Source organism: Nonomuraea angiospora (genome assembly GCF_014873145.1).
GTDB classification, from domain to species: domain Bacteria; phylum Actinomycetota; class Actinomycetes; order Streptosporangiales; family Streptosporangiaceae; genus Nonomuraea; species Nonomuraea angiospora.
On record NZ_JADBEK010000001.1, the window covers coordinates 8,276,776 to 8,331,267 of the forward strand.

Genomic DNA, 54,492 nt, shown 5'->3' on the forward strand with positions numbered 1-54,492 from the left:
CCTGCCGCGGGCGATCAGCACGAGGACCTCCCGCTCGCGATCGGTCAGCCCGTCCAGCTCGGCGGGGACCGGCCTCGGCCGGGACGCGTGGACGAACGTGCCGATCAAGCGGGTCAGCAGGCGCGGCGCGACGGCCGACTCGCCCCGGTGCACCACGCGTACGCCCTCGATGAGCTCCTCGGGGGAGACGTCCTTGGGCAGGAACCCGCCGGCGCCCGCCCTGAGCGCCGCGACCACGTTCTCGTCCAGGTCGAACGTGCTCAGCGCGAGCACCCGCACCTCCGGCAGCTCCGCGGTGATCAGCTCGGTCGCGCGCACCCCGTCGAGGCCCGGCATGTGCAGGTCCATCAGCACCACGTCGGGCCGCAGCCGTCGGCACAGCTCCACCGCCTCGGCCCCGTCCGCGGCCTCGCCGACCACGCCGAGGTCGGGCTGCGCGTCGAGCATCAGCCGGAAGCCCTTGCGGACCAGCTCGTGGTCGTCGGCCAGCAGTACCTTGATCTTCACGGCGTCTCCAGGGGGATGCGGGCGTGCACGCGGAAGCCTCCTTCTGGGCGGGGCCCGGTCGAGAGCTGGCCGCCGCATAACGCCACCCGCTCGGCCATGCCGCCCAGCCCGAAGCCCGGCGTGCCGCCGCCGGCCGCCAGTCCGTCGTCCACCACCTCGACCTCCACGGCCCGGGGCTCGTACACCAGCCGCACGCTCGCCCTGGCGCTGGTCGCGTGCTTGCGGGTGTTGGTCAGCGCCTCCTGCACGATCCGGTAGACGGCGTGGTCGACGGTCGCGGGCAGGGCGACGGGCTCACCCGTCACGACCAGGATGGCGGGCAGCCCCGCCGACTTCGCCTCCTTGATCAAGGAGGGTAGCCGGTCCGCTCCCACCCCCGTCGCGGCGTCCGGGCCCTCGCTGCCGTCGGCCCTGAGCACGTCCAGCAGGCGGCGCATCTCCGACATCGCCTGCCGGGCGGTCTGCTCGGCGCTCTCCAGCGCGTTCCTGGTGACCTCCTGCTCGGGCGGCAGCGTCGCCCGCGCGCCGCCGACCAGGGCGTTGATGACGGTGATGTGGTGGGCGACCACGTCGTGCAGCTCCCTGGCGATGCGCCGCCGCTCGGCGTGCACGGCCGCGTCGGCGGCCTCGCGCCGGCCGCGCTCGGCGAGCTCGGTCCTGAGCCGGACGATCAGCCCGATCCCCACGGGCACGCCGACGGAGAACAGGGAGATCACCCAGCCGCCGGTGAGCTGCCTGAGCACTTCCGCCGCCGTCGAATACCCGGCGAACACCGCCACCGTCGCGATCGCGGTCGTGCGGCCGGCGGTGTAGCGGCCCACGCTGTAGAGCGCGATGGACGAGGCCACGCCGGTGTTCAGGGACGTTCCGGTCGCGATGCTCACGACGTCCACCACGGTCACCAGGGCGACGGTGAGGAGCGGCCTGCGGCGGCGCATGAGCAGGAGCGGCATGCCCGCCAGGTAGGACGCCACGCCCCGGACGGTTTCCAGGTCGCCCCGGGGCAGCGTGTAGAGCAGCGCGATCAGACCGGGAAGGGAGAGCACCACCACCAGCGTCGTGTCGAAGACCCTGGGACGTCTGAAGAAGCGCACGATCTTGAGGAAGGTTCGCCGCACGCTCAAGACACTAAGTCACGAAATTTGCGGATCACTGCCTACAGCGACGCGTCTGCGCTGCGGTAACGTCGGCCCCTAGGATGCGAGGGAGCGCCGTCGCCTGGACTGAGGAGCGGCGGGAGCGCAGCGACCAGAGCGACGAGGGAAGGCGACGGCTCCCCAGCGACCGAGCCGCCTCCACGAAGTGGAGGCCATGAACAGGTGAGGGAGCGCCGTTGCCTGGACTGAGGAGTGGCGGGAGCGCAGCGACCAGAGCGACGAGGGAAGGCAACGGCTCGGAGCGACCGAGCCCGCCTCTGCGGAGCAGAGGCCATGAACACGAGGGGTTGGGATGAGCCGGTCGGCGCGGGTGATCTGGGACGACGCTCTCACCTCCTACAACTTCGGCCCGAGCCACCCGCTCGCCCCCGTGCGCGTCGAGCTGACCATGGCGCTCGCCCGCTCGCTCGGCGTGCTCGACAAGGTCGAGCTGGCCGGCTGCGAGCCCGCGACGGACGCCGAGCTGGCCATGGTCCACACGAGCGGCTACATCGAGGCGGTCAAGCGCGTCTCCGCCGCCGGGCGGCCCGACCTCGCCGCCGGGCTCGGCACGTCGGACAACCCCGCGTTCCAGGGCGTGCACGAAGCCTCCGCGCTGATCGCCGGCGCCTCACTGGCCGCCGCCCGCGCGGTCTGGGAGGGGACGGCCGAGCACGCGGTCAACGTCGCGGGCGGCCTGCACCACGCGATGGCGGCCTCGGCCAGCGGCTTCTGCGTCTACAACGACCCAGCGCTGGCCATCGCGTGGCTGCTCAGGCAGGGGGCCGGCCGGATCGCGTACGTGGACGTGGACGTCCACCACGGCGACGGTGTCCAGGCTGCCTTCTACGACGACCCCAGGGTCCTGACGATCAGCCTGCACGAGAGCCCGCGCACGCTGTTCCCCGGCACCGGCTTCCCGGAGGAGACAGGGGCGGAGGGCACGTCCGTCAACGTCGCCCTCCCGGCGGGGACCGGCGACTCGGGGTGGCTGCGGGCCTTCCACGCGGTCGTGCCGCCGCTGCTGCGCGAGTTCAGGCCGGAGATCCTGGTCACCCAGCACGGCTGCGACAGCCACGCGCTCGACCCCCTGGCCAACCTGATGCTCAGCGTCGACGGCCAGCGGGCCGCGTACGCCGCCCTGCACCGCCTGGCCCACGAGTGCGCCGGCGGCCGGTGGATCGCCACCGGCGGCGGCGGTTACGAGCTGGTGCAGGTGGTGCCGCGGGCGTGGACCCACCTCATCGCCGAGCTGGCCGGTCATCCGGTCGATCCGGCCACGCCGACGAGCGAGAGCTGGCGCCAGTTCGTCAGGGAACGTACGGGCGAGACGCCACCGCTCACGATGACCGATGGTCGCAATCCGGAATTTCGTGACATCTCCGGTGGTTATGACCCAGCGGACCCCATTGACCGTGCTGTCATGGCGACCCGACATGCGGTGTTCCCCCTGCACGGCCTCGATCCGATGCCCTAACGAGGAAATTGCTGTGCTTAGCCGCGACCAACTACGAGAGCACCTTGTCCAGACTCGAATAGCCGGCGACGTCGCGACCCCCCGAGAGAACAACCTCGACCACTACAGTTCGCTCGCCAACGGCGACCCGCACTACAAGCTGGGCCTGACCTTCGACCAGCCGTGGTCGTACCGCGACATCCTGGCGCTGATGGCCAAGTCGGCCGGCGTGGTCCCCGACCCCGACCACCGCTGGGGCCAGGACACCATCGACCCCGACCTGACGATCGACGCGCTCGACGACATGGCCGAGTCCATCGCCGCCGTGCTGTCCCGGGAGAACCCGCGCGTCCTGCTCGCCACCGGGCACCCGACCGGGCTGCTCGCCGTGCACCTGCCGCTGGCGCGGCTGTGCGCCGAGCGCGGGGCCGAGCTGATCGCGCCGGGCGAGGGATGGTCGTACTCCGGGGCCAATTTCGGGCGTCGGCGGAAGATCCGCTACTTGCAGGACGTCGCCATGCTCGACGACCGGGGCGCGTTCGTGCACACCCACGACGCCACGCCCATGTGTCACATGATCGACGAGCTCGGCGGGGAGCTTCCGGACCTCGTGATCGCCGACCACGGCTGGGCGGGAGCGGCGGGAGAGGCCGGTGCGCACACGGTGGCGTTCGCCGACAGCAACGACCCCGGACTCTTCCTCGGCGAGGCCGAAGGAAAGATTGACGTGGTCGTACCGCTCGATGACAATGTGCTACCGCGCTTTTACGCTCCGCTTACGGAGCGGATCGTCACTCAGGTCTCACGAGCCCTTTGAGTCGAATTCGGCCCTCCCGATACCGTCTTTTCGCGCCTGCATTCCAAGAGGCTCGCTGTCCCTTTGCCAACTTTTGATGGGGCTCCGGCGACTCTTATGTGTGGCAACTTGGACAGTTCCAACGTCCAGGTGAGGTGCTCTGCCCGGCTGCTCACCAGCGATTTCGCTGGTTCGGCTGACAGGCGGCTCCGGCGACTGAGAAACTAGGGGGTTTGCGCACCCGGAGTCCCGACTTACGCTGACGGCAGTACACGTGCGTGAGCAATGGCACCAGTGGGGATAACCCGGAAACACGTGCGGAAGAGGCGTCCGATGGGTGCAGGCGAAAGACCTCTCAGCGAGGTGAAGTTCCTGACCGTCGCGGAAGTGGCGACGGTCATGAGGGTGTCCAAGATGACGGTGTACCGGCTCGTCCACTCTGGCGAGTTGCCGGCCATCCGTGTCGGCCGGTCGTTCAGGGTGCCTGAGCAGGCGGTACACGACTATCTGCGGGAGGCCTACATCGAGGCAGGCTGAAGTAGCGATGTGACCCGTCATGTCGTGAATGTCGTGAAAGCTGTCCCGGGAGGGGCCCGGCCGCCGGAAGGCGCGACCGGGCTCTCACCCCCCGGTGGGGCGATCCACCGTCGATCGCCGGTAGTCTGTGAGCCGGTGTGCGCTCGCACTCCGGTCAGACTTGCTATCAGTACCTGGGGGTCCCGTGGGCTCTGTGATCAAGAAGCGCCGCAAGCGGATGGCTAAGAAGAAGCACCGCAAGCTGCTCAAGAAGACGCGCATCCAGCGGCGTAACAAGAAGTAACTTACGCAGCTGCGAGGCGCTGATGACCCACACCGTGCTGGTCACCGGGGTCTCGCGCCATATCGGCGCCCGGGTGGCGAGCCTACTTTCGTCCGACCCGGACATCAGCCGCGTCATTGGAGTTGACACCGTGCCGCCCCCCCGGCTCACGCGGGACGGCGGCATCTCTCTCGGCCGGACTGAGTTCGTCCGGGTGGATTTGCGCAGCCCTGACATCGCTCAGGTGATCGCGGCTGCCGACATCGACACCGTTGTGCACATGAGCCTGGTCAGCGCTCCCTCGAGGAGCGGTGGCAGGGCCGCCATGAAAGAGCACAACGTGATCGGCACCATGCAACTGCTCGGTGCCTGCCAGCGGTCGGCGACCGTGCGGCGCGTGGTGGTCCGCTCCACCACCGCCGTCTACGGCTCGTCGCCGCGGGATCCCGCGGTGTTCACCGAGGACCTGGAGCCCCACGACGGCCCCACCCACGGCTACGCCAAGGACGCGGTCGAGGTCGAGGGCTACGTCCGGGGCTTCGCCCGGCGACGTCCCGACGTGACGGTGTCGATGCTGCGCTTCGCCAACTTCATGGGTCCCGGCGTCGACTCGCCGCTGACCCGTTACTTCACCCAGCCGGTGCTGCCGACCGTGTTCGGCTTCGACCCGCGACTGCAGTTCATCCACGAGGACGACGCGGTCGAGGTGTTGCGCCGGATGGCGACGGAAGACCACCCCGGCACGTTCAACGTGGCCGGGGCAGGCGTGCTGCTGCTGTCGCAGTGCGCCAGGCGGGCGGGCCGGCCCTCGATGCCGCTGCCCTCGCCCGCGTTCAAGGTGCTGGGCAACGCCGTACGCAGGATCGGGCTGGTCGAATACTCGCCCGAGCAGGTCAGGCTGATGTGCCATGGCCGCGCGGTCGACACCTCCGCGCTGGAGGCGGCGCTCGGATGGAAGCCCAAGTTCACGACCGGGGCGGCGTTCGACGACTTCTTGCGCTCGCACGGCCTGCACCCGCTCGGAGGTGTGCTGAGTTGAGCGTTCCCCAGGAGCATGAGGACGCCGTGGTGATCCCGATCAGCGCGGCGCCGTCGTTCGAGGAGCCCGATCGGGTGGCCAGGCTGCTGGCCTTCCTGCGCAGGCGCGTCGAGGGCGACTACGAGGTCGACGAGTTCGGCTACGACGCCGAGCTGACCGACAAGGTGGTCCTGGAGCTGATCAGGCCGCTCTACACCGACTGGTTCAGGGTGGAGACGGTCGAGCTGAAGAACATCCCCGACGAGGGCGGGGCGCTGGTCGTCGCCAACCACTCGGGCACGCTGCCGCTCGACGCGCTGATGCTGCAGGTGGCCCTGCACGACGAGGCGCGCCGGCCGCTGCGGCTGCTCGGCGCCGACCTGGTCTACCAGCTCCCGGTGCTCAGCCACCTGGCCCGCAAGACCGGCCACACGCTGGCCTGCCCCGAGGACGCCGACCGGCTGCTGCGCAAGGGCGAGCTGGTCGGGGTGTTCCCCGAGGGCTTCAAGGGCGTCGGCAAGTCGTTCGGCGACCGCTACCGGCTGCAGCGGTTCGGCCGCGGCGGCTTCGTGGCCTCGGCCATCCGCGCGGGGGTGCCGATCGTGCCCACCGCGATCGTCGGGGCCGAGGAGATCTATCCCAAGGTCGGCGACCTGAAGTTCCTGGCCAGGATGCTCGGGCTGCCCTACCTGCCGATCACGCCGTTCTTCCCGCTGCTCGGGCCGCTCGGGCTGGTGCCGCTGCCGTCCAAGTGGATGATCGAGTTCGGCGAGCCGATCCGCACCGACGAGTACGAGCCGTCCGCGGCCGACGACCCGATGCTGGTCTTCAACCTCACCGACCACGTACGCGAGGTCATCCAGCAGCTGCTCAACGAGCTGCGGCTGCGCCGGGGACACGCCTTTCCGCCCTTCGTGTGAAACCTGCTGTGCAACCCACGGGGCGCCTCCGGTGTTCGACGGACGACAAAGTCACCGAACATCGTGAGGAATCCCATGGATCTTCAGCTTTCCGGCCGCGTCGCCGTCGTCACCGGCGCGTCCAAGGGCATCGGACTGGCCGTGGCCACCACCCTGGCCGAGGAGGGCGCCCACGTCGTGGCGGCCTCGCGGACCCGTGCGGACGAGTGGCCCGACAAGGTCGTGCACGTGCCCGTCGACCTGATGGACCCCGAGGCGCCCGCGCGGGTCGTGGCGCGGGCCGTGGAGGAGTTCGGCGGGGTGGACATCCTGGTCAACAACGCCGGCGGCCCGCCGCCCGGGGCGACGCTGCCGCGTGCCGGGTTCCTGACGCCCTCCGACGAGGACTGGGCGGCCATGTTCGAGTTCAACCTGTTCGCGGTCGTACGCATGATCCGGGCGGCCCTGCCCGTCATGCAGGAGCGGGGCGCAGGCTCGATCGTCAACGTGTCCTCCACCATGAGCAGGCAGGCCGGCCCCGTGAACGTCGACTACGGCGCCGCCAAGGCGGCCATCAACCAGCTCACCAAGTCCCTCTCGGAGGAGTACGGGCCCCAGGGCGTCAGGGTCAACACGGTGATGCCCGGCGCGGTGCTGACGGACTGGTGGACCAAGGAGGGCGGCGCGGCCGAGGTCTTCGCGGGGATGGCGGGCTCCGACAAGGAGAGCGTGATCAACGAGGTCGCGCCGGCCTCGATGAAGATGGTCACGGGGCGGCTCATCCACCCGCAGGAGATCGCCGACGCGGTCGCCCTGCTCGCGTCGCCGCGCTCCGGCAGCACCACCGGCGCCGAGTTCGTGATCGACGGCGGTCAGCTCAAAGAAGTGTGAGCGCGAGATCGCTGCTTGCGGCGGACCGCTGAACGCGGCCCGCCGTGAACCCTTCAGGCGGGTTGTGGCGAGACATCCGTGACCGATCCCCCACAGAAGGGCGGAGATGATCACTCAACCCGCCACCAGGGGAGCGGATGCGGAGCTCGTGAGCGCCTCGTGGACCGAACCTGAGGCGTTCGCCGAGCTCTTCGACCGCTACTCCGCGATGCTCTACCGGTACGTCTCCAAACGCCTCGGCCCCGAGCCGGCTGAGGACCTCGTCGGTGAGACGTTCCTGGTCGCCTTCTCCCGCAGGAAGAGCTACGACCTGGCGTACCCGGACGCCCGGCCGTGGCTCTTCGGCATCCTCACCAAGCTCATCTCCCGCCACCACCGCAAGGAGGCGGCCCGCTACCGGGCCCTCCTGCGCGCCCCTGTCGACTCCCACGTGGAGTCGCCCGCGGACCGGGTGGCCGCCGGGGTCACCGCCCAGGCCGTCCGCGCCGAACTGGCCGGGGCCCTCGCGGCGCTGCCCGCCAAAGATCGGGACGTGCTGCTGCTCATCGCCTGGGGCGATCTCACGTACGAGGAGGTCGGGCGGGCGCTCGGCATCCCCATCGGGACCGTGCGCTCCCGCCTCAACAGGGGCAGGCGGAAGGTGCGGGCCGCGCTCGGCGACACCAACCCCATGGAGGAGGAGTGACGATGGACGACCTGAAGCTGCTCCGGGACCTCGGGGAGAGGATCGGGCACGAGCCGCCCGCGACGCTCGTCCGCCAGCGCGAGCGCCTGCTGCGCGCGCGTCCCCGCCGCCGGTGGGCCGGCTGGTGGACGGCGGGGCTCGTCGCGGTGGCCACGGCCGGCGCCGTCGCCGTGCCCGCCGTGCTCGTCAGCGGCCGCCACACGGCCGCGCCGCCCGCCGGTTCGCAGGCCGTGGACATGAGCGGCACGCGGAACGTGCTGGTGATCGGCTCCGATACCCGCCAGGGCGACGGCAACGCCAAGTACGGCCCCCAGTTGGCCAGGCAGGACGGCGGCGGCGGCAAGCGCTCCGACACCATCATGATCGTCAACGTCCCGGCCGACCGCGGCCGCGCCACCGTCGTCAGCGTCCCGCGCGACTCGATGGTCCAGATCCCGCGCTGCGGCTCGTCGCCCGCGAGGTTCGGCCAGATCAACTCCGCGTACGACACCGGCGGGGCCGGCTGTCTCAAGCGCACTCTGGAATCTCTGACCGGGCTGCGGATCCAGCACTCGGTGGAGGTGGACTTCGCGGGCTTCAAGGGCATGGTGGACGCGCTGGGGGGCGTCGAGGTCTCGCTGCCCAGGCCCGTGGACGACAAGGCGTCCAAGCTCAGGCTGCCGGCCGGCAAGCACCTGCTGAACGGGGAGAAGGCGCTGGGCTACGTGCGGCTGCGGCGCTACGGCGACGGGTCGGACGTCCAGCGGATGCAGCGGCAGCAGACCCTCGTGCTGGCGATGTTGAAGAAGGCCCGGTCGGGGTTGTCCTCACCCGAGCGGCTCAAGCCGTTCCTGGAGGAGGTGCGCAGGTCGGTCAAGACCGATCTGAACCTGGAGTCGATGTACGAGCTGGCCACCGAGTTGTCGGGCACCAAGCTGGACTTCACGACGGTCCCATGGGAGCCGCATCCGGAGGACAAGAACCGCCTGCAGTGGAAACAACCGGACGCGGCCAAGCTCTTCAAGCGCCTCGGAGGGTAACGACTCGCCGTAACGGCGCCCGGCCCCGCACACCTCGTAAGCGTCCCCCTGGACAGGGGCCGACCCCGTGCGGCGGGTGGAGCCGCCCGTGCTCCGCCGTAAAAGAACTAGATCGAGTTGCGATAGTGGCGGCGGAGCGCGATGCCGGCGGCGATGCCGCCGGCTATGGCGCCCACGCCGGCCGCGATGGGCAGGGCCGTCAGGGTCGCCTTGCGGCCGGTGCGGAAGTCCTTGATGGGCCAGTCGTGCTTCCTGGCGTGCTCGCGCAGCTCGCTGTCCGGGTTGATGGCCACCGCCGAGCCCACCAGCGACAGCATGGGCAGGTCGTTGGCCGAGTCGCTGTAGGCCGTGCAGCGGGTCAGGTCGAGCCCCTCGCGGCGGGCCAGGGCCCGCACCGCCTCCGCCTTGGCGGGGCCGTGCAGGAGGTCGCCCACCAGGCGCCCCGTGTAGATCCCGTCGCGGGTCTCCGCGACCGTGCCGAGGGCGCCGGTCAGGCCGAGCCGCTGCGCGATGACGCGGGCCAGCTCCACGGGGGTGGCGGTGACGAGCCAGACGCGCTGGCCCGCGTCCAGGTGGCTCTGGGCGAGGGAACGGGTGCCGCCCCAGATGCGGTCGGCCATGACCTCGTCGTAGATCTCCTCGCCGAGGTGTACGACGTCGTCGACCTTGGCCCCCGCCACGAACGCCAGCGCCGTCTCCCTGGCGACCGCGATGTGCTCGGGGTTCTCGTTGCCGCGCAGCCTGAACACGGCCTGCCCGACTGCGAACTTCATCAGGTCGGACGTCGTGAACATGCCCCGCGTCGCCAGCCCCCTGGCGAAGTGGTAGATCGAGGCCCCGCGCATCATCGTGTTGTCGACGTCGAAGAACGCCGCCGCCTGCAGGTCCGGCTCGACCGGGGCGACGGTGGCCGCCGCCTGCGCCGCGGCCTCGCCGGCGACCTCGGGCGCCACCTCGTGTCCTCGTCGAATTAGCCGCCACATGGCGCTCAGCTTACTTTCCTAGTCAGGCGCGACCAGACCCTCGATGTAGTCAAGGTATCCCTCCGCCTGGGCAAGTTGTGAGTCGTCGAGCTGCTTGAGTATCGGCCCGACCACCTTCTTCTGGTCGCGGGCGAAGGTCTTGATCTTAGGGGAGCGCGGCTCCGCCCGCTCCAGCCTGCTGATGCCCGAGCGCGTCGACTCCTCCATGTCCTTCAGCGTCCTGCCGACCAGCGGGCCGCCCTCGGCCGAGCCGAGCAGGGTGGCGACCTCCTGGGCCCGGGTCTTGGCCGAGGCGAGCTCGCGCTCGCCGCGTTCGGCGTCGTCGCTGCTGAGGCGTACGAGGGTGCTCTCCGCGGCGCGCTTGAGCGGGTAGAGGGAGTCTCCCGGCACCGACTGGTACGTGGCGAAGGAGGAGATCATCATGACCGCCGCCAGCCCCAGCGTGGCCAGCTGCGACAGCAGCGGCCGCCGGCGCGCCGGACGGCGGCGGGCGGGCGCCTGCGGCTCGGGCGTGTCCAGGAGCGCGCCGGACAGGAGCTCCGCGCGCAGCCGCTCGCGGAAGGCGGGCTCGGGCATGCCCCCGAGCGGCAGGGTGCGCAGCTCCGCGAGATGCTCGAGCACGAGCTCCCGCTCCCTGCGCGCCCTACCCATGACAGCTCCCTGACTGATCCGGCAGTGACATCTGACTAACGAGGTGCGGATGGGGGAAGTTACGCCAGGTCGTGCTTAAGTGCCCTGGCCAGCGCCCGGACGGCGCGGAACTGCAGCGCTTTGATCGCTCCACTCTTCTTCCCCATGATCAGCGCGGTTTCCGCGAGCGAGAGGCCGTGCAAGAAGCGCAGGACCACACACTCCTGCTGCTCGGGATTGAGATCTCGTACGGCACGCAGCACCCTGTCGTTGATGATGGCGTTGACCACGGCGTTCTCAGGGATGTGCGAGCCGTCGAGAGGCACGTCGACGATCTCGCCCGTCGGGATCTCCAGCCGGTAGCGACCGGACTTGAAGTGGTCGGTGACCAGATTTCTGGCGATGGTCACGAGCCACGCGCCGAAGTCGCGTCCCTGCCACGTGAAATCGCCGATCCTGCGCAGCGCGCGCAGGAAGGTTTCGCTGGTGAGGTCCTCGGCTAATTGGTGCGATCCCACCCGGAAGTAGATGTAGCGATAGACGAGATCCACATACCGGTCGTAGAGCGTGCCAAAGGAATCGGTGCAGCCACTTTTGGCATGCAGCACCAGCGTGCGGATGTCGTCGGGCACTTCTTCGCGCACGGCGGGCTCGCCCGTCCGGGCAGGCACAGCGACCGCTGGCGCAAGCAGCCCGGCGAACGGTGACGAGTCAGGCATCCGGTATCCCTAGGGGTAAGGGGTGCGGCGTGCTCGAACACTCTAGAAATCAACCGGAAATTCCACAATCCACAGCTTGCTGGCATGACTAGGCGTAATCGGCAGATACCGTGTCTCCCGACCCGTTCCCTCTTCGGCTACCGGTCTGGGAGGTTCGTCCGGCAGCATTGGAGTCATCATGGAGATCCTCGTTGCCGTCATAGCCTTCGCCGGTGCGCTCCTGGCCGCGATCGCGGTGGGCGCCCTGATTCAACGACTTCGCGACGAGCCCGAGGGGTGGTTGATCGCCTGGACCGTTGCAGTCGTGTCTCTTTGCCTGTCACTGGCCGTGATCGGCATCGGCTACGTCTTCGGGTTCGGCTCGGTCACGTTCCGGATCTACCAGATCACCGGATCGCTGCTGGCGCCGCTCTGGCTGGCCGTCGGCATGGTCCAGCTGCTGGCGGAGAAGGTGCCGCCGAGGTTCCTCGCATGGCTGGGCGGCATCGCCCTGACGATCGTGTCGGTGGCCATCCTCGTCTTCGACCCGCTCAAGAGCGAGGACCTGGGCAAGTCGCTGCCGCCGGCCGCCAACTTCTGGGCGATCATCCCCGACAAGCTGCTGCTCGGCGTACACGTCGTCGACGTCCTGATCATGCTCGGCATGCTCGTGGTGGCGGGCCTCAAGTGGCGCCAGGGCGACGAGTACGACACCGACAACCTGCACGCGGCGGCGGTCATCGTCCCCTCGGGGATGGCGCTCGTGGGCGCGATGAGGTTCACGGTGCCGGCGCTGTTCACCACGGCGCTGCTCGCCGTCGCCGCCGCGGCCGTCTGGTACACCGTGCTGCGGCCCCTGGCGCCGTACGAGGACGACGACGAGGACGACTTCGACTCCGACCGCGACGAGCGCCCTTCGCGCCGGGACGAGCGCTCTCAGCGCCGCGAGGAGCGCGCGCAGCACCACGACGAGCGCCCCATGTTCCGCGACGAGGCGCCCATGCCGCCCCCGCCGGGTCCCAGGGGCGTGCCTGAGCCCGTTCCCGGCGGTCCCGGGCTTCCGCCCTCCCCCCCGCGCAGGTCGTCGGGCCTGGGCGATCTGGTGGCCGAATACCGGGCGGGCGACCAGGGGGTCGACTACGCCGCGCGGATGGCGCCGCCGCCCGACTCGGGGCCCTCGACCGGCTACATCATGAACGGCGCGCCGCCCGCCGCGCCGCCCCAGCGCCCCGACTTCGCGATGCCGGGGACCGGCGCGGTCTACCCGGGCGCCGAGCTGTTCTCGCCCGCCCCACAGCAACAACAGCAGCAGCAACAGCAGCCCGGCTCCGGCAAGCTCTCACCGACCATCTACGGTCTGCTCACCGTCTTCACGATCATGGACGGGGCCGGGGAGGCGTTCGACCGGCTGGCCGAGGCGACCGTCGAGGCCGTGCGCCGCGGCGAGCCCGACACGCTCGTGTACGCCTGCCACGCGGTCAAGTCGGCCCCCCTGCAGCGCATCGTCTACGAGCTCTACCGCGACGAGGTCGCCTACCGCGACCACCAGCGCCAGCCCCACGTCGAGAGGTTCCTCAACGAGCGGCAGGCGATGGTGCTGGCCACCAACGTCATCGAGCTCAACGTCAACGCCGCGAAGGTGGTGCCGCTCCCGACGGCTATGTACTGAGGGCCGCCCGCAGCCGGGTCTCGTCGACCCGCCAGAAGTCGTGCTGCACGCCGTCGATCAGCGTGACCGGGATCATCTCCCAGTACTTCTCCTGAAGCTCCTCGGAGGACTCGATGCTGATCTCCTCCCACGGCACCCCGAGCTCGCCCGCCACCTTGGCGATGATCTCTCGCGCGTCCTCACACAGGTGACAGCCGGGCTTCCCGAGCAACGTGATGCGATGCATAGGCACACGCTACCGTCGCGACTTTGTGCATCGGTTCACAAAGGGATTAACCTGAAAGACGGTTCGATTCCGTTCACGCGGTCCCCACACCGCCCGTCCCCTGGAGCTCCGGCACGTGAAGAGCCCGTCCCAGCCCCGTGACCGCGGCATTCCCGAGGCGACGGTCGCCAGGCTTCCGTTGTACCTCCGGGCGCTGCACGGGATGGCCGAGCGGGGCATCGCGACCGTCAGCTCCGAGGACCTGGCCGTCGCCGCCGGCGTCAACTCGGCCAAGCTCCGCAAGGATCTGTCACACCTCGGCTCGTACGGCACGCGCGGCGTAGGCTATGACGTCGAGTACCTCGTCTACCAGATCTCCCGCGAGCTCGGCCTGACGCAAGACTGGGCGGTCGCGATCGTCGGAGTCGGTAACCTCGGCCGCGCGCTGGCCAACTACGGCGGTTTCGTCTCCAGGGGCTTCCGGGTCGCGGCGCTCGTGGACGCCGACCCCGAAGTCGTGGGCGACACCATCGCGGGGTTGAATGTTGAGCACATCGACGAACTGGAAGCCGTCATCAAACGGCGTGGAGTCTCGATCGTGGTACTGGCGACACCGGCGGCAGCGGCGCAGGAAGTGTGCGATCGTGTGATTTCCGTGGGTGTGACCAGCATCCTGAACTTCGCCCCAGTTGTGCTTTCCGTCCCGGACAGCGTCGATGTCCGTAAGGTCGACCTATCTATCGAACTGCAGATTCTCGCGTTCCACGAGCAACGCAAGGCTGGGGGGCCACTCATGGCGGTGGACAGTCAATGAGTGTTCTGGCTATCGGACTCAGCCACCGGACCGCTCCGGTGGCGCTTTTGGAGCGCGTCTCGGTCACGGGCGACGCGCTCGCCAAACTCCTGTACGACGTGCAGCAGGATCCCTGCGTCGCGGAGGCCATGGTGGTCTCGACCTGCAACAGGGTCGAGGTCTACGTCACGGTCGACCGCTTCCACGCCGCCGTCACCGCCGTCACCGGCCTGCTCGGCGTCCACTCGGGGGTCCCGGTCGAGGAGCTGACCCCGCACCTCTACGTGCACTACGAGGAGCGGGCCGTCGAGCACCTGTTCTCCATGGTGTGCGGGCTCGACTCCATGGTCGTGGGCGAAGGCCAGATCCTCGGCCAGGTCCGCCAGGCGCTCAAGCTGGGTCAGCGCCACGGCACCGTCGGCGCCACCCTCAACGAGCTGGTCCAGCAGGCGCTGCGGGTCGGCAAGCGGGCGCACCACGAGACCGGCATCGACAAGGCGGGCGCCTCCCTCGTCTCCGCCGGCCTGGCGCTGGCGGGCGACCTGGCCGGGCGGCGGGCGCTGGTGGTCGGGGCCGGCTCCATGAGCTCGCTGGCCGCCGTCACGCTGGCGCGCGCCGGGGTCACCGACATCGTCGTGGCCAACCGTACGTACGAGCGCGGCGCGCGGCTGGCCGAGTCCGTCGGCGGCCGGGCGGTGGGCTTCGCCGCCGTGGCCGACGAGCTGGCCGAGGCCGACATCGTCATCACCTGCACGGGCGCCGGGCGGCACGTCATCACCCCCGGCATGCTGAGCCGGCCCGCGTTCCTGCTGGACCTGGCCCTGCCGCACGACATCGACCCGGGCGTGCGGGCCGTGCCCGGCGTCACGCTGGTGGATCTGGAGACCATCCAGGAGTCCGGGATCGGCTCCCGCGGCGGCGACGCCGTCGAGTCCGTCCGCGCGCTCGTGGCCGAGGAGCTGCGCGCCTACCTCGACGCGGAGCGGGCCGCCAGGGTCACCCCGACCGTGGTGGCGCTGCGCAGCAAGGCGGCGAGCGTGGTCGAGTCGGAGCTCGGCCGCCTGCTCATGCGGGTGCCCGACCTCGACGAGAAGGCGCGCGACGAGGTCGCCATGACCGTGCAGCGGGTCGTCGACAAGCTGCTCCACGAGCCCACCGTGCGTGTCAAGCAACTCGCCACCTGCCCAGGCGGCGATCATTACGCGGAAGCGCTGCGTGAGCTGTTCAATCTCGATCCGAAGATGCCCGAGGCCGTGAGGGAGGTGGAGCTGTGATGTCGGGAGCTCTGCGGCTGGGGACGCGCCGGAGCCTGATGGCCACCACGCAGTCCCAGATGGTGGCCGACGACTACACGCGCCTCACCGGGCGCGCGGTCGAACTGGTGGGCGTCACGACGTTCGGCGACGTCACCAAGGCGCACCTCGCGCAGCTCGGCGGCACGGGAGTGTTCGTCAGCGCGCTGCGCGACAAGCTCATGGAGGACGAGGTCGACTTCGCCGTCCACTCGCTGAAGGACCTGCCGACCAAGCAGGACCCGCGCTTCACGCTGGCGGCGATCCCGGCCCGGCACGACCACCGCGACGCCCTGGTCGGCCCGCACAAGTTCGCCGACCTCGCGCCCGGCGCCCGGGTCGGCACCGGATCGCCGCGCCGGATCGCCATGCTGAGCGCCCTCCGGCCCGACCTGGAGTACGTCCCGATCCGCGGCAACGCCGACACGCGTATCGGCAAGGTAACCTCAGGTGAGCTCGACGCGGTCGTGCTGGCCTCGGCCGGCCTGACCAGGATCGGCCGCGACGCCGAAATCGCACAGATCTTCGAGGTGGAGGAGTTGCTGCCGGCTCCCGGTCAGGGCGCGCTGGCCGTGGAGTGCAGGTCCGACAGGACCGACCTCATCGAGTTCCTGAGTGTTCTCGACGACCCGCGCACGCGCTCCGCGGTGGCCGCCGAGCGAGCCGTGCTGGCGGCTCTCGAGGCTGGTTGCGCCGCACCGGTGGGTGCTTTCGCGGCCGATGACGGGCACACTCTGAACCTGACCGCCGTGGTCGTCTCCATCGACGGCCGCGAGGCGGTCCGCAAGTCCGCCGCCGGATCTCCTTCGGAGGCCGCGAACCTGGGCCGCCTCCTGGCGGCCGAGATGATCGCCGAAGGAGCCGACAGATTGATGGGGGAGCATTCCCATTGAGCTCCGATAGTCCAACCTCCGGATTCGTCGCCTTCGTGGGCGCGGGACCCGGCGATCCCAACCTGCTCACGCTCCGCGCCGCCGAGTTGCTAGCCAAGGCCGACGCCGTGGTGCTCGGCGACGACGAAGCACACCGCCCGCTGCTGCGCCACTGCCGCGAAGGCGTCGAGGTCGTGGAGGACGACCTGGTCAAGCGGGCCAAACACGGGCAGCTCGTCGTGCGCCTGTGCGAGGGCGACCCGATGCTGTTCTCCTCGATCACCGAGGAGGTCGCGGCCTGCGCCGCGGCGGAGGTGGACTTCGAGATCGTTCCCGGCGTGCCGCCCGCGACCGCCGTGCTCACCTACGCGGGCATCCCGGCCGCGAGCTCCGTCCCCGAGTTCCGGATCGTGGACGCCGCGCAGGAGCAGGACTGGGCCTCGCACGCCGCCTGCCCCGGCACTCTGGTGATCTACAACGGCATCGGCGACGCGGTGGCCATCGGCAAGGCGCTCATCGCGGGCGGCAAGCCCGACACCACGCCCGTCGCGGTCAGCAGCGCCGGCACCACCACCGAGCAGTACACCGTCGTGTCCTCGCTCGGCCGGCTCCAGCCCGACCTCAAGCACGCCGGGTTCACCGAGCCGGCGCTCATCGTGGTCGGCGAGGCCGTGGGCCTGCGTGACAAGCTGTCGTGGTTCGAGACCAAGCCGCTGTTCGGCTGGCGGGTGCTGGTGCCCCGCACCAAGGAGCAGTCGCGCAGCCTGTCCGAGCAGCTCGTCGCCTACGGCGCGGTGCCCGAGGAGGTGCCGACCATCTCTGTCGAGCCGCCCCGCACGCCGCAGCAGATGGACCGCGCCATCAAGGGGCTCGTCACGGGCCGCTACGAGTGGGTGGCCTTCACCAGCGCCAACGCGGTCAAGGCGGTGCGCGAGAAGTTCGAGGAATACGGCCTCGACGCGCGGGCCTTCGCCGGGCTCAAGGTGGCGGCCGTGGGCGACGCGACCGCGCTGGCCCTGGTCGAGTTCGGGGTCAAGCCCGACCTGCTGCCGTCGGGGGAGCAGTCCTCCGAGGGGCTGGTGGCCGAGTGGCCGCCGTACGACTCGATGCTCGACCCGATCAACCGGGTGCTGCTGCCGCGGGCCGACATCTCCACCGACACGCTGGTGGCCGGGCTCACCGAGCTGGGCTGGGAGTGCGACGACGTCACCGCGTACCGCACCGTGCGGGCCGCGCCGCCGCCCGCGCCCATCCGCGAGGCGATCAAGGGCGGCGGCTTCGACGCCGTGCTCTTCACGTCCTCCTCCACCGTGCGCAACCTGGTGGGCATCGCGGGCAAGCCGCACAACGTCACGGTGATCGCGGTCATCGGGCCGCAGACGGCCAAGACGGCCGAGGAGTTCGGGCTCCGGGTGGACGTGATGGCCGACAAGCCGTCGGCCTCCGCCCTGGCCGCCGCGGTGGCCGAATACGGGGCCAAGCAGCGCCAGGCGGCGCTGGCGGCGGGCGACACCCCGCGCCGGCCGTCGCAGAACCGCCGGGGCGCCAGGAGAAGAGCCAGGTGAATTCCTAGTCTTCGCGTTCTCGCGATTGAGGAGTGGCGTATGACCGCGCAGTACCCTGTGGCCCGGCCGCGGCGGCTGCGTCGCAGCCCCGCCCTGCGTCGGATGGTGGCGGGCACCAGGTTGCACGCCGCTGACCTGATCCTGCCCGCGTTCGTCAAGGAGGGCATCGCCGAGCCGCACCCCGTGGCCTCGATGCCGGGCGTCTTCCAGCACACCCGCGACTCGCTGCGCAAGGCCGCGCACGAGGCGGCGGAGGCGGGCGTCGGCGGGATCATCCTGTTCGGGATCCCCGCGGTGAAGGACGCGCGGGGCTCGGCCGCCGACGATCCCGACGGGATCCTGCAGGTGGCGTTGCGTGAGGTGAACGCCGAGGTCGGCGACGCGGTCGTGGTCATGGCCGACACCTGCCTCGACGAGTTCACCGACCACGGGCACTGCGGGATCCTCACCCCGTCCGGCGACGTGGACAACGACGCCACGCTGGAGCGCTACGCCTCGATCGCGGTGGCCCAGGCCGCCGCGGGGGCGCAGATGGTGGCGCCGAGCGGGATGATGGACGGCCAGGTGGGAGCGATCCGCTCGGCCCTGGACGGGGCCGGCTATGGAAACGTCCCGATCTTGGCCTATTCGGTGAAGTACGCGTCCGCCTTCTTCGGGCCGTTCCGCGAGGCCGCCGAGTGCGCGCCGCAGTTCGGTGACCGCAGCACCCACCAGCAGGACCCCGCCGGGCTGGTGGAGGAGGCGCTGCGCGAGGTCCGGCTCGACCTGGCCGAGGGCGCCGACGCCGTCATGGTCAAGCCGGCGCTGGCCTACCTCGACGTCATCACCCGCGTGCGTGACGAGGTGGACGTCCCGGTGGCGGCGTACCAGGTGAGCGGCGAGTACGCCATGATCGAGGCGGCCGCCGCCAACGGCTGGGTGGACCGGGACCGCATGATCACGGAATCGCTGGTCGCGATCAAGCGCGCCGGGGCCGACCAGATCCTCACGTACTGGGCGACGGAAGTGGCACGGAGGCTCTAACGAGGGGGTTTCCCGTCAACTCCTGAGGCCTGTGCGTTAGAGTGCGATAACAAGTGCTGGTGTGTCCCGCGTGGCGCGTATGACTGCCCGGAGCCGGGACCTCTTCAGGCACTGGGGACTCGACGGGAGACACCAATGGTGGGGGTACCACTGGCTCGGCGTACCAGAAAACGGTCGCGGCCGACGCGCATCGGCACCGTGCTCGAATACGCCGCCATGGGCTGGCCCGTCGTGCCGGGCGCCTATCCGCTGCGTCACGGGCCGCGCGCCTGCTCCTGCGACCGCCTCGGCTGTCCCGACCCGGGTGCCCATCCGCTCTCGCCCGCCTGGAATCTGCAGGCCACGACGGACACGGCGCTGCTGACGCGCTGGTGGCAGGCCGAGCCCGAGGCCAACGTGATCCTGCCCACCGGACGCGTGTTCGACGTCTTCGACGTACCGCTCGCCCTCGGCCTGTCGGCCCTCACCAGGATCGACAACGCCGGAGCACACCCGGGCCCGGTCGCCGCCAACGGCGACCGGGTCTTGTTTTACGTGGCCACGCGGGGCAACCCGGAGGACGAGGACGAGTGGTGGTCGTGCCAGCTCGACTGCGACCCCGCCACGATCGACGACACGCCGGGGCTGAGGTGGCACTGCCGCGACAGCTACGTCCTCGCGCCCCCGTCGACCCTCCCCACGGGGCAGCCCGTCTCCTGGCTCCGGCCCCCGAACGGCCAGCCGCTGCCGGACCCGCTGCGCATCCTGGAGTGGCTGGCCGACTGAGATCAGAACCGGCGGATGTCGCGCTGGTCCACTTCCGCCATGACCTTCGCCACCGTGGCGAAGTCATCGTCGACGTGCAGCACCGTGAGCCCGTGGTGCACGGCGGTGGCGCACAAAAGCAGATCGACTACTCCCGCCGAGCGGTGTTGGCCGTGCTGTGTCAGCTTGTACTGCGCGTTCTCCACCCACCGCCAGGCGGATTTCGGGACGGGCGCGAGCTCGCAGAGGGAGTTGAGGTCCTCCTCCAGTTCGTCCCTGTGGGCAGGGCCGGTGGCCGAGTAGAGAAACTCCGTTCTGGTCGGCTCGCAGATCCGCAGCGGCTGCGTGGTGATGCGGTCGCCCCACTTCTCGAGCACGTCTGCGTTTCGCAGGATGTACCACAGCGCCGAGGTGTCGATGAGATACATCAGGTGATGGCCTGTTTCCAGGCCGCCTTCGCCGCCTGGTGAGCGGCCGCGGCCTCGTCGAACTCGCCACGCTGGGCGCGGGCGGCGAGCCTCTCCAGCGCCTCGATCCGCTTTACCCGTGCGACATACTCCCGGAGGGCGAGGTTGACGGTGTCCTTCTTCGTCGTCGTCCCCATCATGCGCATGGCCTCTTTGAGGGCGTTGTCATCAATGTCGATCTGGGTGACTGACACGCTTCCTCCTAATGTTGATAACCCTTAAAGGTTTCATACATGGCCACTATAACTCCCGGCCGGGGAGCCGGGGGCTGTCCCGGCTAACCTGGGTCGGGTGAGCCGTACACAGAACTCCGAGGACCTGTTCGCCCGCGCCCGCCGGATCGTGCCCGGGGGTGTCAACTCGCCGGTGCGTGCGTTCGGCGCGGTCGGCGGGACGCCGCGCTTCATGGTCTCCGGCCAGGGCCCCTACATCACCGACGCCGACGGCAACCGGTACGTCGACCTGGTGTGCTCCTGGGGCCCCATGATCCTCGGGCACCGGCACCCCGCGGTCGTCGAGGCCGTGTCCGGGGCGGTGGCCAACGGGTTCTCCTACGGCACCGCCACCCCCGGCGAGGTGGAGCTGGCCGAGGAGATCGTGGCCAGGGTGGCGCCGGTCGAGAAGGTGCGGCTGGTCAGCTCGGGCACCGAGGCGACGATGAGCGCGGTGCGGCTGGCCAGGGGGTTCACCGGGCGGTCGAAGGTGATCAAGTTCGCCGGGTGCTACCACGGGCACGTCGACGCGCTGCTGGCCGCGGCCGGGTCCGGGGTGGCGACGTTCGGGCTGCCCGACACGCCGGGCGTGACCGGGGCGTCGGCGGCGGACACGATCGTGCTGCCGTACAACTCGATCGAGGCCGTCGAGGCGGCTTTCGCCGAGGTCGAGGTCGCGTGCGTGATCACGGAGGCCTGCCCGGCGAACATGGGGATCGTCCCGCCGAAGGACGGGTTCAACGCGCGCCTGCGCGAGCTGTGCACGGCCCACGGCGCGCTGCTCATCGTCGACGAGGTGCTGACGGGGTTCCGCGTCTCGCCCGCGGGCTGGTACGGCCTGCAGCCGGTGGAGGCCGACCTGATGACGTTCGGGAAGGTCATGGGCGGCGGCCTGCCCGCCGCGGCCTTCGGCGGACGGGCCGAGGTGATGGCCCTGCTCGCGCCCGAGGGGCCCGTCTACCAGGCGGGCACGCTGTCGGGTAACCCGCTGGCCTGCGCGGCCGGCCTGGCCACGCTGCGCGCCCTGGACGACGTGGCCTACGAGCGGGTGGACGCCGCAGCCCTCGCCGTCGGCGACGCGGCCTCGGAGGCGCTGTCGGCCGCCGGGGTGCCGCACCGGCTGCAGCGGGCGGGCAACCTGTTCTCGATCTTCTTCACGGACGCCGAGGTGACGAACTTCGCCGAGGCCAAGACGCAGAACACCGCCGCGTTCACCGCGTTCTTCCACGCGATGCTCGACCAGGGCGTCTATCTGCCGCCGTCGGCGTACGAGGCCTGGTTCCTGTCGGCCTCCCACGACGAGGAGGCGCTGGGCCGCGTGGCCGAGGCGCTGCCGGCGGCGGCGAAGGCGGCTGCCGCCGCGCTCTAAGGGGTGGTGGCGGCGAGTGCCCGGCGGGGCTTCGTGCCCGCGTACAGGACGCCCGAGATGACCAGGGCCGCCGCCACCAGCTTCAGCCAGGAGATCGGCTCGCCGGTCACCAGCGCCGCCGACGACATGCCGAACACCGGCACCAGCAGCGTGTACGGCGCCACCGTGGAGGCGTCGTACCGGCGCAGGAGCCAGCCCCAGACGCCGAAGCCGCCGAGCGTGGAGACGAACGCCACGTACAGCAGCGAGAGCCACCCCTCAGCGGCCGGGTCCAGCACCGGCGCGCCCTCCAGCCAGAGGGACAGGAGCAGGAGCGGGATCGCGGAGAAGGCGCTCACCCAGACCATGAAGCGGAACGAGTCGGGCGGCGCGGCCTTGCGCTGAACCACGTTGCCGAGGCCCCAGGCGGCCGCCGCGGCCAGACAGAGGGCGAAGGCCCCGAAGGGGCCCGACACTCCGAAGTCGAGCGCGACCAGGGCCAGGCCGCCGAAGGCGACGCCCAGCCCGAGCACGCGGCGGGCGGTGAGCCGCTCCTTGAGCAGCGTCACCGCGAACAACACGGTGAAGATGGCCTGACAATGGGAAATCTGCGAAATGGACTGCCGCTACGGCCTTGACCAGGCGCGACGGTAGGGCGGCAGGCTGATGAGCAGGTTTCCCATTGGGTTGCTAATTAGTGAGGTCAGTCCGGCCGGCATGCCCGCTCGCATGCCCACGAGCAGGAATCCGAACTGGCCGACCCCGATGGTGGCCGCCACCCCCGCGACCCAGCGCCACGGGACTCCCGGGCGGCCGGCGAACAGCAGGGCGGGGAACGCCGCGAGGGCGAACCTGATGCCCGCGTACAGCAGCGGCGGGAAGTGCCGCAGGCCGGCCTGCATCACTACGAAGTTGAAGCCCCACACGGCTGCCAAGCCGATGGCGAGGGCGAGGTGGCGGGGTCTCACTCAGCGAGCGGGCTTCTGGTAGCGGATGCGCTGCTCGCGCGCCTGCTCGGCCAGCACCTTGAGGTAGGACGCGGAGCTCGGCTGCTGCTTCTTCGTCTTAAGGATTCTCATGCATCTATTTTCATCCGCTACACATTCAACGACAAGCGAGACTTTCTACGCTAAACCATTTAGGATGACTTACATGTTGGACTTGAACCGGCTCAAGGCCCTTCATGCGGTGCATGTCTACGGGTCGGTCGGCGCGGCGGCCGACGCCCTCATGGTCACGCCCTCGGCGGTCTCCCAGCAGATCGCCAAGCTGGAGCGCGAGACCGGCGCCCGGCTCATGGAGCGCAACGGGCGCGGCGTGCGCCTCACGGACGCGGCCGGCCTCCTGGCCGAGCACGCCGAGCGCATCCTCGCCCTGGTCGAGACCGCCGAGGCGGACTTCGAGGCGCTGCGCGGCGAGGTCGTCGGCCGGCTGAACATCGCGGCCTTCCCCACCGCCGCCCGCGGCCTCATGCCCGGCGCGCTCGTCTCGCTCCGGGAGCGCCACCCCGACCTGTGGGTCCAGCTCAGCGAGCGCGAGCCGGAGCGGGTGGTGCGCGAGGTGTCCAGGGGCGAGCTGGACCTGGGCGTCATCCAGGACTGGCTCAACCGGCCCATGGCCCTGCCCGAGGGCCTGTCCAGGGCCACGCTGCTCGACGACGTGGCCGACATCGCGGTGCCCGCCGACCACCCGCTGGCCCACGGCAGGGAGCTGGAGCTCGCCCAGCTACGCGACGACCATTGGATCAGCGGCTCGCCCGGCACCGTCTGCCACGACTGGCTCGTCTTCACCCTGCGCAACGCCTCGGTTGAGCCCGTGATCGCGTGCATGGCCGACGAGTACCCGACCCAGCTCGCGCTGGTGGCGGGCGGGCTGGGGTGCGCGATCGTGCCGCGGCTCGGCCGGGACTGCGTGCCGGACGGCGTGCGGCTCGTGCCGATCAGGCCACGCCAGACGCGGCGCATCTACGCCGTGTGGCGCACGGACGCGGCCCGCCGTCCCGCGATCAGGGCCATGGTGGAGGCGCTGGCCGAGGCGAGCAGGAAGCAGGAGAACGCCTGGGCCGTCAACTGAGCCGCCGGGCCTCACGCTGCTCATAGAGGGGGAGCGGATAGGCTGTGGCACACCATGGCAGAATCCACCGTCGTCCACCTGCTGCGCCACGGCGAGGTGCACAATCCCGCCGGCGTCCTGTACGGCAGGCTCCCGGGCTACCACCTGTCCGAGACGGGAAAGCTCATGGCCGAGACGGTCGCCAAGGCCGTGGGCGGCCGCGACATCGTCGCCATCTACAGCTCCCCGCTCGAGCGCGCCCTCGAGACCGCGGCGCCCCTCGCCGAGAAGCTCGGCCTCGACATCGTCCAGGACGAGCGCCTGATCGAGGCGGGCAACCTGCTCCAGGGCCGCCCGGTCGGCCAGGGCCTGGCAATCCTGCGAAACCCGCGCAACTACCGCTATTTCTGGAACCCGCTGCGCCCGTCCTGGGGCGAGGCGTACCCGTCGATCGTCCGGCGCATGAAGTCGGTGATCGACGACGCCAGGGCGGCGGCGCGCGGGCACGAGGTGGTGCTCGTCAGCCACCAGCTCCCCATCTGGACGATCAGGTCGGCCGCCGAGGGCCGCCGGCTCTGGCACGACCCGCGGCGCAGGCAGTGCGCGCTGGCCAGCCTCACCACGCTCTCCTTCGACGGCGACCGCCTCGTGAGCATCGGCTACAGCGAGCCCGCCGGGTCGCTTCAGTCCGGTCCGTCCGTTCCCGGGGCCTGATGTCCGGAGCGAGGGGGCTCGCCGGTAGAGTTGCAAGCTCTACCGGTTGTAGTACAAGGAGATCTTCCTCCGTGCGCGCCAAGTCCATCTCTCTCCTCCTCCTGGGCCTGCTGGTCGCCGGCTGCGCGGGCAACCAGGGCGGCCAGCCGCAGGCCGGCGACACCCGTTTCGTCGCCGGTGACGGGAAGATGCAGGTGTTCGACGCCGGAGAGCGCAAGGCCGCGCCCGCGGTCGAGGGGCCGACCCTCGACGGGTCCACCGCCTCGCTGGCCGCGCACAAGGGCAAGGTCGTGGTGATCAACTTCTGGGCGTCGTGGTGCGGGCCGTGCCGGGCGGAGGCGCCGGTGCTCAAGGAGGTCGCGGCCAAGACCAAGGCCGGCGGCGTGGAGTTCATCGGCGTCGACTTCAAGGACCGCCAGGCCGACGCGCTGGCGTTCGAGCGCACCGAGAAGACCGGCTACCCGCACATCTTCGACCAGCCGGGCAAGGTCGCGCTGGCCTTCCAGGGCACGGTGCCGCCCGCGGCCATCCCGTCCACGCTGATCATCGACAAGCAGGGCAGGATCGCCGCCAGGGCGCTCGGCGCGGTCAAGTACACCGACCTGCTCAACACCGTGACCAAGGTGCGCGATGAGTGACGTCGTGGCCTCGGGCTCGCTGCTGCTCGCGGTGCCGATCGCGGTGCTGGCCGGGGTCGTGTCGTTCCTGTCGCCGTGCGTGCTGCCGCTGGTGCCGGGCTACCTGTCGTACGTGACCGGCATGAGCGCCGACCCGAAGCGGGGGCGGCTGGTGCTGGGGGCGGTGCTGTTCGTGGCCGGGTTCGGGCTGGTGTTCGTGCTCAGCGGGGCGCTGTTCGGCGGGCTCGGCTCGGTCGTGCTGGGCCACGTCGAGATCATCACCCGGGTGCTCGGGGTGCTGACCATCCTGCTCGGGCTCGCGTTCCTGGGGCTCGTCCCCGGGCTGATGCGTGACGTGCGCATCCACAAGGTGCCCGCGGCGGGCCTCGCCGGGGCGCCGCTGCTCGGCGTGGTGTTCGGGCTGGGGTGGACGCCGTGCATCGGGCCCACGCTGGCCGTCGTGCTGGCGCTCGGGCTCAACGAGGGCAGCGCCGCGCGTGGCGCCCTCCTGGCCGTCGCGTACGCGCTCGGCCTCGGGCTGCCGTTCGTGGTGGCGGCGCTCGCGTACAGCAGGGCCCTGCGCACGTTCCGGGCCATCCGCAAGCACTCGCGCCTGATCACCAGGATCGGCGGCGGCATGATGGTGGCCGTCGGGGTGCTGCTCGTGACCGGGCTGTGGGGAGAGATGATCGCTGCCATGCAGGGCCTCATCGGCGGATTCGTGCCGGTGATCTGATGAGCGTCAAGGAGCTGGAGAAGGAGCGGACGCCGCAGCAGGCGGGGTTCGGGCCGGTCGCCTGGCTGCGGTGGGGCTGGCGCACGCTCACCTCGATGAAGACGGCGCTGATCCTGCTCTTCCTGCTCGCGCTCGCCTCGGTGCCGGGCTCGCTGGTGCCGCAGCGCGGCGTCGACCCCGACAAGGTGGCACAGCTCTACCAGCAGAGCCCCACGCTGGCCGAGTGGTACGACAGGTTCCAGCTCTTCGAGGTGTTCACCTCGGTCTGGTTCGCGGCGATCTACCTGCTGCTGTTCACCTCGCTGATCGGCTGCGTCGTCCCGCGCGCCGCCACCTACGTGCGCGAGCTGCGCCGCAAGCCGCCGGCCGCGCCCAAGCGCCTGTCGCGCCTGCCCCACTCCGCCTCGTTCGAGAGCGACCTGGACGCCGGCGAGGCCGCCGCGCGGCTGCGCAAGCTGCGCTTCCGCGTCGTGACCGGCGACGGGTGGGTGTCGGCCGAGAAAGGCTATCTGCGCGAGACCGGAAACCTCTTCTTCCACGTCGCCCTGCTGGCCATCCTGCTCGCGGTCGGCTTCGGCTCCCTGTTCGGCTACCGCGGCAACGTCCTGGTCGTCGAGGGCGACGGGTTCGCCAACACGGTGGCCGCCTACGACCGGTTCATCCCCGGCAGCCAGGTCTCGGCCGAGTCGCTGGAGCCGTTCTCCTTCCAGCTGGAGGACTTCAAGGTCGCCTACCAGGTGACGGGGGAGAAGCGGGGCCAGGCGCTCGACTACACGGCCCGCCTGAAGGTCAACGACTCGCCGGGGTCGCCCGCCCGCGCGTACGACCTCAAGGTCAACGACCCGCTGGAGATCAACGGCACGCAGACCTACCTGATCGGCAACGGCTACGCCCCCGTCTTCAAGGTCACCGACGGCAAGGGGCAGGTCGCCTTCGAGGGCCCGGTGCCGTGCCTCATCGAGGCCAAGGCCACGATGACCTCGGGATGCGTGGTCAAGGTGCCCGACGCGCAGCCGTCGCAGCTCGGGTTCCTGCTGCAGTTCCTGCCCACCAGCGTGCCGCTCACGGACGGCACGTACGCCTCGGCCTTCCCCGGCGAGCTGAACCCCGAGGTGCAGCTCATAGGGGCCTTCACCGGCGACCTGGGGCTGCGCTCCGGCCAGCCGCGGTCGGTCTACGAGCTCGCGCCGCCCGAGCTCATGAAGAAGCTCACCCCGCTGATCATGGGCAAGAGCGTGCCCAAGCCGCTCGCCGTCGGCCAGTCGATCGACCTGCCCAAGGGGGCGGGCAAGCTGGAGTTCACCGGGGTCAAGCAGTGGATCACGCTTCAGACGGCCTACGACCCCGGTCGCATGCCGGTGCTGTTCGCCGCTGCCACGGCCGTCGTCGCCATCGCGCTGTCCCTGATGATCCGCCGCCGCAGGGTGTTCGTGCGGATCGGGAGCGGCGTGGTCGAGGTGGGCGGCCTGACCCGTACAGAAGGCTCCGCGGCGGGCTTCGCCGAGGAGTTCGCCGAGATCGTCAAGGTTCTATCCGCAGGAGAAAAGGATGTCCGCTGAGCAACTCGCGGAGCTGAGCGACCTTTTCGTCGTCGCCGCCGTTGTGCTGTACTTCCTCGCCATGGTCGGGTTCGCGATCGAGCTGGCCTTCGGCAGGTCCCGGCCGGACAGGGCGGCCGCCGTCGAGCGGTCCGAGGCCAAGCAGCCGGTCGCGGTCGGAGCGGGCGGGGCCGACGCGGCGCCCCCGGTCGACGGCCCAGTCGATGACACTGTCGCCAGCCCGCAGACCAAGGAGCCGTCGGGCGGGGGGCTCAGGGCCGGCAAGGTGGCCCTGGTGCTCGCCTGGGTCGGCTGGGCGGCCAACTTCGCCGCCATCGCCACCCGCGGCATGGCCGTGGACCGGTGGCCGTGGGGCAACATGTACGAGTTCGTGGTGGCCATCTGCTTCGCCGCCGTGACCGCGTTCCTCGGCACCCAGATCCGCTACAACGTGCGCTTCCTCGGCGCCTTCGTGATGATCACGGCGGCGCTCGGGCTCGGCATGGCGGTCAAGTTCTTCTACACGGCGGCCGGGCCCGTCGTGCCCGCGCTGGACTCGTACTGGATCGCCATCCACGTCACCGCCGCGATCATCGCCAGCGGCCTGTTCACGCTGGCCGGCGTCGCCGGGGTCCTCTACCTGGTGCGCGGCGACGGGATGTCACGCCTGCCCTCGCGGGCCGACCTGGAGCGGGTGGCGCACCGGGCGATCGTGTTCTCGTTCCCGCTGTGGACGTTCGCGGTGATCGCGGGCGCGCTCTGGGCCGACCGGGCGTGGGGCCGCTACTGGGGCTGGGACCCCAAGGAGGTCTGGTCGTTCATCACCTGGGTGGCCTACGCCGCCTACCTGCACGCCAAGGTGACGGCCGGCTGGCGGGGCAGGGCCGCGACGATCGTGCAGCTCGTGGCGTTCGCCTGCCTGATGTTCAACCTGATCGGCGTCAACATCTTCATCAGCGGCCTGCACAGCTACGCCGACGTCTGATCGGCTCAGACGTCGTCGCCGCGCATGCGGCGGTCGAGGTCGCGCAGGAAGTCGGGGTCGTCGTCCGGCCCCTTCGGCATGCCCGGACCCGGGGGCACCGGCCACGCGGCGCGCGGGGCCCGCGGGCGGCCGCGCGCCATCCACACCAGACCGCCGAGCACCGGGATCAGGACGACGATCAGGATCCACAGGGCCTTTGGTACGTTCCGAACCTCATCTTCCGGTGCGGTGACCACGTCGAACAGCGAGAAGAGCCAGAAGACCAGCAGCGCCAGGCCGATCAGTACACCTGCCATTCCTGAACTGTAAGCCATCCGCGACGTGATCGTGCTTCCCGATGTCCCATTTCAGGTGACTAGGGGAAGACATGCGTCGTACCGTGGAGGCCGATGCGGCGAAGCAGCCGGACTCCACGGGCGTTGAGAGGTGCGATGGCCTTTTCTGACTCCAAGGCGTCTGGTGACAAGGGCCGGCATCGGCGCGGCCGTTGGTGGCGGCGCGGGTCGTACCTTTTCTCGCGGCGCGGCGAGGCTCCCCCCGACGCGGAGCGCTCCGTCTGGTTCAACGCCCGTGAGAAGCCCTTTGAGAGCCGCGCGGACGCCAAGGCACGCAAGAACAGGGGGCGGGGGCCCGACATGCCCAGAGGCCGGCCTGGGCGAGCCGCAGAGCGCGAGGGGACGAGATGGCCGGGTGACGAGCGAGGTGAGCGGATGGCGTGGCCGGGCGACGAGGTACGACGGCCCTCCGAGACGAGCTGGGACGGGTTCTCGTTGCGCGAGCGTGGCGAGCGACTCCCCGCGGCCGTGGTCGAACGCCCCCGCTACACCTGGTACGACTTCGAGCTCGACGACCAGCCCAGGGCCCAGCCCAACCGGCCCGGCATCCCGTCCATGGGCGACGGCCTGCGCCACTGCGGCAAGCTGGAGTCCATCCTGCACCGCCAGTGGGACGCCAGGCAGGGCCCGCCGTCGGCGGACGTCGTACGCGCCGTGGAGAGCCTCGCCCGCCTGCCGGAGCGGCTGAAGGAGAAGCTCGCGGCCGGGCTGGAGGGCATCTACGTCGGCCGCGGCGGCGTCCCGGACCTCGACGACATGGGCTACTTACGCGGCGCCCCGCTCCCGTCGGGCCGCGCCACCTGGGACATCTGCGCGGGCGCGTACGGCGACCGCAAGATCGTCGTGGGTGACCGCCCGTCACCGACCCCGGACGTGATGATGCACGAGGTCGGCCACGCCATCGACGACATCGACTCGGCGTACGGCGGCTGGGTCTCCGACTCCCCCGAGTTCGTCCGCCTCTACGACACGGCCATGCCGCTGCTGGCCTCGACCTTCCACCGCCAGGGCGGAGGGCTCGGCCGCAAGGAGTTCTTCGCCGACGCCTTCGCCGCCATCGCCTCCCGCCAGCGTCCGGCCCTCGTGGACATGCTCGGGGGAGACACGCGGATGGCGCTGGACATCATGCTCTTCTTCAACCGGCGCTACGGAATCTAGGTGATCGGACATGTACGTCATCCGGCTCGCGGACGGGACCCTGCGCGTGCCGCAGAGCCTGACCAGCGAAGACGGGCGTCTGATCGGGAACGCGTACGTCGAGGTGCAGCCCGGTGATCCCGACTACGACCAGTGGTTGCCGGAGGCGCTGACGGAGGAGGAGCTGGCCGAGCGCCGCAACCAGTGGGAGAAGGAGAACGACGAACTGGAGCGTGAGTTCCTGGCCTTCAAGGCGCGGCAGGAGGACGCCTGAGCGACCAGACAGGCGCCAACCACGGTCGGCGGTTGGCGCCGCCTCATGCTGCCGGACGGAAGTGTGGGCCGAAAGCACGCGAACAGTGGTCGCGCCGGCGGTGATCCTGCCGTCGCAGGATCACCGTCTGCACGGTCAGACGCGCGGGGACTCACCTGCCGGCCTGTCGGCCGTCAAAACGTCCTCGCCACGTAGAAGGGCGTGCACTTCCGACTCGCGGAACCGCCGGTGCCCTCCGGGGGTGCGGATACTGCTGATGCGGCCTGCCGCAGCCCAGCGTGTAACCGTCTTTGGGTCTACCCGGAAGAGGGCGGCAACCTCTCCTGGGGTCAGCAGACGCTCGCTGCTACTCTCCACCAATCTCTCCCCCTCGCATCCCGCTTCCTGCCAGCGGGCGGACAGGTAACCAGTGTGTCGAGCGAAGCCTGATTTATCCGTGGTTTTCTGCAAAGATCACGGGTTGTTATCAGCTGACTGCCCGATTGTTATATGATAGAGCCTCTTTGGGGCTCTCGTGGGTGTTTCTTTACGAAACTCCCTGACTGGGAACAGTAGCATCGCTCGCGTTCGATGCGAAGAGCGACCGGTCCACGGGTCCGAGTAACCTCGAACCTGTGCCTCCTGTTCTCGTTTACACACTGTCGCGCATCGGCATCTTTGTGGTCACTCTCGGGGTGCTGTGGCTGCTCGGCCTGCAAAACCCGCTGGCGCTGATCGCCGCGTCTTTCTTGATCAGCGGCATAGCGAGCTACGTCCTGCTCAGCAAGCAGCGTGATGCCGTGAGTGAGCGCATCAGCAACAAGATCGACCGGCCGAAGCCGCAAGACGACTAGGGCAGGGGGAACATGCCAATCCGGGCATGGTACTCCCGTCCGAGTCGGGTTGTGTCGCTACCGACAAGTAGTCCACTGCGATGCGCGTAAAACGCCTTCACGCCGATGCCGCGCTCCCGTGTGGGATTCCAACTGAGGGCCATTCCCGTAGTCGGATGAATGGCGCCGATCCCCGGGCGTGAGACCGCTCCGGGGCCGGCGGAGTCCCGCCCCTGCGGATTGTTCAGCCAGCGCTGATGCCCGCCGACGTAGACCGCCGCGCCCGTCACGGAAACCGCGTAGAGCGAGTCGCCTCCGGTGGCGTTCACCCAGGTCGGCTTGATGGTGGCGCCCTTGGTGTAGGTCTCGAACCTGGCGGCCGTGTCGCACATCCCGCCCTTGGGCCCGCCGGTGGTGACGACCGCGAAATAGCGGCCGTCGGGTGAGAAGTCCAGGCCGCGCACGTACGAGGGGAACGCGCTCATGCACGGGCGCGCGTACGCCTCGGTCCGCCACGGTGCGAGCCTGGCGGTGGGGCCGCTGATGTCGATGAGCCCGAGCTGCGGCCTGGACCGGCCGTCGAGCGTGGTGAACGAGCCGTCCACGAGGAGCCGGTAGCGGGTGGCGGCGATCGCGTAGACCTTCACGCTGGGCGTGAGCGAGCCGCCGGGCGTGATGCCGAACGCCGGGTCGGCCGCGCCCGTCGTCGCGTCGATCCTGGCCAGCGCGGTGCGCGGGCTGGTGAAGTCGCCGCCCACGTAGAGCTTGGAGCCCTGCCTGGCCAGCGTCGAGACCATGCCGCCGCCGATGCGCGGCGCGAAGCCGGTCACCAGCGAGCCGTCGGAGAGCTTGAGCCTGGCCAGCGACCTGGCGGGCGAGTCGTTGACGCCGATGAACTCGCCGCCGACGTAGACGGTGCCCTGGTCGCCGGCGGCCAGGCCGTACACGGGGCCCGGGACGACCGGCGCGAAGTCCGGCAGGACCCGTCCCGTGGTCAGGCTGTAGGCGAAGAGGTTGGAGCGCGGGTAGGCGGTGGTGCGGGCGGCGTCGCTCACCTCGCTGAAGGAGCCGCCGACCACGACGGTGTCGCCGACGACCGTGATCGCGTTGACGATGCCGTCGAGCACGTGGGGAGTGCTGTCTACCGGGTCGGCCGAGACGACGCGGAAATGCGCCGTGGGAGCCGAGGCGATGAGCGCCGCAAGGGCGACACGGGCAAGCATTCGCCAAGTTTTAGCAGACGTTCAGTAGTCTCGCTGCTACTTTCCGTTAAATGTCGTGTTCATGGCCCCGGGTATGGGCCTGGAAGGCACCCCATAGTCTTGGGCTATGACGCGCGCTCAGTTGGACAAACAGCCGGACGAGGTCGCCGCGATGTTCGATCGCACCGCCCGGCGCTACGACCTGGTCAATGACGTGATCTCCCTCGGGCAGGTCAGGATGTGGCGCAAGGCGGTGGCCGCGGCCGTCGACGCGGGCCCCGGGGAGCTCGTGCTCGACCTGGGCGCCGGCACCGGCACGTCCACCGACGCGTTCACCACGCTGGGCGCGCGGGCCATCGCGTCCGACTTCTCGCTGGGCATGCTCCGCACCGGCGTGCGCCGCCACGGCGGCAACGCGCTGTCGGGTGACGGGGTGCCCTTCATCGCGGGCGACGCGCTGCGGCTGCCGTTCGCCGACGACGTGTTCGACGCGGTGACGATCTCGGTGGCGCTGCGCAACGTCCACGACACCGAGCAGGCGCTGCGGGAGATGCTGCGCGTGACCAGGCCGGGCGGCCGGTTGGTGATCTTGGAGTTCTCCCACGTGAAGTACGGGCCCTTCGATCTCGTCTACCGCGAATATCTGATGAAGCTGCTGCCAAAAGTGGCCAAGGTGTTCGGCTCGAATGACGATTCCTATGAATATCTGGCGGAGTCGATCCGGGATTGGCCCGACCAGCGCACGCTGGCCCGGACCATTCAGGACGCCGGCTGGGAGCGGGTCGCCTGGCGCAATCTCACGATGGGCATCGTCGCCCTGCACAGAGGGTTCAAGCCGGCGTGAGACCACACGCGACACACCGTTCCTCTTGGATCACAGAACAGCACCCCGACTGCCACTATGTACTGGAAAAGCAGTAGACTGCGGGCCGACAAGTTTGTGAAGGGGTTCACAAAGGAACGAAGGCAGCACACCCCCGAGGCCTTCGAGCGTGTAGGACAGGACAGTGACCGTGCCAACAGCCACGAAGGCTGACGCTGACGTCATCGTCGTCGGCGCCGGTCCCGCCGGTTCCGCAGCCGCCTTTTACCTCGCTCAGGCCGGGCTCGACGTGCTGCTCCTGGAGAAGACCAGGTTCCCCCGCGAGAAGGTCTGCGGCGACGGGCTGACGCCGCGGGCGGTCAAGCAGCTGCTCAACATGGGCGTCGACATCGACGCTCCCGGCTGGATCAGGAACAAGGGGCTGCGCGTCGTCGGCGGCGGCCACCGCTTCGACCTCGACTGGCCCCAGCTCGAGCGCTTCCCCGACTTCGGCCTCGTGCGCACCCGCCAGGACTTCGACCAGATCGTCGCCGCCAACGCGGTCAAGAACGGCGTGCGCCTGATGGAGGGCGTGACCGTCACGGGGCCCGTCCTCGACGACCGCAGCGGCCACATCGTCGGCGTGACGACCAAGGACGGCCGCGAATACCGCAGCCGCGTGGTGGTGGCCGCCGACGGCAACAGCACCCGGCTGGCCCTGGGCATGGGGCTGCACAAGCGCGAGGACCGCCCGATGGGCGTGGCGGTGCGGACGTACTTCGAGAGCCCGCGCCACGACGACGACTACCTCGAGATCTGGCTGGAGCTGTGGGCGCAGGAGAAGCTGCTGCCCGGCTACGGCTGGATCTTCGGCGTCGGCGACGGCACCGCCAACGTGGGTCTCGGGCTGCTCAACACCAGCGCGCAGTTCAAGAACATCGACTACCGGGACCTGCTGCGGACCTGGTGCAAGGCCATGCCTCCCGAGTGGGAGTTCACCGAGGAGAACATGACGGCCCCCATTCGCGGCGCCGCGCTCCCCATGGCCTTCAACCGGCAGCCGCACTACACGCGGGGCCTGGTGCTCGTGGGCGACTCGGGCGGGTCCATCAACCCGTTCAACGGCGAGGGCATCGCCTACGCCATGGAGACCGGCGAGATAGCCGCGGAGGTCATCGCCAAGGCCCTCAGGGGCACCACCCCCGCGGAGCAGGAACGCACTCTGAGGACCTATCCTCAGGTGCTGAAGGACGCCTACGGCGGCTACTTCACCCTGGGCAGGCTGTTCGTCGAGCTCATCGGAAAGCCGGGCGTGATGGGCTTCGGCACCAGGCACGGTCTGCCTCACCCGAGGCTGATGCGCTTCGCCATCAAACTCCTTGGTAATCTCACCGACCGGCGAGGCGATGCGTCAGACATGATCATTAACGCTCTCTCGAAGGTCGCGCCACCAGCATGAATCTCAGAATTGACAGATCCGGCTGCGCGCCCGCGCGCGCGGCGACTCCGGAGGAGGCGTAGCGATGGACCTTTACGTGCCCATCCTGGTGCTCGCCGTTCTCGCGGGGGGCTTCGCGATCTTCTCGGTCGCCATCGCTCCCTTCACCGGCCCCAAGCGCTGGAACCGCGCCAAGCTTGACGCCTATGAATGCGGCATCGAGCCGACGCCCCAGCCCGTCGGTGGTGGACGGTTCCCGCTCAAGTACATGGTCACCGCGATGCTCTTCATCGTGTTCGACATCGAGATCATCTTCCTCTACCCATGGGCGGTCTCGTTCGCGCCGCAGACGAACGACGCCGGCCAGGTGCTCAGCTCCGGCCTGGGGCTGTTCGCGCTCGTGGAGATGGTGCTGTTCATCGTCACCGTGCTCGTCGCCTATGCGTACGTGTGGCGCCGCAAGGGTCTGGACTGGGACTGAAAATGGGACTTGAAGAGAAACTCCCCAGCGGGTTCATCCTCAGCACGGTCGAGGCGGCCGCCGGATGGGCGCGCAAGAACTCCGTGTGGCCCGCCACATTCGGCCTCGCGTGCTGTGCCATCGAGCTGATGGCCACCGGCGGCCCCCACTACGACCTGGCGCGCTTCGGCATGGAGCGCGCTTCGGCGTCTCCTCGCCAGGCCGACCTCATGATCGTCGCCGGCCGCGTCTCGCAGAAGATGGCGCCCGTGCTGCGGCAGATCTACGACCAGATGGCCGAGCCGAAGTGGGTCATCTCCATGGGTGTGTGCGCCTCCAGCGGCGGCATGTTCAACAACTACGCGATCGTGCAGGGCGTCGACCACGTCGTGCCCGTCGACATCTACCTGCCGGGCTGCCCGCCGCGGCCCGAGATGCTGATCGACGCGATCGTGAAGCTGCACGACAAGATCCAGAACATGAAGTTCGGCGCCCACCGCGCCAAGCAGATCGAGGAGCTCGAGCTGCAGGCGCTGCGGCCGCTGCCGCTGATCGACCAGGGAGCCTCGAAGTGACCTCGCCCGACAACCTCCCCGGCAGCCCGGAAAGCGGTGAGACCCCCGAGGCCGCGGTTCCCGCCGTCCCCGAGGCGCCGATCGCCCGGCACGGCATGTTCGGCGCCCAGGACTCCGGCGACACCTCCGGCTACGGCGGCCTCGTCGTGCGCCGGGCGCCGCAGCTGTCCACGCCCCGCCCGTACGGCGGCTACTTCGACGAGGTCGTCGACGGCCTGGCCCTCGACGACGCCATCGAGCGCGTGGTCGTCGACCGCGGTGAGCTGACCCTGCACGTCAAGCGGGAGCGGTTGGTCGAGGTCGTCCAGAAGCTGCGCGACGACCCGGCCCTGCGCTTCGAGCTCTCGCTGGGCGTCACCGGCGTGCACTACCCGCACCTGACGGGCGAGGAGCTGCACGCGGTCATCCACCTGTGCTCGATCACCTACAACCGCCGCGTACGCGTCGAGGCCAGCGCCCCCGACTCCGACCCGCACATTCCATCGACCGTGGGCGTTTACCCTGGTCACGACTGGCATGAGCGTGAGGCGTACGACTTCTTCGGGATCATCTTCGACGGTCACCCCGCGCTCACCCGGATCATGATGCCGGACGACTGGGACGGCCACCCGCAGCGCAAGGACTACCCGCTCGGCGGCATCCCGGTCGAATACCGCGGCGCCACCATCCCCGCGCCCGACCAGAGGAGGAGCTACTCGTGAGCACCGCTTATGACGAGGCGACCGAGGGCAAGGTCTATTCGGTCAACGGCGGCGACTGGGACGAGGTCGTCACCGGAGCGCGTGACACCGAAGAAGAGCGCCTGGTCGTCAACATGGGGCCGCAGCACCCGTCCACGCACGGCGTGCTCCGCCTGGTCCTGACCCTCGACGGCGAGACGGTGACCGAGGCGCGCAGCGTCATCGGCTACCTGCACACCGGCATCGAGAAGAACATGGAATACCGGACGTGGACCCAGGGCACCACGTTCGTGACCCGCATGGACTACCTCTCGCCGATCTTCAACGAGACCGCCTACTGCCTGGGCGTGGAGAAGCTGCTCGGCATCGAGGACCGCATCCCGGACCGGGCGCAGGCCATCCGCGTGATGATGATGGAGCTCAACCGGATCTCCTCGCACCTGGTCGCGATGGGCACGTTCGGCATGGAGCTGGGCGCGACCACGCCGTTCCTCTTCGGCTATCGCGACCGCGAGATGATCATGGATCTCTTCGAGTACATCACCGGTCTGCGGATGAACCACGCCTACATCAGGCCGGGCGGCGTGAGCGTCGACCTGCCCGCGGGCGCGGTCGACAAGGTCGGCGAGTTCCTCAAGGAGATGCCCAAGCGGATCAAGGACATCCGCAAGCTCCTCGACGCCAACCCGGTCTACGTGCGCCGCACCCAGGACGTGGCCTACCTCGACTTGACCGGCTGCATGGCCCTGGGCATCACCGGCCCGATCATGCGCGCCGCCGGCCTCCCGTGGGACCTGCGCAAGTCGCAGCCCTACTGCGGCTACGAGACGTACGAGTTCGACGTCGCCACCGAGCGCGGCTGTGACGTCTACTCGCGCTACCTCGTGCGCATGAAGGAGATGGAAGAGTCCCTCAAGATCGTTGAGCAGGCGCTCGACCGCATCGCCGGCCCGCTCAAGGGCGACCCGGTGATGATCGAGGACAAGAAGATCGGCTGGCCCGCGCAGCTCGCGCTCGGCCCCGACGGGTTCGGCAACTCGCCCGACCACATCGCCCACATCATGGGCACCTCGATGGAAGCGCTCATTCACCACTTCAAGCTGGTGACCGAGGGCTTCCGGGTGCCGGCCGGGCAGGCGTACGCCAGCATCGAGTCGCCCAAGGGCGAGCTCGGCGCCCACGTGGTCAGCGACGGCGGCACCCGCCCCTACCGCGTGCACTTCCGCGAGCCGTCCTTCTGCAACCTGCAGGGTTTCCCCGCGATGGCAGAGGGCGGCCAGGTCGCCGACGTGATCGCCGCGGTGGCTTCTATCGACCCTGTCATGGGAGGTGTGGACCGGTGACTTATTCACCGGAGATCCGGGAGCGTCTGGAGCGGGACGCCAAGGAGATCATCGGGCGTTACCCGAAGACGCGCTCCGCACTGCTGCCGCTGCTCCACCTCGTGCAGTCGGAGGACGGCTACGTCTCCGACGACGGGCAGGAGTTCTGCGCGGAGATGCTGGGCATCAGCAAGGCCGAGGTCACCGGCGTCGCGACCTTCTACACGATGTACAAGCGCAAGCCCGCCGGCGACTATCACGTCGGCGTGTGCATCAACGCGCTGTGCGCGGTCATGGGCGGCGACCAGATCTGGGACGAGCTGACCGAGCACGTCGGCGTCGGCCACGAGGAGACGACCTCCGACGGCAAGATCTCGCTGGAGCGCCTCGAGTGCAACGCGGCCTGCGACTTCGCCCCCGTCATGATGGTCAACTGGGAGTTCTTCGACAACCAGACCCCCGAGTCGGCCAAGCAGCTCGTCGACGACCTGCGTGACGGCAAGGACGTGCGGCCGACCCGCGGCCCGAAGAAGCTCTGCAGCTTCAAGGACGCCTCGCGCGTGCTCGCCGGCCTGCCCGACGACCTGGCCGCTGACGGCCCGTCGGCCGCCGGCGCCTCGCTGGAGGGCCTGAAGGTCGCCAAGGCCAACGGATGGAAGGCCCCCGAGGCATGAGCACGACTTTGACACCGGTCCTGACCGCGAACTGGGACCAGCCCAACTCCTTCACCCTCGACGTCTACGGCGAGTACGAGGCGGCGAAGAAGGCGCTGGCGATGGACCCCGACGCCGTCATCCAGGCCGTCAAGGACTCGGGCCTGCGCGGCCGTGGCGGCGCGGGCTTCCCCACCGGCATGAAGTGGGGCTTCATCCCGCAGGGCGACGGCAAGCCGCACTATCTCGTCGTCAACGCCGACGAGTCGGAGCCGGGCACCTGCAAGGACATCCCGCTGATGATGGCCAACCCGCACGCGCTGGTCGAGGGCATCATCATCACGTCCTACGCGATCCGGGCCAACCACGCCTTCATCTACGTGCGCGGCGAGGTGCTCCACGTGATCCGGCGGCTGCACGCGGCCGTGCGGGAGGCGTACGAGAAGGGCTACCTCGGCACCGACATCCTCGGCTCCGGCTACGACCTCGAGCTGGTCGTGCACAGCGGCGCCGGCGCGTACATCTGCGGCGAGGAGACGGCGCTGCTCGACTCGCTGGAGGGCTTCAGAGGTCAACCGCGACTCAAGCCCCCGTTCCCCGCCGTGGCGGGCCTGTACGCCTCGCCGACTGTGGTGAACAACGTCGAGTCGATCGCCAGTGTTCCCTCCATCATCGGCAACGGCGCCGACTGGTTCGCCGGGATGGGCACCGAGAAGTCCAAGGGCTTCGGCATCTTCTCGCTGAGCGGCCACGTCACCCGGCCCGGCCAGTACGAGGCGCCGCTCGGCATCACGCTGCGCGAGCTCCTCGACATGGCGGGCGGCATCAGGGCCGGCCACGAGATCAAGTTCTGGACCCCGGGCGGCTCCTCCACGCCGATCTTCACCGACGAGCACCTCGACGTGCCGCTCGACTTCGAGGCGGTCGGCGCCAAGGGCTCCATGCTCGGCACCCGCGCCCTGCAGATCTTCGACGAGACCACCTGCGTGGTCCGCACGGTGCTGCGCTGGACCGAGTTCTACGCCCACGAGTCCTGCGGCAAGTGCACGCCCTGCCGCGAGGGCACGTACTGGCTCAAGCAGGTGCTCAAGCGCCTGGAGAAGGGCCAGGGCACCGAGGAGGACCTGACCACGATCACCGACATCGCGGACAACATCCTCGGACGCTCGTTCTGCGCTCTGGGCGACGGCGCGACCAGCCCGATCCACTCCTCGGTGAAGTACTTCCGCGAGGAGTACCTCAAGCACTTCGAGATCGGCGGCTGTCCGTTCGACCCGAAGAAGTCCACTCTCTGGGGTGAGCAGTGACAGTCGTAGAGACCGAGACGAACCTGGTGACCCTGACCATCGACGGGTTCCAGGTCAGCGTGCCCAAGGGCACCTTGATCATCAGGGCCGCCGAGCTCCTGGGCATCCAGATCCCCAGGTTCTGCGACCACCCGCTGCTCGACCCGGCGGCCAACTGCCGCCAGTGCCTGGTCGACATCCCCGACGCGGGCAACGGCCGCGGCTTCCCCAAGCCGCAGCCGTCGTGCGCGATCGAGGTCGCCGAGGGCATGGTCGTGCAGACCCAGCTCACCTCGCCGGTCGCCGAGAAGGCGCAGCGCGGGGCCATGGAGCTGCTGCTCATGAACCACCCGCTCGACTGCCCGGTCTGCGACAAGGGCGGCGAGTGCCCCCTGCAGAACCAGGCCATGTCCAACGGCCAGGGCGAGTCCAGGTTCCAGGAGCAGAAGCGGACCTTCCCCAAGCCGCTGCCGCTGTCCACGCAGGTGCTGCTCGACCGCGAGCGCTGCGTCCAGTGCGCCCGGTGCATCCGCTTCTCCGACCAGATCGCCGGCGACCCGCTCATCGAGTTCTTCGAGCGCGGGGCCAAGGAGCAGGTGCGCACCGCCGAGGGCAAGCCGTTCAACTCCTACTTCTCCGGCAACACGGTGCAGATCTGCCCGGTCGGCGCGCTGACCGGCGCCGCCTACCGGTTCCGGGCCCGCCCGTTCGACCTGGTCTCCACGCCGAGCGCGTGCGAGCACTGCGCCGCCGGTTGCGCCCAGCGCACCGACCACCGGCGCGGCCGGGTCACCCGCCGCCTGGCGGGCAACGACCCGCAGGTCAACGAGGAGTGGAACTGCGACAAGGGCCGCTGGGCCTTCACCTACGCCCAGCAGCCCGACCGGCTGAAGACGCCGCTGGTCCGCAACGAGGAGGGCGTGCTCGTGCCCGCCTCGTGGCCGGAGGCGCTGGCGGTGGCCGCCGCGGGCCTGGCCAAGGCCCGCGGCAAGGCCGGCGTGCTGGTCGGCGGCCGGGTCACGGTCGAGGACTCGTACGCGTACGCCAAGTTCGCCCGCCTGGCCCTGGCCAGCAACGACATCGACTTCCGCGCCCGGCCGCACTCCGCCGAGGAGGCGCAGTTCCTGGCCCACGCGGTGGCCGGCAAGGGCATCGAGGTCAGCTACACCGACCTCGAGAACGCCCCCCACGTGCTGCTCGTCGGGTTCGAGCCCGAGGAGGAGTCGCCGATCGTCTTCCTGCGCCTGCGCAAGGCGTGGCAGAAGAAGGGCCTCAAGGTCACCTCGATCGCCCCGTTCGCCTCGCCCGGCCTGGCCAAGATGGGCGGCACGCTCATCCGCACCGCGCCCGGCGCCGAGGCCGACGCGATCGGCGACCTGGTCGGCACCCTCGCCGAGGGCGCGATCGTGCTCGCCGGCGAGCGCCTGGCCACCGTGCCCGGCGCGCTGTCCGCCGTGGTGCGGCTCGCCAACGCCTCCGGCGCCAGGCTCGCCTGGGTGCCGCGCAGGGCCGGCGAGCGCGGCGCGGTCGAGGCCGGCGCGCTGCCCAACCTGCTGCCGATCGGCCGCCCGGTCGACGACGAGTCCGCCAGGGCCGAGGTGGCCAGGGCGTGGAACGTGGCCTCGCTGCCCGCCACCCCCGGCCGCGACACGACCGGCATCCTGGAGGCCGCCCGCGCCGGCGAGCTGGACGCGCTGGTCGTGGCCGGCGTCGACCCCTACGACCTGGCCGACCCCGTGGCGGCGCTCGACGCGCTCGAGCACACGCCGTTCATCGTCAGCCTGGAGATCCGCGCCAGCGCCGTCACCGACCGCGCCGACGTGGTCCTGCCCGTCGCCGCGGTGCAGGAGAAGGGCGGCACGTTCGTCAACTGGGAGGGCAGGGGCCGCTCGTTCGAGGCGCCGCTGAAGGTGCCCGGCCTGCAGAGCGACCTGGCCGTGATCGGCAACCTGGCCGACCGGATGGACGTCCACCTGGGCCTGCCGGACGCCAAGGCCGCCCGGCGGGAGCTGTCCGGCCTGGGCGCCTGGCGCGGCAGCCGCGTCACCGCCCCGCACACCGCCACCCGCGCCCAGGGCGCCCCGGCGGCCGGCGAGGCGCTGCTGGCGACCTGGCACCTGCTGCTCGACGAGGGCAGGCTGCAGGACGGCGAGCCGTACCTGGCGGGCACCGCCCGCGCCGCCGAGGCGCTGGTCTCCGAGAGCACGGCGGCCGAGCTCGGCGTCGCGGACGGCGACAAGCTCGTCGTGGGCGACAGCGTCACCCTGCCCGTGCGCGTCGCCGATCTGCCGGACCGGGTCGTCTGGGTGCCTGCGAACTCCGGCGGCTGCTCGGTCACCCGTGACCTGCACGCGGTGGCCGGCGACATCGTCACCATCGGGAGCGCCTCATGACCCACGTTCTCGCGGCCGATCCCACCCTCGCCGACTTCGGCAAGGACCCGCTGTGGATCACGATCATCAAGGCCGTGCTGCTGTTCGCCTTCCTGATGCTGGGCATCCTGTTCGGCGTCTGGTTCGAGCGCAAGCTGATCTCCAGGATGCAGAACCGGTACGGCCCCAACCGGGCCGGAAAGTTCGGCCTCCTGCAATCGGTGGCCGACGGCCTGAAGATGGGTCTGAAGGAGGACATCTTCCCGCGGACCGTGGACAAGGTGCTCTACCTGCTGGCCCCGGTCATCATGGTGATCCCGGCCTTCCTGGCCTTCTCGATCGTGCCGTTCGCGGGGATGGTCAACCTGTTCGGCGTGCAGACGCCGCTGCAGCTGGTCGACCTGCCGGTGGCGGTGCTGTTCATGCTCGCCATGGGCGCGGTGTCGGTCTACGGCGTGGTGCTGGCCGGTTGGTCGTCGCGCTCGCCGTACGCGCTGCTGGGCGGTCTCAGAAGCGCGGCGCAGGTGGTCTCGTACGAGATCGCCATGGGCCTGTCGTTCGTGGCCATCTTCCTGTTCGCCGGGACGCTGTCCACCTCGGAGATCGTCAACGCGCAGGGGCAGACCTGGTTCGTGTTCCTGCTGATCCCGTCGTTCGTGATCTACGTGATCTGCATGTTCGGCGAGGCCGCGCGCATCCCGTTCGACCTGCCCGAAGGCGAGGGCGAGCTGGTCGGAGGCTTCCAGACCGAATACTCCTCGTCGCTGAAGTTCGCCCTGATCATGATGGGCGAATACCTGCACACCTTCACCGCCTCGGGCATCGCCGTGACGTTGTTCCTCGGCGGCTGGCGGGCGCCGATCCCGATCTCCTGGTGGGAGGGCGCCAACCAGGGCTACTGGCCGGTGCTGTGGTTCCTCGTCAAGTTCGTGCTCACCTTCAGCTTCATCATCTGGGTGCGGGCCTCGCTGCCGCGCGTGCGCTACGACCAGCTCATGTCGCTGGGCTGGAAGGTGCTGATCCCCGTCAACCTGGCGTGGATCATGCTCGTGGCCGGCGTGCGCAGCGTGATGCTCAACGAGGAGTCCCGGATGATCGCCCTCGGGGTGACCGGGGTCATCGTGATCGGTGGGCTGGCCATCTGGATGCGGTTCGACACCGTCAACCAGCGGCGCAAGGAGGACCGGAAGGCCCAGGTCGAAGCCGAGTTCGAGGAACTGTCCGAAGAGCCGACGGCAGGTGGCTTCCCGGTGCCGCCGCTCGATCTGCCGCACTACCACGGGGTGCAGCACAAGGAGATTCCCAGTGGGACTAACTGATTGGCTGAACCCCGTCAAGGGCTTCGGGGTCACCTTCCACACGATGTTCAAGAAGCCCGTCACGACGAACTACCCGGAGGAGAAGAAGCCGACGGCTCCTCGCTTCCACGGGCGTCACCAGCTCAACCGCTGGCCTGACGGGCTGGAGAAGTGCGTCGGCTGCGAGCTGTGCGCCTGGGCGTGTCCGGCCGACGCGATCTACGTCGAGGGCGCGGACAACACCGACGAGGAGCGGTTCTCGCCGGGTGAGCGTTACGGGCGCACGTACCAGATCAACTATCTGCGGTGCATCCTCTGCGGTCTGTGCATCGAGGCCTGCCCGACCCGGGCGCTCACCATGACCAACGAGTACGAGCTCGCCGACACCTCCCGAGAGAGCCTCATCTTCACCAAGGAGATGCTCCTCGCGCCGCTGACGCAGGGCATGGAGCAGCCGCCGCACCCCATGCGGCTCGGTGAGACCGAAGAGGACTACTACCGGCTGGGGCGGACCAATGGGTGAGACCATCACTTTCTGGGTGCTCGCCGTCGTGTCCGTCGGCGCCGCGCTCGGCATGGTCTTCAACAGGAAGGCCGTGTACTCCGCGCTGATGCTCGGCACGGTGATGCTCAGCCTCGCGGTCCTGTACGCCGTGCAGGACGCGCCCTTCCTGGCCGCGGTGCAGATCATCGTCTACACCGGCGCCATCATGATGCTGTTCCTGTTCGTGCTCATGCTGGTGGGCGTCGACTCCTCCGACTCCTTCGTCGAGACGCTGAAGGGCCAGCGCGTCTGGGCCACCCTCGCGGCCCTCGGCTTCCTGGTGTTGATCATCCTGGCCTTCGGCAACGCGATCTTCGCCGACCAGGCGGGGCTGGCGCAGGCCACGGCGCAGGGCGGCTACATCCGCTCGATCGCGCTGCTGCTGTTCACCAAGTACGTCTTCGCGTTCGAGATCACCTCCGCGCTGCTGATCACGGCGGCGCTGGGCGCGATGGTGCTGGCGCACCGCGAGCGGCTCACCGACAAGCCGACGCAGAAGGACCTGGCCCGCGCCAGGTTCCTCGGCGACCAGCCGTCGCCGCTGCCGGGCCCCGGCACCTACGCCAGGAGCAACGCCATCGACATGCCTGCGCTGCTGCCCGACGGGTCGGTCGCCCCGACCTCGGTCAACCGCTACATCGCCCGCTACGACGTGGAGCACGACCACCTGCCGGCCGACCCGAAGCTCGCCGAGGCCATCAAGCACACGGCCGAGGAAGACGCCGAGGAGCGCGCCATCGAGCGGGACGGCGAGCGGGATGACAGCGAGCAGAACAATGAGGTGACCAAGTGACGACGCACTACCTCGTCCTGTCCGGCCTGCTGTTCGCCATCGGCGCTCTGGGCGTGCTGATCCGGCGCAACGCCATCGTGGTGTTCATGTGCGTGGAGCTCATGCTCAACGCCTGCAACCTCGCCTTCGTCACCTTCTCCAGGCAGGTCGGCAACCTGGAAGGCCAGATCATCGCGTTCTTCGTGATGGTGGTGGCCGCGGCCGAGGTCGTGGTCGGCCTGGCGATCATCGTGACGATCTTCCGAACCCGCAGGTCCGCGTCCGTCGACGACGCGAACCTGCTGAAGTACTAAGAGGTGACTGGTGGAATCTCCTGTTGAGATCGTCCAGCACACCGGCGGCGTGATCGGGGTCTCCTGGCTGATGATCGCCCTCCCTCTCGTGGGGGCGGCCATCCTGCTGGTGCTGGGCCGGTTCACCAACCGCTGGGGCCATCTGCTGGGCGTGGCCATGTCCCTCGCCTCGTTCGTCGTGGCGGTGCTGGCGTTCTTCGAGCTCATCGGGTTCGGGGACGAACAGCGCCGGCGGGCGGTCGAGCTCTACGACTTCATCCCCGGCATGGTGAAGATGGGGCTGCTGATCGACCCGCTGTCGATCAGCTTCGCGCTGTTGATCACCGGTGTGGGTTCGCTGATCCACATCTACTCGATCGGCTACATGTCGCACGACGAGCACCGGCGCAGGTTCTTCGGATACCTGAACCTGTTCGTCTCCGCGATGCTCCTGCTGGTGCTGTCCGACAACTACGTGGGCCTGTTCATCGGCTGGGAGGGCGTCGGTCTGGCGTCGTACCTGCTGATCGGGTTCTGGCAGTTCAAGCCGTCGGCGGCGGTCGCGGCGAAGAAGGCGTTCGTCGTCAACCGCGTCGGTGACTTCGGCCTGCTGGTCGGCATGTTCCTCATCTGGACCACGTTCGGCACGCTGACCTTCAAGACGCTCGGCGAGCAGATCACGCCGGGCCAGGAGAGCGGCACCATGCTGGCCATCGGCCTGCTGCTGCTCCTCGGCGCGTGCGGCAAGTCCGCCCAGCTCCCGCTGCAGTCCTGGCTCCTGGACGCCATGGAGGGCCCGACCCCCGTGTCGGCCCTGATCCACGCCGCGACCATGGTCACCGCCGGCGTCTACCTGGTGGTCCGCTCGGGGGCGTTCTTCTTCCCCGAGGGCTCGGGCGCGGCGCTCGCCGTCGCCATCGTCGGCGCGGCCACGCTGCTCGCCGGTGCGATCATCGGTTGCGCCAAGGACGACATCAAGAAGGGCCTGGCCGGTTCGACGATGTCGCAGATCGGCTACATGATGCTCGGCGCGGGCCTCGGCCCCGCGGGGTACGCGTTCGCGATCGGCCACCTGATCACGCACGGCTTCTTCAAGGCCAACATGTTCCTCGGCGCCGGTTCGGTCATGCACGGCATGAACGACGAGGTGAACATGCGGAAGTTCGGCGGGCTGCGCAAGTACATGCCTGTCACCTTCTACACGTTCTTCATCGGCTACCTGGCGATCATCGGGTTCCCGCTGCTGTCCGGCTACTTCACCAAGGACGGCATCATCGAGACCGCGGTGCACCACCAGCCGGTGCTGGGCTGGCTGGCCGTGCTCGGCGCGGGCATCACCGGCTTCTACATGTCGCGGATGGTCTTCATGACCTTCTTCGGCGAGAAGCGCTGGGCGGAGGACGCCCACCCGCACGAGTCGCCGGCCGTCATGACCTGGCCGCTGATCATCCTGTCGATCGGCTCGATCGGGCTGGGCGGCTACCTGGTGCTGAACGGGACCCTGTACCACTTCCTGCAGCCCGCTGTCGGTGGCGAGGGCCCCGCGCCGGAGTTCGTGTTCACCAGCACGCCTGGTCTGGCCACGCTCGCGCTCGTCGCGGTCGGCGCCGCCTTCGCCTGGATGAGGTACGGCCGGGCCGAGGTGCCCGCCGTGCAGCCGCGCGGGTCGTTCCTCACCACGTTCGCCCGCCGTGACCTCTACGGCGACGCGATCAACGAGTCGCTCTTCATGCGCCCCGGCCAGTGGCTGACCCGCATCGCGGTGTTCTTCGACAACCGGGGCATCGACGGGCTGGTCAACGGCCTGGCCGCGGGCATCGGGGGCACCTCGGGGCGCATGCGGAGGCTCCAGACGGGCTTCGCCAGAACGTACGCGCTGTCCATCTTCATCGGTGCCGCCCTGCTGACCGGCGCCCTGCTCCTCGTTGGGAACCTCTGATGTCACCCTGGCTTCCGATACTCATGGCGGTGCCCGTGGTGGGCGCCATCGTGGTGGCCCTGCTTCCCAAGGGCAGTGACAAGCTGGCCAAGCAGGTCACCCTGCTGGTCTCGCTGCTGACGCTGGTCCTCACGGGTGTCATGGCCGCCGGGTTCAAGCCGACCGGTCCGCGCTTCCAGTTCACCGCCGAGTACAACTGGATCCCGAGCTTCGGCGTGAAGTTCGGGGTCGGCGTGGACGGCGTCGCGCTCGTGCTGATCGCGCTCTCGGTGGTGCTGGTGCCGATCGTGGTGCTGGCCTCCTGGCACGACGCCGACGGCGTCAAGACCGCCGACGGCACGCTCATCACGCCCAAGCGGTCGGTGAAGACGTACTTCTCGCTGCTGCTCGTGCTCGAGACGATGATGATCGGCGTCTTCGCGGCGACCGACATCTTCCTCTTCTACGTGTTCTTCGAAGCCATGCTGATCCCGATGTACTTCATGATCGGGTCGTACGGCGGCGCCCAGCGGTCCTACGCGGCCGTCAAGTTCCTGCTGTACTCGCTGTTCGGCGGCCTGCTCATGCTGGTCGCGGTCATCGGGCTCTACGTGGTCGGCGGCAGCAAGACCTTCATGTTCCCCGAGCTGATCGGGGTCGTGCAGGACCCGGCCATGCAGAAGTGGCTGTTCGCGGGCTTCTTCATCGCCTTCGCGATCAAGGCGCCGCTCTGGCCGGTGCACACCTGGCTGCCCGACGCGGCCGCGCAGGCTCCGGCCGGCGCCGCTGTGCTGCTGGTGGGCGTGCTGGACAAGGTCGGCACGTTCGGGATGCTCCGCTTCTGCCTGGAGCTGTTCCCCGACGCGGCCAAGGCGTTCACGATGCCGATCGTCGTACTGGCGGTCATCAGCATCATCTACGGCGCCATCGTGGCCATCGGGCAGACCGACATGAAGCGCCTCATCGCGTACACGTCGATCTCGCACTTCGGGTTCATCGTGCTCGGCGTGTTCGCCATGTCGTCGGTCGCGCAGTCCGGCGCGGCCCTCTACATGGTCAACCACGGCTTCGCCACCGGCGCGCTGTTCCTGGCCGCGGGCTTCCTCATCGCCAGGCGCGGCTCGCCGTTCATCGGGGACTACGGAGGCGTGCAGAGCGTCGCGCCGGTGCTCGCGGGCTTCTTCCTGGTCGCCGGTCTGGCCGGTCTCTCGCTGCCGGGGCTCTCCTCGTTCGTGAGCGAGTTCATGGTCATGATCGGCACGTACTCCAGCCAGGCCCACGGGTCGGGCGCCCTGACGGTGGCCGCGGTGGTCGCCGCGGTGGCGGTCATCCTCGCGGCCGTCTACATCCTGTGGATGGTCCAGCGGACCATGAACGGGCCGACGGCCGAGCCGGTCAAGGCGTTCAAGGACCTGAACGCGCGCGAGATCTGGGTGCTGGCCCCGCTGGTCGCCCTGATCATCGGCTTCGGCTTCTTCCCCAAGCCGCTGCTCGACGTGATCAACCCGTCGGTGCACCAGACGCTGACCAACGTGAAGGTGCCCACCTCCACCATCGCTGAGAAGGGGACAGGTCAGTGAACTCCATCCCAGCGCCGACGATCGAGTACGGCACGCTGGCGCCGCTGCTGGTGGTGTTCGGCGCGGCCGTCATCGGAGTGCTCGTCGAGGCGTTCGCGCCCCGATACCTGCGTAAGTCGATCCACGTCCCGCTCACCCTGCTGAGCCTGTTCGGCGCGTTCGCCCTGGTGCTCGTGCAGGTGCTGCGCGGCAACGTGCCCACCGCGCCGGTCGCCATGGGCGCGGTCGCGGTGGACGGGCCCGCGCTGTTCATCTGGGGCGTCATCCTCGTCCTGTCGTTCGTGTGCGTGCTGCTGATCAACGACGAGGGCCACTTCGTCGCGTCGGCCGCGGCCGTGCCCGGCAGCGCCGACGAGGAGGAGGCCGAGGCCGCGGGCGGCGGGCACACCGAGGTGTACCCGCTGGTGCTGTTCGCGGTCGGCGGCATGCTGCTCTTCCCGGCCGCCCACGACCTGCTGATGATGTTCGTGGGCCTCGAGGTCATGTCGCTGCCGCTCTACCTGCTGTGCGGCCTGGCCCGCCGGCGCCGCCTGCTCTCGCAGGAGGCGTCCATGAAGTACTTCCTGCTGGGCGCGTTCTCCTCGGCCTTCTTCCTGTACGGCACCGCGATGGTGTACGGCTTCGCCGGCACCGTCTCGCTGCCGGGCATCAACGAGGCCATGGGCAGGAGCGCCTCGCTCGACCCGATCCTGATGCTCGGCCTCGCGCTGCTCGGCGTGGGCCTGCTGTTCAAGATCGGTGCGGCGCCGTTCCACGCCTGGAAGCCGGACGTCTATCAGGGCGCCCCGACGCCCATCACCGCCCTCATGGCCTCCGGCACGCTGGTCGCGGCCATGGGCGCCGTGCTGCGGGTGTTCTGGGTGGGTCTGGGGAACCTCGACTGGAACTGGCGGCCGATCATCTGGGGCGTCGCCGCCCTGACCATGATCGTCGGCTCGATCCTGGCGATCACGCAGACCGAGATCAAGCGGATGCTGGCGTACTCGTCCATCGCGCACGCGGGCTTCCTGCTCGTCGGCGTGATGGCCACGTTCGGCTCCGCCGAGCAGAACGCGGTCTCCCTGAAGGCGATCCTGTTCTACCTGGCGGTCTACGGCATCACGACGGTCGGCGCGTTCGCGGTGGTCACGCTCATACGCGACCCGGGCGGCGAGGCCGGGCACCTGTCGCGCTGGGCCGGGCTCGGCAAGCGCGCGCCGGTGCTGGCCGGGGTGTTCGCCTTCTTCCTGCTGGCCTTCGCCGGCATCCCGCTGACGAGCGGCTTCTTCGGCAAGTACGCCGTCTTCGCCGCCGCTCTGAACAGCGGCACGCAGCCCGGCGACTCGATGGGCGGCTGGATGGCCGGCCTGGTCGTGGTGGGCGTGGTGGCCTCGGCCATCGCCGCGTTCTTCTACGTCCGCGTGATCGTGCTGATGTTCTTCAGCGAGCCGGCGGCCGACGGCCCGGCGATCGCGGTGCCCAGTATGGGGACCGTGGCGGTCATCGCCGTTTCGTTGCTGGTTACCGTAGGAGTGGGGCTCTACCCGGAGTCCGTGCTCGGTGTCGCCAACGACGCCGCACACAGCCTGTTCATCAGATAAGGGGAATCTCGTATGTCTGCGCCTCCCGTGGTTGACCTTCCCATCGAGGACGAACGGCTGGCGCAGGACGTGGCCACCGGACTGGCCGCGGTCGAGAAGCTCCTGCGTTCGTCGGTGGAGAGCGAGGACGCCTTCGTCACGGAGGCGTCCAAGCACCTCATCGAGGCCGGCGGCAAGCGGTTCCGTACGCTGATGGTGCTGCTGGCCGCGCAGTTCGGCGACCCGTCCGCGCCGGGGGTCGTGCCCGGCGCGGTGGTGATCGAGCTGACCCACCTGGGCTCGCTCTACCACGACGACGTCATGGATGAGGCCCCGGTCCGCCGGGGCTCCCCGTCGGCCAACGCCCGGTGGGACAACACCGTGGCCATCCTCACCGGCGACTATCTGTTCGCCCAGGCGTCCGACCTCCTCGCGGACCTCGGTCCCGAGCTGATCCGCATCCAGGCCCAGACGTTCTCCCGCCTCGTCCAGGGGCAGATCCGCGAGACCGTCGGCCCGCGCGACGGCGAGGACCCGATCGGCCACTACCTGAGCGTGCTCGCCGACAAGACGGGCTCCCTGATCGCCGCCTCCGGCCGCTTCGGCGCGCTGCTGTCCGGCGCGCCCGCGGACGTCGAGGAGCGGCTCAGCCGCGCCTGCGAGGCCATCGGCGTGGCCTGGCAGCTCGGTGACGACCTGCTGGACGTGGCCTCGTCCGGCGCCCAGTCGGGCAAGACGCCGGGGACCGACCTGCGGGAGGGGATCAGGACCCTGCCGGTTCTGTACGCTCTGGCGTCGGAGGAGCCGTCGCGGCTGCGCGAGCTGCTGGCGGGTCCGGTGGCCGAGGAGGATGTGGAGGAGGCGCTGACCCTGCTCCGCGCCGACCCGGCGATGGCCCAGGCCCGGGCCGAGCTGGAAGCCTGGGTGGACCGCGCCCGTGCCGACATCTCCGGCCTTCCCGACATCCCCGCCAGGTCCGCATTTTTGGCGCTATGTGACTACGTGGTCCAGCGTTCCGGCTGATTTCCTGACCCGCTTCGAGGCGCGAGCCGTCCTCAAGCCGTCGTACGTGAAGATCGCCAGGGCCAGCCAGACGATCGAGAAGCCGATCCACCGGCTGGACGGCATGGTCTCCTTGGCGATCAGCACACCGCACGCGAACTGCAGGACCGGCGCGATGTACTGCAGCAGCCCCATGGTGCTGAGCGGCACCCGGATGGCCGCCGCCCCGAAGCAGATCAGCGGGATGGCGGTGCCGATCCCGCCGCCGACCAGCAGCAGGGCGTGCGCGAGGCCGTGGTCGGCGAACGTCCCCTGCCCGCCGGTCTGCAGGAAGAAGATGTAGCCGAGCGCGGGGAGGATCAGCACCAGGGTCTCGATCGCGAGGCCCTCGGTGGCCGGCACGTTGGCCCGCTTCTTCAGCAGCCCGTACACGCCGAAGCTCACGGCCAGCGTCAGCGCGATCCACGGCAGCCGCCCGTAGTCGAACGTCAGCACCAGCACCGCCAGGGCCCCGAACCCGACGGCCACCCACTGCATCGGCCGCAGCCGCTCCCGCAGCAGCACCACCCCGAACACCACGTTGACGAGCGGGTTGATGAAGTAACCGAGGGCGCCCTCGACGACGTGACCGCTGTTGACGGCGTAGATGTACGTGCCCCAGTTGAGGGTCACGACCATGGCCGCCAGCACCAGCAGCCCCAGCTTCATGGGCTGCTTGAGCAGCGGCCGGAACCAGGCCCAGTGCCTGCGCACCGCCAGCGCGGCCGCGACGGCGACCAGCGACCACACCATCCGGTGGGCGAGGATCTCAACGGCTCCGGAAGGCTTGAGGAGCGGCCAGTAGAGGGGGAACAGTCCCCACATCGTGTAGGCGGCGATCCCGAACAAGACACCGCGCCGAAGGTCAGGCATGAACCCCATCTTCGGCCATTACCACCTTTAAACACAAACGCCTCTCACTATACGGAAATGTGTAGAGCTCCTAAAGCGTTAGGCCCTATGTACTCTGGGACGAGACCTACTGGAGGTAGTGCCATGGGCTGGCTGTTCGGCGGCAACAAGACATCGATGGTCCGACCCGAGGACGCCCTCCCCGGCCGCCCGGACCCCATGCCGATCCCGTCGCGCCACGCGGTCCTCGACGCCCCCCTCACCCCGCCCGAGGGCCTCGAGATCGCCGACTTCGGCCTCGGCTGCTTCTGGGGCGCGGAGCGCAAGTTCTGGCAGACGCCCGGGGTGGTCACGACGGCGGTCGGATACCAGGGCGGCTACACGCCCAACCCGACGTACGAGGAGGTCTGCAGCGGCCTCACGGGTCACACCGAGGCCGTCAGGGTGGCCTTCGACCCGGCGAAGGTGTCGTACGAGGAGCTCCTGAAGGTCTTCTGGGAGGCCCACGACCCGACCCAGGGGATGCGCCAGGGCAACGACGTGGGCACGCAGTACCGGTCGGCGATCTACTACCACTCACCGGAGCAGCAGAAGGCCGCGGAGGCGTCGCGGGACGCGTACGAGCGGGTCCTGAAGCAGTCGGGCTACGGCGAGATCACCACAGAGCTGGCCCCCGCGGGCCCGTTCTACTATGCGGAGGATTATCACCAGCAGTACCTGTACAAAGTGCCCAATGGGTACTGCGGAATCGGCGGTACTGGGGTCTCCTGCCCGGTCGGACTGACGTCCGGTGAGGCGTGATCGGCCGCCTCTGATCCACGCTGCATCCTCACTGGGTGAGATTCTTGCGGGCGGTCCGGCGGTCCGGCGGCGTCTTGTGTTCTGGACGGCTGCTGGACGTGGAAAACGCCATGCGGGAAGACCGTGAAGGTGGTCGGGGCCTGAGACTGCCAATCGTGGCGATCTTCAGCCGAAAGTACGACTGATCGGTGGTCAATCGGACGACTCGGGTCGGGCTCTTCGGCTGAAGAATTCCCATGGCGTCGGCCGTCACCATCAGGACATGACCGACGAGAGCATGGCAGTACGATCCGCGCGTTCGCCGCGCGGCCGTGTGCGGGGTGGGTGGCAGGTCCCTGCCGGGTTGATCGCCCTCAGTCTCATTCCCCTGATCGCAGGTGCCCTACGCATGACTGAATTGGCCGGTGGTCCCGTGATCATGCCGGAGACCGCGGCCCTGGCGGCGCCTCTGCCCCTGGGGCTGCACATTGTCAGCGTCAGTGCGTACAGCATCCTGGGGGCCTTTCAGTTCGTCCCTCGATTGCGGCGTCGCAGAAACGGCTGGCATCGGAGAGCTGGGCGGCTGCTCGTCGGCTTCGGGCTTCTCGCGGCGCTCACAGGTATGTGGATGGCGCTATTCCATAGCCATCCCGGGGACGGCGGTCTCCTGCTCGGCTTCAGGCTCGTGTTCGGTGGGGTGATGGCCGTTTCGATCGTGCTCGGGTTCGTCGCGATCCGGCGGCGGGACGTTGCCGGGCATCGGGCCTGGATGGTCCGGGGTTATGCCATCGGCATGGGGGCCGGCACGCAGGCGCTCACCCAGTTGCCCTGGATTGTCATCCTCGGGGCGCCGAGCGGGCTCCCCAGGGCGTTGCTCATGGGCGCCGCGTGGGTGATCAATCTGCTGGTGGCCGAATGGGTCATCCGGCGGTGGCGCGTCCAGGCGGTGCTCCTCTGAGAGCAACTTTGTTAGGTCGATTGGGCGGCTGAGCCAGGTGCGGCGTGAGCCTGTGCTCGCTCATGAATCGCGATTCTGTGCAGAAAGATATACAGTTGATGTATGACTGCTCTGCACGACGCTACTGAACTGAGCGTCACAGAAGCGGCCCAGAGAGGGGTCGCCCGCCTGGTGGCTGATGCGGAGCAGGGAACCGATCTGGTGGTCACCCGCCGGCATCAGCCGGTGGCGGCCGTGGTGAGCATCCGCCGACTCAACGAGTTGGAGGAGGCGGCGGCCGATCTTCGTGATCTGGCGCTCGTGCTTACCCGATCGGTCACGGACACGGGGGAGCGAGTCTCGCTCGATGAGGTACTCGCTGCTTTCGGTCATACTCGTGAGTCCCTGGCCGCCATCCCAGACGACGAGTAAACGTGTCCGACATCGTCTTCACGGCGCCGGCGGTGGATGACCTCCGACGCATCGGCCCAGACGCAGTACCCAGGGTGCTCAAGAAGATTCTTCTCCTGCTGGACAACCCTGAGGCTGGTTACCCACTCGGCGGGGAACTGACCGGATTCCGGAAGCTGGTGGTCGGTCGTAACATCTGGCGTGTCATCTACCGCATCACTGAGGACAAGTCGGTGGAGATCTGTGAGGTGTGGGCTGTCGGTGAGCGGGCCGACGCGGAAGTGTACGCCGAGGCGACGGCGAGGGTCCACGAGGCGGGCACCGACCGTCCTGAGATCGTCCAGCTCAGTCAGGTGATCGAGCGTCTTGGCGCGCTGACCGATCACATTCGGGTGGAGAAAGCACCCCCTAGAGAGCCGGTTCCAGACTGGCTCGCGGATCGGTTGATCTACACGGCCGGGATGGCCCGCGAGGACGTTGCCGCTCTTGATCTGCAAGAGGCTGTCGACTTGTGGGCTGAGTACCGATCCAAGTCTCATTAGGCCGTACATCTATTGCCCGAAGCGAAGCGCTACCGCCAGCAGTACGTGTTCAAGATCCCGAACGGCCGCTGCGGGCGTCTCCTGCCCGGTCGGCCTGACATCCACCGAGGGGGAGCGATGACTCGCGGTACGCGGCGTGAGAGTGAGACGCAGGCTCTGGCCGGAAGTCTCACTCCCGACGAACGTCAGATGATCAGTGTCCTCGATCTTCAGCGCCTCGCCGTGGAGAAGGAGAGCATCCTGCCCGAACATGCGGCGCAGGCCAAGG

The 54,492-nt window shown here is 69.3% G+C and carries 62 protein-coding genes (2 of these 62 cut by a window edge); 48 read left to right on the plus strand and 14 right to left on the minus strand.

Annotation, left to right across the window (positions count from 1 at the left end):
- Positions 1-507, minus strand: the 5' portion of a protein-coding gene (locus H4W80_RS37905) for a response regulator transcription factor (RefSeq protein WP_318787250.1). It extends 150 nt beyond the left edge of the window; 507 of the gene's 657 nt are visible here — the first part of the coding sequence; it begins with the start codon at positions 505-507; its stop codon lies off the left edge, out of view.
- Entirely contained in the window at positions 504-1,625 is a 1,122-nt protein-coding gene (locus H4W80_RS37910; protein ID WP_192789456.1) for a sensor histidine kinase, read from the minus strand. Before H4W80_RS37910 ends, H4W80_RS37905 begins: the two co-directional genes overlap by 4 nt.
- Before the next feature lie 331 nt (positions 1,626-1,956).
- Between H4W80_RS37910 and H4W80_RS37915 the strand changes: the two genes are divergently transcribed.
- From H4W80_RS37915 to H4W80_RS37955, 9 genes are all read left to right on the plus strand, one after another.
- A complete protein-coding gene (locus H4W80_RS37915; RefSeq protein WP_192789457.1) occupies positions 1,957-3,120 on the plus strand; it encodes an acetoin utilization protein AcuC in 1,164 nt (387 codons plus the stop codon).
- Between the two features lie 13 nt (positions 3,121-3,133).
- Positions 3,134-3,916, plus strand: coding sequence for a phosphatase (locus tag H4W80_RS37920; RefSeq protein WP_318787251.1), 783 nt, complete (start codon positions 3,134-3,136; stop codon positions 3,914-3,916).
- 312 nt (positions 3,917-4,228) lie between these two features.
- Complete coding sequence (locus tag H4W80_RS37925; protein ID WP_026214222.1) at positions 4,229-4,432, plus strand: helix-turn-helix domain-containing protein; 204 nt, start codon at positions 4,229-4,231, stop codon at positions 4,430-4,432.
- A gap of 184 nt (positions 4,433-4,616) precedes the next feature.
- Positions 4,617-4,715, plus strand: a complete 99-nt coding sequence (locus tag H4W80_RS37930; RefSeq protein ID WP_018654693.1) for a 30S ribosomal protein bS22 — start codon at positions 4,617-4,619, stop codon at positions 4,713-4,715.
- A gap of 22 nt (positions 4,716-4,737) precedes the next feature.
- On the plus strand, positions 4,738-5,733 hold the full coding sequence (locus H4W80_RS37935; protein WP_192789458.1) for an NAD-dependent epimerase/dehydratase family protein: 996 nt from the start codon (positions 4,738-4,740) through the stop codon (positions 5,731-5,733).
- Positions 5,730-6,632, plus strand: a complete 903-nt coding sequence (locus tag H4W80_RS37940) for a lysophospholipid acyltransferase family protein (RefSeq protein ID WP_378526199.1) — start codon at positions 5,730-5,732, stop codon at positions 6,630-6,632. Before H4W80_RS37935 ends, H4W80_RS37940 begins: the two co-directional genes overlap by 4 nt.
- 75 nt (positions 6,633-6,707) lie before the next feature.
- Positions 6,708-7,502, plus strand: a complete 795-nt coding sequence (locus H4W80_RS37945) for an SDR family NAD(P)-dependent oxidoreductase (protein WP_192789460.1) — start codon at positions 6,708-6,710, stop codon at positions 7,500-7,502.
- 106 nt (positions 7,503-7,608) lie between these two features.
- Entirely contained in the window at positions 7,609-8,187 is a 579-nt protein-coding gene (locus H4W80_RS37950) for an RNA polymerase sigma factor (RefSeq protein ID WP_192789461.1), read from the plus strand.
- Between the two features lie 2 nt (positions 8,188-8,189).
- Entirely contained in the window at positions 8,190-9,206 is a 1,017-nt protein-coding gene (locus H4W80_RS37955) for an LCP family protein (protein ID WP_192789462.1), read from the plus strand.
- 107 nt (positions 9,207-9,313) lie between these two features.
- Here the strand turns inward: H4W80_RS37955 and H4W80_RS37960 are convergent, their stop codons facing one another.
- The 3 genes from H4W80_RS37960 to H4W80_RS37970 are packed head-to-tail and all read right to left on the minus strand — an operon-like array spanning position 9,314 to position 11,538.
- Positions 9,314-10,189, minus strand: a complete 876-nt coding sequence (locus H4W80_RS37960) for an HAD family hydrolase (protein ID WP_192789463.1) — start codon at positions 10,187-10,189, stop codon at positions 9,314-9,316.
- 18 nt (positions 10,190-10,207) lie between these two features.
- Positions 10,208-10,840: a DUF5667 domain-containing protein gene (locus tag H4W80_RS37965; protein ID WP_192789464.1), complete on the minus strand. Its 633-nt coding sequence runs from the start codon at positions 10,838-10,840 to the stop codon at positions 10,208-10,210.
- A gap of 59 nt (positions 10,841-10,899) precedes the next feature.
- Positions 10,900-11,538 (minus strand): sigma-70 family RNA polymerase sigma factor, encoded by a 639-nt coding sequence (locus tag H4W80_RS37970; RefSeq protein WP_192789465.1) that lies wholly within the window; start codon positions 11,536-11,538, stop codon positions 10,900-10,902.
- Positions 11,539-11,716: 178 nt separating this feature from the next.
- Here H4W80_RS37970 and H4W80_RS37975 point away from each other — a divergent pair, with 178 nt between their 5' ends.
- Positions 11,717-13,186: a putative quinol monooxygenase gene (locus H4W80_RS37975; protein WP_192789466.1), complete on the plus strand. Its 1,470-nt coding sequence runs from the start codon at positions 11,717-11,719 to the stop codon at positions 13,184-13,186.
- Here H4W80_RS37975 and H4W80_RS37980 read toward each other — a convergent pair.
- Positions 13,176-13,412, minus strand: coding sequence for a glutaredoxin family protein (locus H4W80_RS37980; protein ID WP_192789467.1), 237 nt, complete (start codon positions 13,410-13,412; stop codon positions 13,176-13,178). The genes H4W80_RS37975 and H4W80_RS37980 overlap by 11 nt on opposite strands.
- A gap of 115 nt (positions 13,413-13,527) precedes the next feature.
- On the opposite strand from H4W80_RS37980, the gene H4W80_RS37985 reads away from it, so the two are divergent.
- From H4W80_RS37985 to H4W80_RS38010, 6 genes are all read left to right on the plus strand, one after another.
- Positions 13,528-14,205 (plus strand): redox-sensing transcriptional repressor Rex, encoded by a 678-nt coding sequence (locus H4W80_RS37985; protein WP_192789468.1) that lies wholly within the window; start codon positions 13,528-13,530, stop codon positions 14,203-14,205.
- Positions 14,202-15,458, plus strand: coding sequence for a glutamyl-tRNA reductase (locus tag H4W80_RS37990; RefSeq protein ID WP_192789469.1), 1,257 nt, complete (start codon positions 14,202-14,204; stop codon positions 15,456-15,458). Before H4W80_RS37985 ends, H4W80_RS37990 begins: the two co-directional genes overlap by 4 nt.
- Positions 15,458-16,369, plus strand: a complete 912-nt coding sequence (gene hemC / locus H4W80_RS37995; protein ID WP_192789470.1) for a hydroxymethylbilane synthase — start codon at positions 15,458-15,460, stop codon at positions 16,367-16,369. Before H4W80_RS37990 ends, hemC begins: the two co-directional genes overlap by 1 nt.
- Positions 16,370-16,404: 35 nt before the next feature.
- Positions 16,405-17,913: a bifunctional uroporphyrinogen-III C-methyltransferase/uroporphyrinogen-III synthase gene (locus tag H4W80_RS38000; RefSeq protein WP_192793985.1), complete on the plus strand. Its 1,509-nt coding sequence runs from the start codon at positions 16,405-16,407 to the stop codon at positions 17,911-17,913.
- A 39-nt stretch (positions 17,914-17,952) separates the two neighbouring features.
- Complete coding sequence (gene hemB / locus H4W80_RS38005) at positions 17,953-18,936, plus strand: porphobilinogen synthase (RefSeq protein WP_192789471.1); 984 nt, start codon at positions 17,953-17,955, stop codon at positions 18,934-18,936.
- A 135-nt stretch (positions 18,937-19,071) separates the two neighbouring features.
- Entirely contained in the window at positions 19,072-19,701 is a 630-nt protein-coding gene (locus H4W80_RS38010; RefSeq protein ID WP_192789472.1) for a bifunctional DNA primase/polymerase, read from the plus strand.
- Positions 19,702-19,703: 2 nt separating this feature from the next.
- Here H4W80_RS38010 and H4W80_RS38015 read toward each other — a convergent pair whose 3' ends face one another.
- Both H4W80_RS38015 and H4W80_RS38020 read right to left on the minus strand, forming a co-directional pair.
- Positions 19,704-20,108 carry a PIN domain nuclease gene (locus H4W80_RS38015; RefSeq protein WP_192789473.1) on the minus strand — a complete coding sequence of 135 codons (405 nt, stop codon included), beginning with the start codon at positions 20,106-20,108 and terminating at the stop codon, positions 19,704-19,706.
- Positions 20,108-20,341 carry a type II toxin-antitoxin system VapB family antitoxin gene (locus tag H4W80_RS38020; protein WP_185069970.1) on the minus strand — a complete coding sequence of 78 codons (234 nt, stop codon included), beginning with the start codon at positions 20,339-20,341 and terminating at the stop codon, positions 20,108-20,110. The genes H4W80_RS38015 and H4W80_RS38020 overlap by 1 nt, the downstream gene beginning before the upstream one ends.
- Positions 20,342-20,438: 97 nt before the next feature.
- On the opposite strand from H4W80_RS38020, the gene hemL reads away from it, so the two are divergent.
- Entirely contained in the window at positions 20,439-21,728 is a 1,290-nt protein-coding gene (gene hemL / locus H4W80_RS38025) for a glutamate-1-semialdehyde 2,1-aminomutase (RefSeq protein WP_192789474.1), read from the plus strand.
- Here hemL and H4W80_RS61540 read toward each other — a convergent pair.
- Complete coding sequence (locus H4W80_RS61540) at positions 21,725-22,276, minus strand: DMT family transporter (protein WP_318787637.1); 552 nt, start codon at positions 22,274-22,276, stop codon at positions 21,725-21,727. The genes hemL and H4W80_RS61540 overlap by 4 nt on opposite strands.
- A 57-nt stretch (positions 22,277-22,333) precedes the next feature.
- A complete protein-coding gene (locus H4W80_RS61545; protein ID WP_318787252.1) occupies positions 22,334-22,675 on the minus strand; it encodes an EamA family transporter in 342 nt (113 codons plus the stop codon).
- A gap of 184 nt (positions 22,676-22,859) precedes the next feature.
- On the opposite strand from H4W80_RS61545, the gene H4W80_RS38035 reads away from it, so the two are divergent.
- The 6 genes from H4W80_RS38035 to ccsB all read left to right on the plus strand — a co-directional run bounded on the left by H4W80_RS38035 (position 22,860) and on the right by ccsB (position 28,349).
- Entirely contained in the window at positions 22,860-23,780 is a 921-nt protein-coding gene (locus H4W80_RS38035) for a LysR family transcriptional regulator (protein WP_192789475.1), read from the plus strand.
- 54 nt (positions 23,781-23,834) lie between these two features.
- Positions 23,835-24,473: a histidine phosphatase family protein gene (locus H4W80_RS38040; RefSeq protein ID WP_192789476.1), complete on the plus strand. Its 639-nt coding sequence runs from the start codon at positions 23,835-23,837 to the stop codon at positions 24,471-24,473.
- A 71-nt stretch (positions 24,474-24,544) separates the two neighbouring features.
- Positions 24,545-25,111, plus strand: a complete 567-nt coding sequence (locus tag H4W80_RS38045) for a TlpA family protein disulfide reductase (RefSeq protein ID WP_318787253.1) — start codon at positions 24,545-24,547, stop codon at positions 25,109-25,111.
- The gene (locus H4W80_RS38050; protein ID WP_192789478.1) at positions 25,104-25,826 is read left to right on the plus strand and encodes a cytochrome c biogenesis CcdA family protein; all 723 of its coding nucleotides are present in this window, start codon (positions 25,104-25,106) and stop codon (positions 25,824-25,826) included. Before H4W80_RS38045 ends, H4W80_RS38050 begins: the two co-directional genes overlap by 8 nt.
- Positions 25,826-27,385: a cytochrome c biogenesis protein ResB gene (gene resB / locus H4W80_RS38055; protein ID WP_192789479.1), complete on the plus strand. Its 1,560-nt coding sequence runs from the start codon at positions 25,826-25,828 to the stop codon at positions 27,383-27,385. Before H4W80_RS38050 ends, resB begins: the two co-directional genes overlap by 1 nt.
- A complete protein-coding gene (ccsB, locus tag H4W80_RS38060) occupies positions 27,375-28,349 on the plus strand; it encodes a c-type cytochrome biogenesis protein CcsB (RefSeq protein WP_192789480.1) in 975 nt (324 codons plus the stop codon). Before resB ends, ccsB begins: the two co-directional genes overlap by 11 nt.
- 5 nt (positions 28,350-28,354) lie before the next feature.
- Here the strand turns inward: ccsB and H4W80_RS38065 are convergent, their stop codons facing one another.
- Complete coding sequence (locus H4W80_RS38065) at positions 28,355-28,645, minus strand: PLD nuclease N-terminal domain-containing protein (RefSeq protein WP_185069979.1); 291 nt, start codon at positions 28,643-28,645, stop codon at positions 28,355-28,357.
- 414 nt (positions 28,646-29,059) lie between these two features.
- Between H4W80_RS38065 and H4W80_RS38070 the strand changes: the two genes are divergently transcribed.
- Positions 29,060-29,842, plus strand: a complete 783-nt coding sequence (locus tag H4W80_RS38070) for a hypothetical protein (protein ID WP_225963881.1) — start codon at positions 29,060-29,062, stop codon at positions 29,840-29,842.
- A gap of 10 nt (positions 29,843-29,852) precedes the next feature.
- Positions 29,853-30,095: a hypothetical protein gene (locus H4W80_RS38075; RefSeq protein ID WP_192789482.1), complete on the plus strand. Its 243-nt coding sequence runs from the start codon at positions 29,853-29,855 to the stop codon at positions 30,093-30,095.
- Positions 30,096-30,230: 135 nt separating this feature from the next.
- On the opposite strand, the gene H4W80_RS38080 is transcribed toward H4W80_RS38075, so the two are convergent.
- Positions 30,231-30,452 carry a BldC family transcriptional regulator gene (locus H4W80_RS38080; protein WP_026214226.1) on the minus strand — a complete coding sequence of 74 codons (222 nt, stop codon included), beginning with the start codon at positions 30,450-30,452 and terminating at the stop codon, positions 30,231-30,233.
- Positions 30,453-30,709: 257 nt separating this feature from the next.
- On the opposite strand from H4W80_RS38080, the gene H4W80_RS38085 reads away from it, so the two are divergent.
- Entirely contained in the window at positions 30,710-30,928 is a 219-nt protein-coding gene (locus tag H4W80_RS38085; protein ID WP_192789483.1) for a DUF4229 domain-containing protein, read from the plus strand.
- On the opposite strand, the gene H4W80_RS38090 is transcribed toward H4W80_RS38085, so the two are convergent.
- Positions 30,925-32,130, minus strand: a complete 1,206-nt coding sequence (locus tag H4W80_RS38090; protein ID WP_192789484.1) for a delta-60 repeat domain-containing protein — start codon at positions 32,128-32,130, stop codon at positions 30,925-30,927. The two genes, H4W80_RS38085 and H4W80_RS38090, sit on opposite strands and share 4 nt — an antisense overlap.
- Positions 32,131-32,236: 106 nt before the next feature.
- Here H4W80_RS38090 and H4W80_RS38095 point away from each other — a divergent pair, with 106 nt between their 5' ends.
- The 17 genes from H4W80_RS38095 (at position 32,237) to H4W80_RS38175 (ending at position 50,684) form a co-directional block, all read left to right on the plus strand.
- Positions 32,237-32,953, plus strand: coding sequence for a demethylmenaquinone methyltransferase (locus H4W80_RS38095; RefSeq protein ID WP_192789485.1), 717 nt, complete (start codon positions 32,237-32,239; stop codon positions 32,951-32,953).
- Positions 32,954-33,116: 163 nt separating this feature from the next.
- Positions 33,117-34,370: a geranylgeranyl reductase family protein gene (locus H4W80_RS38100; RefSeq protein WP_192789486.1), complete on the plus strand. Its 1,254-nt coding sequence runs from the start codon at positions 33,117-33,119 to the stop codon at positions 34,368-34,370.
- Between the two features lie 64 nt (positions 34,371-34,434).
- Entirely contained in the window at positions 34,435-34,830 is a 396-nt protein-coding gene (locus tag H4W80_RS38105) for an NADH-quinone oxidoreductase subunit A (RefSeq protein WP_185069986.1), read from the plus strand.
- A gap of 2 nt (positions 34,831-34,832) precedes the next feature.
- Positions 34,833-35,384 (plus strand): NuoB/complex I 20 kDa subunit family protein, encoded by a 552-nt coding sequence (locus tag H4W80_RS38110; protein WP_185069987.1) that lies wholly within the window; start codon positions 34,833-34,835, stop codon positions 35,382-35,384.
- On the plus strand, positions 35,381-36,085 hold the full coding sequence (locus H4W80_RS38115; RefSeq protein ID WP_192789487.1) for an NADH-quinone oxidoreductase subunit C: 705 nt from the start codon (positions 35,381-35,383) through the stop codon (positions 36,083-36,085). The genes H4W80_RS38110 and H4W80_RS38115 overlap by 4 nt, the downstream gene beginning before the upstream one ends.
- Positions 36,082-37,407, plus strand: a complete 1,326-nt coding sequence (locus H4W80_RS38120) for an NADH-quinone oxidoreductase subunit D (protein WP_192789488.1) — start codon at positions 36,082-36,084, stop codon at positions 37,405-37,407. The genes H4W80_RS38115 and H4W80_RS38120 overlap by 4 nt, the downstream gene beginning before the upstream one ends.
- Entirely contained in the window at positions 37,404-38,060 is a 657-nt protein-coding gene (gene nuoE, locus H4W80_RS38125; RefSeq protein WP_192789489.1) for an NADH-quinone oxidoreductase subunit NuoE, read from the plus strand. Before H4W80_RS38120 ends, nuoE begins: the two co-directional genes overlap by 4 nt.
- A complete protein-coding gene (nuoF, locus tag H4W80_RS38130) occupies positions 38,057-39,346 on the plus strand; it encodes an NADH-quinone oxidoreductase subunit NuoF (RefSeq protein WP_192789490.1) in 1,290 nt (429 codons plus the stop codon). Before nuoE ends, nuoF begins: the two co-directional genes overlap by 4 nt.
- Positions 39,343-41,718 (plus strand): NADH-quinone oxidoreductase subunit G, encoded by a 2,376-nt coding sequence (locus tag H4W80_RS38135; RefSeq protein ID WP_192789491.1) that lies wholly within the window; start codon positions 39,343-39,345, stop codon positions 41,716-41,718. Before nuoF ends, H4W80_RS38135 begins: the two co-directional genes overlap by 4 nt.
- Positions 41,715-43,016: an NADH-quinone oxidoreductase subunit NuoH gene (nuoH, locus tag H4W80_RS38140; protein ID WP_192789492.1), complete on the plus strand. Its 1,302-nt coding sequence runs from the start codon at positions 41,715-41,717 to the stop codon at positions 43,014-43,016. The genes H4W80_RS38135 and nuoH overlap by 4 nt, the downstream gene beginning before the upstream one ends.
- Positions 43,003-43,518: an NADH-quinone oxidoreductase subunit NuoI gene (gene nuoI / locus H4W80_RS38145; RefSeq protein ID WP_185069994.1), complete on the plus strand. Its 516-nt coding sequence runs from the start codon at positions 43,003-43,005 to the stop codon at positions 43,516-43,518. The genes nuoH and nuoI overlap by 14 nt, the downstream gene beginning before the upstream one ends.
- Positions 43,511-44,332, plus strand: coding sequence for an NADH-quinone oxidoreductase subunit J (locus H4W80_RS38150; protein ID WP_192789493.1), 822 nt, complete (start codon positions 43,511-43,513; stop codon positions 44,330-44,332). The genes nuoI and H4W80_RS38150 overlap by 8 nt, the downstream gene beginning before the upstream one ends.
- Positions 44,329-44,625 carry an NADH-quinone oxidoreductase subunit NuoK gene (gene nuoK / locus H4W80_RS38155; RefSeq protein WP_185069996.1) on the plus strand — a complete coding sequence of 99 codons (297 nt, stop codon included), beginning with the start codon at positions 44,329-44,331 and terminating at the stop codon, positions 44,623-44,625. The genes H4W80_RS38150 and nuoK overlap by 4 nt, the downstream gene beginning before the upstream one ends.
- A 70-nt stretch (positions 44,626-44,695) precedes the next feature.
- On the plus strand, positions 44,696-46,543 hold the full coding sequence (gene nuoL / locus H4W80_RS38160; RefSeq protein ID WP_192793986.1) for an NADH-quinone oxidoreductase subunit L: 1,848 nt from the start codon (positions 44,696-44,698) through the stop codon (positions 46,541-46,543).
- On the plus strand, positions 46,543-48,102 hold the full coding sequence (locus H4W80_RS38165; protein WP_185069997.1) for an NADH-quinone oxidoreductase subunit M: 1,560 nt from the start codon (positions 46,543-46,545) through the stop codon (positions 48,100-48,102). Before nuoL ends, H4W80_RS38165 begins: the two co-directional genes overlap by 1 nt.
- Positions 48,099-49,682, plus strand: coding sequence for an NADH-quinone oxidoreductase subunit NuoN (gene nuoN / locus H4W80_RS38170; protein ID WP_192789494.1), 1,584 nt, complete (start codon positions 48,099-48,101; stop codon positions 49,680-49,682). The genes H4W80_RS38165 and nuoN overlap by 4 nt, the downstream gene beginning before the upstream one ends.
- 12 nt (positions 49,683-49,694) lie before the next feature.
- The gene (locus tag H4W80_RS38175; RefSeq protein ID WP_192789495.1) at positions 49,695-50,684 is read left to right on the plus strand and encodes a polyprenyl synthetase family protein; all 990 of its coding nucleotides are present in this window, start codon (positions 49,695-49,697) and stop codon (positions 50,682-50,684) included.
- On the opposite strand, the gene rarD is transcribed toward H4W80_RS38175, so the two are convergent.
- Positions 50,652-51,575 carry an EamA family transporter RarD gene (rarD, locus tag H4W80_RS38180; protein ID WP_192789496.1) on the minus strand — a complete coding sequence of 308 codons (924 nt, stop codon included), beginning with the start codon at positions 51,573-51,575 and terminating at the stop codon, positions 50,652-50,654. The two genes, H4W80_RS38175 and rarD, sit on opposite strands and share 33 nt — an antisense overlap.
- A 123-nt stretch (positions 51,576-51,698) precedes the next feature.
- On the opposite strand from rarD, the gene msrA reads away from it, so the two are divergent.
- The 5 genes from msrA to H4W80_RS38205 form a co-directional block, all read left to right on the plus strand.
- Entirely contained in the window at positions 51,699-52,355 is a 657-nt protein-coding gene (msrA, locus tag H4W80_RS38185; RefSeq protein ID WP_192789497.1) for a peptide-methionine (S)-S-oxide reductase MsrA, read from the plus strand.
- Positions 52,356-52,617: 262 nt separating this feature from the next.
- Complete coding sequence (locus H4W80_RS38190; RefSeq protein ID WP_192789498.1) at positions 52,618-53,292, plus strand: DUF2306 domain-containing protein; 675 nt, start codon at positions 52,618-52,620, stop codon at positions 53,290-53,292.
- A 102-nt stretch (positions 53,293-53,394) separates the two neighbouring features.
- Positions 53,395-53,703: a type II toxin-antitoxin system prevent-host-death family antitoxin gene (locus tag H4W80_RS38195; protein WP_192789499.1), complete on the plus strand. Its 309-nt coding sequence runs from the start codon at positions 53,395-53,397 to the stop codon at positions 53,701-53,703.
- A 2-nt stretch (positions 53,704-53,705) separates the two neighbouring features.
- Positions 53,706-54,224, plus strand: a complete 519-nt coding sequence (locus H4W80_RS38200) for a type II toxin-antitoxin system RelE family toxin (protein WP_192789500.1) — start codon at positions 53,706-53,708, stop codon at positions 54,222-54,224.
- A 189-nt stretch (positions 54,225-54,413) separates the two neighbouring features.
- Positions 54,414-54,492 carry the start of a hypothetical protein gene (locus H4W80_RS38205; RefSeq protein WP_192789501.1) on the plus strand. Its footprint extends 344 nt past the window's final position, so only the first 79 of its 423 coding nucleotides appear in the window; its start codon is at positions 54,414-54,416; its stop codon lies beyond the right edge, outside the window.

What these genes read in the sequence shown, in the direction of transcription:
- H4W80_RS37915 (WP_192789457.1), top strand. Translation starts at nt 1,957, where the DNA reads ATGAGCCGGTCGGCGCGGGTGATCTGGGACGACGCTCTCACCTCCTAC.
- H4W80_RS37925 (WP_026214222.1), top strand. Translation starts at nt 4,229, where the DNA reads ATGGGTGCAGGCGAAAGACCTCTCAGCGAGGTGAAGTTCCTGACCGTC.
- H4W80_RS37935 (WP_192789458.1), top strand. Translation starts at nt 4,738, where the DNA reads ATGACCCACACCGTGCTGGTCACCGGGGTCTCGCGCCATATCGGCGCC.
- H4W80_RS37945 (WP_192789460.1), top strand. Translation starts at nt 6,708, where the DNA reads ATGGATCTTCAGCTTTCCGGCCGCGTCGCCGTCGTCACCGGCGCGTCC.
- H4W80_RS37950 (WP_192789461.1), top strand. Translation starts at nt 7,609, where the DNA reads ATGATCACTCAACCCGCCACCAGGGGAGCGGATGCGGAGCTCGTGAGC.
- H4W80_RS37955 (WP_192789462.1), top strand. Translation starts at nt 8,190, where the DNA reads ATGGACGACCTGAAGCTGCTCCGGGACCTCGGGGAGAGGATCGGGCAC.
- H4W80_RS37960 (WP_192789463.1), bottom strand. Translation starts at nt 10,189, where the DNA reads ATGTGGCGGCTAATTCGACGAGGACACGAGGTGGCGCCCGAGGTCGCC.
- H4W80_RS37965 (WP_192789464.1), bottom strand. Translation starts at nt 10,840, where the DNA reads ATGGGTAGGGCGCGCAGGGAGCGGGAGCTCGTGCTCGAGCATCTCGCG.
- H4W80_RS37970 (WP_192789465.1), bottom strand. Translation starts at nt 11,538, where the DNA reads ATGCCTGACTCGTCACCGTTCGCCGGGCTGCTTGCGCCAGCGGTCGCT.
- H4W80_RS37975 (WP_192789466.1), top strand. Translation starts at nt 11,717, where the DNA reads ATGGAGATCCTCGTTGCCGTCATAGCCTTCGCCGGTGCGCTCCTGGCC.
- H4W80_RS37980 (WP_192789467.1), bottom strand. Translation starts at nt 13,412, where the DNA reads ATGCATCGCATCACGTTGCTCGGGAAGCCCGGCTGTCACCTGTGTGAG.
- H4W80_RS37990 (WP_192789469.1), top strand. Translation starts at nt 14,202, where the DNA reads ATGAGTGTTCTGGCTATCGGACTCAGCCACCGGACCGCTCCGGTGGCG.
- hemC (WP_192789470.1), top strand. Translation starts at nt 15,458, where the DNA reads ATGTCGGGAGCTCTGCGGCTGGGGACGCGCCGGAGCCTGATGGCCACC.
- hemB (WP_192789471.1), top strand. Translation starts at nt 17,953, where the DNA reads ATGACCGCGCAGTACCCTGTGGCCCGGCCGCGGCGGCTGCGTCGCAGC.
- H4W80_RS38010 (WP_192789472.1), top strand. Translation starts at nt 19,072, where the DNA reads ATGGTGGGGGTACCACTGGCTCGGCGTACCAGAAAACGGTCGCGGCCG.
- H4W80_RS38015 (WP_192789473.1), bottom strand. Translation starts at nt 20,108, where the DNA reads ATGTATCTCATCGACACCTCGGCGCTGTGGTACATCCTGCGAAACGCA.
- H4W80_RS38035 (WP_192789475.1), top strand. Translation starts at nt 22,860, where the DNA reads ATGTTGGACTTGAACCGGCTCAAGGCCCTTCATGCGGTGCATGTCTAC.
- H4W80_RS38040 (WP_192789476.1), top strand. Translation starts at nt 23,835, where the DNA reads ATGGCAGAATCCACCGTCGTCCACCTGCTGCGCCACGGCGAGGTGCAC.
- H4W80_RS38050 (WP_192789478.1), top strand. Translation starts at nt 25,104, where the DNA reads ATGAGTGACGTCGTGGCCTCGGGCTCGCTGCTGCTCGCGGTGCCGATC.
- resB (WP_192789479.1), top strand. Translation starts at nt 25,826, where the DNA reads ATGAGCGTCAAGGAGCTGGAGAAGGAGCGGACGCCGCAGCAGGCGGGG.
- ccsB (WP_192789480.1), top strand. Translation starts at nt 27,375, where the DNA reads ATGTCCGCTGAGCAACTCGCGGAGCTGAGCGACCTTTTCGTCGTCGCC.
- H4W80_RS38065 (WP_185069979.1), bottom strand. Translation starts at nt 28,645, where the DNA reads ATGGCAGGTGTACTGATCGGCCTGGCGCTGCTGGTCTTCTGGCTCTTC.
- H4W80_RS38070 (WP_225963881.1), top strand. Translation starts at nt 29,060, where the DNA reads ATGGCGTGGCCGGGCGACGAGGTACGACGGCCCTCCGAGACGAGCTGG.
- H4W80_RS38075 (WP_192789482.1), top strand. Translation starts at nt 29,853, where the DNA reads ATGTACGTCATCCGGCTCGCGGACGGGACCCTGCGCGTGCCGCAGAGC.
- H4W80_RS38090 (WP_192789484.1), bottom strand. Translation starts at nt 32,130, where the DNA reads ATGCTTGCCCGTGTCGCCCTTGCGGCGCTCATCGCCTCGGCTCCCACG.
- H4W80_RS38095 (WP_192789485.1), top strand. Translation starts at nt 32,237, where the DNA reads ATGACGCGCGCTCAGTTGGACAAACAGCCGGACGAGGTCGCCGCGATG.
- H4W80_RS38105 (WP_185069986.1), top strand. Translation starts at nt 34,435, where the DNA reads ATGGACCTTTACGTGCCCATCCTGGTGCTCGCCGTTCTCGCGGGGGGC.
- H4W80_RS38110 (WP_185069987.1), top strand. Translation starts at nt 34,833, where the DNA reads ATGGGACTTGAAGAGAAACTCCCCAGCGGGTTCATCCTCAGCACGGTC.
- nuoF (WP_192789490.1), top strand. Translation starts at nt 38,057, where the DNA reads ATGAGCACGACTTTGACACCGGTCCTGACCGCGAACTGGGACCAGCCC.
- nuoH (WP_192789492.1), top strand. Translation starts at nt 41,715, where the DNA reads ATGACCCACGTTCTCGCGGCCGATCCCACCCTCGCCGACTTCGGCAAG.
- H4W80_RS38150 (WP_192789493.1), top strand. Translation starts at nt 43,511, where the DNA reads ATGGGTGAGACCATCACTTTCTGGGTGCTCGCCGTCGTGTCCGTCGGC.
- nuoL (WP_192793986.1), top strand. Translation starts at nt 44,696, where the DNA reads ATGATCGCCCTCCCTCTCGTGGGGGCGGCCATCCTGCTGGTGCTGGGC.
- H4W80_RS38165 (WP_185069997.1), top strand. Translation starts at nt 46,543, where the DNA reads ATGTCACCCTGGCTTCCGATACTCATGGCGGTGCCCGTGGTGGGCGCC.
- H4W80_RS38175 (WP_192789495.1), top strand. Translation starts at nt 49,695, where the DNA reads ATGTCTGCGCCTCCCGTGGTTGACCTTCCCATCGAGGACGAACGGCTG.
- rarD (WP_192789496.1), bottom strand. Translation starts at nt 51,575, where the DNA reads ATGCCTGACCTTCGGCGCGGTGTCTTGTTCGGGATCGCCGCCTACACG.
- msrA (WP_192789497.1), top strand. Translation starts at nt 51,699, where the DNA reads ATGGGCTGGCTGTTCGGCGGCAACAAGACATCGATGGTCCGACCCGAG.
- H4W80_RS38190 (WP_192789498.1), top strand. Translation starts at nt 52,618, where the DNA reads ATGACCGACGAGAGCATGGCAGTACGATCCGCGCGTTCGCCGCGCGGC.
- H4W80_RS38195 (WP_192789499.1), top strand. Translation starts at nt 53,395, where the DNA reads ATGACTGCTCTGCACGACGCTACTGAACTGAGCGTCACAGAAGCGGCC.